The sequence below is a fragment of the Salinispora oceanensis genome, from assembly GCF_000383575.1.
Classification (GTDB): domain Bacteria; phylum Actinomycetota; class Actinomycetes; order Mycobacteriales; family Micromonosporaceae; genus Micromonospora; species Micromonospora oceanensis.
In genome coordinates, this window is record NZ_KB911579.1 from 1,760,220 (window position 1) to 1,817,073 (window position 56,854).

Sequence of the window (56,854 nt, forward strand, 5' to 3'; positions counted from 1 at the left end):
GAGCACCACCGCGGCCAGCACGGCCGGCAGTAACCAGCGCCGAGGCCGACCGGACGAGGCCGGCCCGGACGGTACGGGGACGCGGCTGCCGCGGTCGGCGGACGCCGCCGACGGCGGCTGCCCGGCCGGGCCAGGTCGATCCGGCGGCGTTCCCGGTTCCGGGCCGGCGGGGCGGTGGTCGGGGTGGGCCTCGGGCACCGGCACCCGCCCAACCGCGCTGTCGCCAGCAGATCTACCGGTCTCCCGTCCAGGTCCCCCCGCCGGACGGTAGTGTGAATCTTCCCTCCCCACGACCCCCTCCTCGTCCCACGGAACCTGCTTGGGTGACACTACTTCGGTCCGAAGACTATGCGGCTACCGGACCGGCGGGCGGGGATTCCACCCTGTCCGGCGACGAACGCCGCCGGTCAATGCCAGCGTGGGCAGACGAGGAGCGTGCAGATGGATTTCGACGTCACGGTTGAGATCCCGAAGGGTCACCGCAACAAGTACGAGGTTGACCACGTGACCGGTCGGATCCGGCTGGACCGCACCCTCTTCACCTCCACGCAGTACCCCGCCGACTACGGCTTCATCGAGGGCACCCTGGGCGAGGACGGCGACCCGCTGGACGCCTTGGTGCTGGTCCCGGAGCCGACCTTTCCGGGCTGCCTGATCCGGTGCCGCACCATCGGCATGTTCCGGATGACCGATGAGAAGGGTGGCGACGACAAGGTCCTCTGCGTCCCGTACGAGGACCCGCGTCAGGAGCACCTCCGCGACATCCACCACCTCGGCGAGTTCGACCGCCTGGAGATCCAGCACTTCTTCGAGGTGTACAAGGATCTCGAGCCCGGCAAGTCTGTCGAGGGCGCCACCTGGGTGGGCCGGCAGGAGGCGGAGGAGGAGATCGTCGCGTCCATCCGGCGCGGCCGGGAGGCCGAGGAGCACGGCGGCTCCGCGCACTGACCCTCAACCACCGGCGGGCCCGGGGGCGCTCAACCGAGCAGCCCCCGGGCCCGTTCGTATGGTCAGCCGACGACCGAGAGCACCCGCCGCCGACGTGGCCGATGTTGCCGGGATACACCTGCGGGGCCGCGGGAACCGGTAATCTCCGAATGTTATGGCTAGGTTGGTCGAATGCGAATGGTCAAGGACGTGACCGGGGTACGGCGTGGTAGCAGGTCCGCCACCCGCCGGGGCGCCGGGCGGACGTGGCTCTCGCTGACGTCGGTCGCCGTCGCCGTCGCCGTGCCGGTCGCCGTCGTCCCGCACACCGGGCAGGTCAGCACCGCCCTCCCCGACCACATTGGGCAAATCGCCGCCGGCGGCCCCGGCCACTCGGCTGGCCGGATCCTGGCGGAGCAGACCGAACACTCCGCCGACCAGGTTCGCGACGACCAGTGGCAGCTGGACATGTTGCGCGCCAGCACGGCGTGGCGCACCTCGACCGGGGCCGGGGTGGTGGTGGCGGTCATCGACTCCGGTGTGGATGCCAGCCATCCGGACCTGGCTGGGCGGGTGCTACCCGGTCTCGACCTGGTCGAGTCGGCGAGCACCGCCGACCCGGATCCGGTGGGGCACGGGACGGCCGTGGCCGGGTTGATCGCGGGCCGCCAGGACGACGACCGCGGGGTGGTGGGCCTCGCCCCCGATGCCCGAATCCTGCCGGTACGGGTCCTGGACGCGGAGAACCGCTACGACGACGCGTTGATCGTGGCGAACGGCGTACGGTGGGCCGTCGACAACGGCGCCCGGGTGATCAACCTGTCGCTCGGTGGCAGCAGCGCCAGCCCGGCCCTGGCCGCCGCGCTGGACTACGCGTTCGCCCGGGACGTGGTGGTCGTCGCCTGCACCGGCAACGAGACCGCATCGAACTCCAGCACGGTCTGGTACCCGGCCCGGGAGCCGGGGGTGGTCGCGGTCTCCGGGCTGGACCGGGAGAGTGAGCAGCTCTGGTCCGGCGCGATCACCGGCCGGGAGACGGTGCTCTCCGCGCCCGCGAGCGGTCTGGTGGGCGCGCGGCCACCGGACGGGTACTGGCGGGTTCAGGGCACCAGCTTCGGCACGCCACTGGTTTCGGCCACCGCCGCGCTGATCCGGGCCCGGTATCCAGAGATGCCCGCCGGCGATGTGATCAATCGAATGCTGCGTACCGCTCGGGACATCGGTCCCGCCGGGCGGGACGACAGCTTCGGGTACGGGCTGGTTGACCCGGTCGCGGCGCTGACCGACGAGGTGGAGCCGATCGGGCTCAACCCGCTGGATGACCAGTCCTCGCCGGGGGTGGTCGGCTTCGGTCCGGCACCGAGCGCGGCCAGCACGGATACCGGCCCGGCTGGGCTCGAGTTCATCCCGGCTGCCTCGTGGGAGCCGGGGCCGGCCCCACCGCACCAGAATGCCCGGTCGCGATCCGGGTAGACGGAGGTATGCGCGCGCCCGGCCACGGTACCGCCGCCCGGCCGTCGTGGCGCGACCGCCGCCTGCACCCCGACGACGGGTTGGGTTTGCGGCTGACCCTCGCCGTTGTCTCCGCGTTCCTGGTGCTGGTGCCGTTCCTACTCGCGCTGCTGGTGCTGGCGTCCTGGTCGCCGCTGCGGCGGCTGGACCGGGTGGTGACCGAGGCGCTCGTCGGCTACGGGCTGCGGCATCCGGGGTGGGCCGAGGCGCTGAACATGTGGACCGAGGTCTTCGCACCGATGCCGCTACGGTTGGGCGCGCTGGTGGTGGTTGGCTGGCTGGCCCGGCGTCAGGCTCGGCAGCTGGCGCTCTGGGTGACCGTCACCATGACGGTCGGCGGGCTGCTGAGCCCGCTGCTCAAGCTGCTCGTCGGGCGTCCCCGGCCGGAGTTCCCGAAGCCCCTGGCCCAGGCGGTCGGGCTCGCGTTTCCGTCCGGGCACGCGCTGAACGCGACGCTCGCCGCGGGCGTACTGCTGGTGGTCTTCCGCCCTGGGCCGGGCCGCTCCGTCAAGCGGTACGCGGTCTGGGCCGCCGCGCTCCTCCTCGCCCTGGTGACCGGATTCAGCCGGGTGGCGTTGGGCGTGCACTGGAGCAGCGACGTGGTTGCCGGATGGTTGCTGGGTACCGCCGTGGTGGCCGCGACCGCCGCGGTGTTCACGGTCTGGCGGGCCACCCCACCGCACCGTCGTTGAGGCGCTCAGGTGCACTCACCGGTGCTGACGCCGCGCACACTCTCGGCTCCGGCCAGGGCCACCGAACGGGCCTCGGCCGCGGTCACCGCGAAGCCGGTGTTCGGGTCGTCAGCCGCCGCCGCGAAGATCACCCCGAGCACCAGGCCGTTCGTGGAGACCAACGGGCCGCCGGAGTTCCCGCTCTGCACCAGGGCCCGGATCGTGTAGACCTCCCGGGTCACGTTCCCGCTGGAGTAGATGTCCGGGCCGGTGATCTCGTCAACCTCCCGGACCCGGGCCGACTGCGCGTTGTACGGGCCGTCGAGCGGGAAGCCGAGCACGATCGCGTCCGCGCCGCTGCCCTCGTTGCCGGCGGCGAACCGCATCGACGGGCCGGGCAGACCCGGGACGTGCAGGACTGCCAGGTCCCGGTCCGGGTCATACACCACCACCTGAGCGTCGTACCGTTCGCCGTTGAGCTCGACGACGGTGGAGCGGGTTCCGGCCACCACGTGCGCGTTGGTCATCACCCGGTCGTCGGCGTAGACGAAGCCGGAGCCCTCCAGGCGGCGGGAGCAGCTCGGGGCGGAGCCGAGCACCTTGACCACGGAGCTTTTGCTGTTGGCCACCACCTGCGATCCGATGAGTGCGGGGTCGGGCGGGGCGACCTGCCGGGCGCGGGTGGGCGCCAGCGCACCGAAGACATCCGGGAAGCCGTTGGTGTCGACGGTCTCCCGCAGCGCGGCGGAGAGCTCCTGGGCCTGGTCGGGCAGGACCCGGTCCACCACGGTGAGCAACGCGCTGTTGCGGACCGCGGAGGCCAGCCAGGGCAGCGATGACGAGCCCAGTGGGACCGCGACCAGCCAGGCGACCAGAAGCACGGCGAAGAGCGAGACGAAGGCGCCGCCGATATCGTCCGCCTGCCGCCCGACGTCACTGTTGATCGTGCGTCGCAGGCGCGTACCGAGCCAGCCGGCGAGGGCCTGCCCCACCACCGCCAGCCCGAAGATCGCCACCAGTGAGACCAACACCCGGGTGCCGCTGTCCAGGAACTGCTGGGCGAGCCGGGGGCCGAGTTGTAGGCCGGCCAGCGCTCCGAGAAAGAGCCCGGAGAGCGACAGCACGCCGGTGACGAAACCCTGGCGGTATCCGCTGATCGCGAACACGAGCATGAGCAGGAGCAGTACGAGATCCACGGCGGACACGGGTCAAGCCTACGGGGCCCGAACCCACGGGACGGCTGCTGCCGCTACGCAAAGTCACGGGAGTCAGCGCAAAGCGCCCTCGTCCGCCTCATCAGTCCCGGCGGAGGGCGCCGGATCGGCGCCCACCGGGGGAAGGTCCAGCACTGGCCCCGGGCGCCACGGGCGGGCCCAGCCCCCCATGTCGAGCAAGGCGGAGAGCACCCCCGCGGTGAACCCCCACACCAGCATGCCGCGGGCGGAGAAGGCTGGGCCGATCCAGCCACTCGGGTGGCGTACGCGCAGCCGGTTCTCCGGGTCAACCAGTTCGGTGATCGGCATCCGGGCCACCTGTGCCACCTCGGCTGGCTCCCGGGGGTGCACCGGGTGGGGGGCGTGCCACCAGCCGAGCACCGGGGTCACCACGAAGTCGCTGACCGGAATCCACAGCTTCGGCAGTTCGGCGAGGACGGTGACGGTTCCCGGGTCGAGGTCAACCTCCTCGTTCGCCTCGCGGAGCGCGGTCGAAGAGGCGTCCGTGTCCTCCGGGTCGGCGGCACCACCGGGAAAGGCCGGCTGCCCCGCGTGATTGCGTAGGGTAGCGGCTCGCTGCAGGATCAGCACGTCCGGGCCGGTGCCGGGTGCCTCGCCGAGCAGTACCAGCACGGCGCTTTCCCGCCCACCGCTTTCCGGGGTGGCCAGCCGGGTGAAGTCCTCCGTCCGAGCACTGCCCAGCCGGGTCAGCAGCGGATCGAGCCAGGACGGCGGCTGCCGGCTCATCCCGGCACCCCCGCACCCGGGTAGCGGGCGAGGTCCGGGCGGCTCATTCCGGCACCGCCACGCCCAGGTGCACCCGGACCAGCTCGGCGAGGCGGGCGTCGTCGAGCGCCCCGGAGACATCGACGTGCCGGATCCGGCTGTTCGCGTCAACGAGGACGGTCATCGGGATGGCCTTACGTCCCAACGCCCGTTGCAGCGCCTCGCCCTGGTCGATCAGGCTGGGGAAGCGGACTCCGAAGTCCTCACCGATCGACTGGGCGCCGCTGCGGGTATCCCGCATGTTCACCCCGACGACCGTCAGCTGCCCTTCGGCCTGCTCGCTGAGCCGCTGGAACGCGGGCAGCTCGGCCCGGCAGGGGGCACACCACGAGGCCCACAGGTTGATCACGGCTGGGCCCTGGATCTGGTGCAGATCGACCGGAGCACCACCGGTGAAGCAGGGCAGCGTCAGCTCCGGCAGGGGCGTGCCACCGGGGGCCGGAGTGGCGGGTGGGGCGCTGGGCTGGTCGGTAGTCAGGCCGGAGCAGTCCGCGAACGGGGAGGGCCGGTTCTGCGCCACCTCATCCCGGGTGCTGGCCTGCTCCGGCCCGGCGTCGGTGCAGCCGGCCACCGCCAGCAACGCCGGGACGAGCAGGGCTACCAGCCGCTTCCTCACGGCGCCTCCACCGCCTGGTCCGGGGCCGGCACCAGCTCCGGATCAACGCCGGCGGCCACTGCAAGCTCCCGGGCCCGGGGGCCCTTGAGCAGCCGCGCGGCCACCGCCGGATCGGTCGGCCCGGTCCCGTAGGACGGGCAGAGCTTGGTCAGGGTGCAGGCGCCGCACGCCGGCTTTCGGGCCGCGCAGACCCGGCGCCCGTGGAAGATGATCCGGTGCGACAGCATCGTCCAGTCGCGCTTCGGATAGAGCGCCCCGATCGCGTGCTCGATCTTGACCGGGTCGGTCTCGGTGGTCAGCCCCCACCGCCGTACGAGTCGGTTGAAGTGCGTGTCGACGGTGATTCCCGGCACGTCGAACGCGTTGCCGAGGATGACGTTCGCCGTCTTGCGGCCGATTCCGGGCAGGGACACCAGGTCGGTCAGCTTCCCGGGAACCTGGCCGTCGTGTCGTTCGACCAGCCCCTGGCCCAGCCGGATCAGGGAATCTGCCTTGTTGCGGTAGAAACCGGTGGAGCGGATCAGCTCCTCCAGCTCGGTCCGGTCGGCGCCGGCGTAGTCGGCCGCCTGCGGGTAGCGGGCGAACAACTTCGGGGTGACCTCGTTGACCCGCTTGTCCGTGCACTGGGCGGAGAGGATAGTCGCGACGGCCAGCTCCAACGGATTGGAGTGGTCGAGTTCGCAGTGCGCGTCCGGGTGGGTCTCGGCCAGCACCCGCCCGATCCGCCGGGCGCGGCGCGTCCGAGCGAGGTCGGTCTCCCTGAGACTGATGGTCACGCCGGCCAGCCTACGTCGCCGGCCACCGGTCACCGCTGCGTGCCCGTGTCGTGGGCTCGACCGTCACGGCAGGCTAATCTTCCCCTGGTCATCGAAGACCGCACCGGTATCCGGGAAGTCCGCGGCACTGAGCTCGCGCACCAGCCCCAGGCCCCGGCCGTCCGGGTCCACCGTCGGCAGCCCCGACTCGTCCATCCGCGTCGAGGCGAACGACCCACCGTCCCAGGTGCCGTCGGGCTGCAACGACACCTTGAGCACGCCGCCCCAGCCAAGCCGGCCGCTGCGGTTGAGCGTGTTCCCACCGCCGGCGAAGTTGCCCAGGCTGTACGCGATCAGCCGGCCCTGGTAGAACTCCATGCCGCGGAGGACGTGTGGGCCGTGCCCGACGATCAGATCCGCGCCAGCGTCGATCATGGCCTTGGCGAACCGGACCGGGTCGCCCCGGTTTTCTCCCAGGTACTGCTCGGTGCCCGGTTTGACCTGGGTCTTGTCGGCTCCCTCCGCACCCATGTGCACCTGCACCACCACCAGATCCGCCTGCTCAGCGGCCTTGGCGACGACCTGTTCCCCCGCCGGGATGTCGGTCAGCGGGTTCGACCACGCGTACGACGAGAAGCCAACCACCGCCACCTGGACGCCGCGCACGTCCACGACGGTGATCTGGTCCGGCGCGCCCGTGTGCGCCAGTTCGTACTGCTCAAGCGCCTGTCGGGTGTTCTCGAGGCCCTTCGAGCCGAAGTCGTTTCCGTGGTTGTTGGCCAGGTTGAGCAGGCCGAATCCGCCGTCGCGCAGGTGCGCCGCGTACTCCGGTGGGGCCCGGAACTGATAACAGTTGGTGGAGTCCGCGCCGCACTTGCCGGTCCCGGTGTCGACCGTGAGCGGCTCCTCCAGGTTGCCCATCACCAGGTCGGCGGCGAGTTCCGGGCGCACCTCGTCGAAGAAGCCCTCCCCGTCGTTGGGGGGCAGCCGGTCCGGGGCGTTGCCCAGAATGATGTCACCGGTGGCGGTGAGGGAGACTGTCGCCGCCACGGTGGGGGACGCGGAGGGGGCGGCAGTGCCGGGCTGCCACGCCCCGCCGGACCCGCCCGTATCGGGGCCGGCCGTACTGCAGCCGGCGACGACCAGCACGGCGAGCAGCGCGCCGGCCGACCGGAGTCGACGCAGACGGTCCGCGAACGTGAATTTCCTGAGGTGGGCGCGCATCGCCGCGACCTTACCGGGCCCTCGCCCGGCCGACGAGGCCTAATCTGGCGAGATCACTCAACCGGACGGCCGCTGCGACCAGGGCACCAACGGGCGGGTGCCCCCAGCCAGGACCGCCCGGTGCACCGCCCGGGCCAGCGGTGCGCCCCAGGTGGAGCGGGGACCACCGTACGGCGCCTCGGGCCCTTTAGTCGGGCAGCAGACAACGACCGCGTCCGTCGGGGTGCCGGTGCCGGGCACTCCCAGCTCGGCGATGGCCTGCGCCTTCGCCTCGGTGGCGGTCGCCACGGCGTTGATCAGCGCGGCGGGACCCAGCCGGGCCGGCACGTACACCACGGTGTTGACGGTGCCGACCGGATGACCACCTGCGCCGGGCCCGGCCACGGCCGGGACGCGCTCGGGCCCGGCCTCGGGTGGGACGCGCTCGGGCCCGGCCTCGGGTGGGGCGGCGGCCCAGATCGGCACGCCGAGCCCGACGGTCGCCCAGACCCGTACTCCGGTGTCGGTTCGGGTCACCACCTCCGCGACGTCCACCCCGGTCAGCAGCCCCACTCCAGGGCCGTCGAGGCCGAACCCCGCGGCCAGTTCGGCCAGGTGGGAGACGGGGTCGTCCCGGTCGTACGACATCGGGACGGTCGCGTTGAGCACCCAGCTCCGTACGCCCAGCCCGCCGCCGAGCGCCGCTGAACTCGCGCTGAGTAACGGCCGCTCGGCCCGCCAGACCAGCACCGGAAGGTCCCGCCCGTCCTCACGACGGGTGCACAGCGACGGTTCGTTCAGCACGGGGCGACCCTACGGCCCGTTCCTGCGCCCGGCACACCTCACCTGGTGCGGCGGGGTACCGTAACGTTGACGACGGCCGGCAGGTTACGCCCAACGATCACGTTTCCCGGGGTGCACCTCGGAATATCCGCGCACGTGCGCCTAGACTGACCGAGCGCGAGGGAGAAGCGGACGGCGGACCCGCCGACGGACGGCACGCGCAGGCGGAGGTGCGCGATGGACGAGGTACTGGCCCGGAGTGGGATCTTCCAGGGGGTCGACCCGGAGGCTGCCGAGGCGTTGGCCAAGGAGATGGAGACGATCGAGGTCCGCAAGGGCGATGTCGTCTTCAACGAGGGCGAGCCCGGTGACAGCCTGTACATCCTCCTCTCCGGCAAAATCAAGGTCGGACGTCGGGCGGCCGACGGGCGACAGAACCTGATCGCGGTCATGGGCCCGTCGGACATGGTCGGTGAGCTGTCGCTCTTTGACCCGGGGCCCCGGACGGCGACGGCGACGGCGGTAACCGACACCCGCCTGGTGCGGCTCCGTAAGCAGGCGCTGCGCCCCTGGCTGAACAACCGGCCCGAGATCGCCGAGCAGTTGCTGCGGGTGCTCGCCCGTCGGCTGCGCCGGACCAACGACTCACTGGCCGACCTGATCTTCACTGACGTGCCCGGTCGGGTCGCGAAGAACCTGCTCCAGCTGGCGGGGCGCTTCGGCACCCGGGACGGCGGCGTACTGCGGGTGACCCATGACCTGACCCAGGAGGAGATCGCCCAGCTCGTGGGCGCCTCCCGGGAGACGGTCAACAAGGCCCTTGCCGACTTCGCCTCGCGGGGCTGGCTGCGCCTGGACGGCAAGAGCATCATCATCCTGGACCCGGAGCGCCTGGCTCGCCGCGCCCGCGTCTGATCGCCCCGCCCACCCGCGGGTCTGGAATCCACGGGGGTGTTACCGCTGTAACGGCGGCCGGTTCGCCGGCCGCCGTTTTTGCTCGCCCAAAAAAATCAGGCTTGACTGTTTGTTTTGGGAACGGCACGCTGAGGCCGTGTCCGGAACATCGACCCGCGTCCCCCAACAGGAACGTAGCCGCGCCACCCAGGCCCGACTACTTGAGGCCACTGTGGCGTGCCTGGTCGAGCATGGCTGGTCCGGCACCACGACGACCGTGATAGCGACCCGGGCCGGAGTGTCCCGGGGCGCCCAACTGCACCACTACCCCACCAAGGCGGCCCTGGTCACCGCCGCGGTCGCGCATCTCGCCGAGCGGCGCGCGGAGGAGCTGCGCGTCGAGGCGAAGGCCCTGCCCGCCGGCCCACAGCGGTTGGACCGGGTGGTGGACCTGCTCGCCGCGGCCTTCACCGGACCGCTCTTCATCGCCGCCCTCGAGCTGTGGGTCGCCGCCCGCACCGACCGCGAACTACGGGCGGCGCTGGTGCCGCTGGAGGCCCGACTCGGCCGGGAGATGCACCGACTGACCGTCGCCCTGCTCGAGGTTGACGAGCGCCAACCCGGCGTACGGGAGGCGGTGCAGGCCACCCTCGACCTGCTCCGCGGCCTCGGCGTGGCGAACCTGCTCAACGACGACTCCGCCCGGCGCACCACACTGCTCACCGCCTGGAAACGCCAACTCACCGAGCTCCTCGCCCCCTGACCCGTCCCGCACCACCGCCGACTCCCCCGGAGGCACCATGGTCAACCTGACGGACCTGCTGACCGATCTGGCCGCCGAGTCAGCCGAACTGGACGCGCTCGTGGCGCCGCTGTCGACCGCCGAGTGGGCCCGCGCCACGCCCGCACCCGGTTGGACGATCGGCCACCAGATCGCGCACCTGGCCTGGACCGATCACGCCGCGCAGCTCGCCGCGACGGACGCCGACGCGTTCTACGCCTCCGTCGCCACCGCAGCCGACCCGACCCGGCTGGTGGACGCGGGCGCGGAAGAGTTCCTCGCCCCGGCGGCCGAGCTGCTGCCCCGCTGGCGCTCCGGCCGGGCGGCGCTGGCCAGCGCCCTCGCGGCCACCCCGACTGGCGAGAAGCTCCCCTGGTACGGCACCAGGATGTCCCCCGCGTCGATGGCCACCGCACGGATCATGGAGACCTGGGCACACGGCGCGGACGTGGCCGACGCGCTCGGGATCACCCGGCCGGCCACGGCACGGCTGCGGCACATCGCGCACCTCGGCTTCCGGACGCTGCCGCACTCCTTCGCCGCACACGGTCACCCGCTGCCGACCGCACCGGTCCGAATCGAACTGACCGCACCACCCACCAGCGCCGACACCGCCGGCGCGACCTGGGCCTACGGTCCCGCGGACGCCGCCAACCGGGTCACCGGACCGGCACTGGACTTCTGCCTGCTGGTGACCCAGCGCCGGCACCGCGCCGATCTCACCCTCACCGCGACCGGTCCGGTCGCCGAGGCCTGGCTGGACGTGGCCCAGGCCTTCGCCGGCCCACCCGGCGCAGGCCGGACGCCACAAGCGCAGGCCACGGCGTGAGCGCCGGCACCGCCGACAGCACGCATACCCCGCTGCGGGTCGGCAACGCCTCCGGCTTCTACGGCGACCGCTTCTCCGCCTGGCAGGAGATGCTCGCCGGGGGTGACCTGGACGTGCTCACCGGGGACTACCTCGCCGAGCTGACCATGCTCATTCTGGGTAGAGACCGGATGCGGGACCCCGACCTCGGCTATGCGCGGACCTTCCTGCGGCAACTCGAGGGGACCCTCGGCACCGCGCGGGAACGCGGCGTCCGGATCGTCACCAACGCCGGCGGGCTGAACCCCGCCGGGCTGGCCACCGCCGTCCGCTCCCTCGCCCAACGGCTCGGGCTCGACCTCAAGGTCGGATACGTCGAGGGCGACTCCCTCTCCCGGCCGAACGCGCTGACCGCGAACGCGTACCTCGGGGCGTTCGGGATCGCCGCCGCGCTCGACGCCGGCGCCGACGTGGTGATCACCGGGCGGGTCACCGACGCCTCCCTGGTGGTCGGGCCGGCGATCGCCCGGTTCGGCTGGGACCACGACGACCTGGACGCCCTCGCCGGCGCGACCGTCGCCGGGCATCTCCTCGAATGCGGCGCGCAGGTGACCGGCGGCAACTTCAGCTTCTTCACCGAGCTGCCAGACGGTGGGCACCGGCCCGGCTTCCCCCTCGCCGAATTACACGCCGACGGCTCGGCGGTGCTCACGAAGCACCCGGGCACCGGGGGCGCGGTCACCATCGAGACGGTCACCGCCCAGCTCCTGTACGAGGTGGGCGCGCCGGCCTACCTCGGGCCGGACGTCGTCACCCACCTGGACTCGGTGCGCCTCACCAAGGACGGGCCGGACCGGGTTCGGGTCTCCGGGGTTCGGGGGACGCCACCACCGGAGACGCTCAAGGTCGGCGTCAACAACCTCGGCGGCTTCCGTAACTCGATGACCTTCGTACTCTGCGGGCTGGACATCCCGGCCAAGGCGGCCCTGGTCCGCGGGCAACTCGAGGAGACGGTCGGCAAGGAGGGGCTGGAGTTCGTCCTCGCCCGCACCGATCACCCCGACACCGCGGACACCGAGGCGGCGAGCGCCCTGCTCCACGTCCACCTGCGGGACGGGGACAAGGCGCGGGCCGGGCGGGCCTTCTCGGCCGCGGCGGTGGAGCTGGCCCTGGCCTCGTACCCGGGTTGCACCCTGACCACGCTGCCCGGCGACGCGACACCGTACGGGGTCTTCACCGCCGACACGGTCGCGCAGGACGGCGTCGAGCACGTGGCGGTCCTGCCCGACGGCACCCGCGTACCGATTCCCCCGCCGCCGCGGACGCAGCCGGCCCCGCCCGCGCCGGGGACGCCGGTGCCGAGCGAGGGCCCCGCCGCGTACCCAACCCGACGCCGGCCCCTCGGAGAGCTGGTGGGGGCGCGGTCCGGGGACAAGGGGGGCGACGCCAACCTGGGGGTCTGGGCGCGAACCGACGCGAGCTGGGAGTGGCTGCGGGGGTGGCTGACCGTGGACCGCCTCGCCGAGTTGCTGCCGGAGACCGCCCCGCTGACCGTCGAGCGGTACGAGTTACCGAACCTGCGGGCGGTCAACTTCATGATCCGAGGACTGCTCGGGCCGGGGGTGGCGGCCACGACCCGCTTCGATCCGCAGGCGAAGGCGCTGGGGGAGCTACTCCGCTCCCGCATGGTTCAGGTTCCGGCCGAGTTGATCCCGGAGGGGGCATCATGACGATCCTCGACACCCCGGAACGTCGGCAGCTCCGTGAGCTGACCCGGGCGTTCATGGACAAAGAGGTGCTACCACACTTCGATGACTGGGAGCGGGCCGGCGAGGTCCCCCGAGAGCTACACGCCACGGCCGCCAAGATCGGTCTGCTCGGCATCGGCTTCCCCGAGGAGGTCGGTGGCAGCGGCGGCGACCTGCTCGACTCGGTCGTCGTCACCGAGGAGATCATCCGGTCCGGCGGCTCCTCCGGGCTGGTGGCGGCGCTCTTCACGCACGGCATCGCCCTGCCGCACCTGGTGGCCGCCAGCGACTACGCCGGGGCGGGAACCGCGTCGGACGACGGCACCGACCTGATCGCGCGCTTCGTTCGACCAACCCTCGCCGGGTCGATGATCGGGGCGCTGGCGGTCACCGAGCCGGGGGGCGGCTCGGACGTGGCCGGGCTGCGCACGACGGCCCGCCGGGACGGTGACCACTACCTGGTGAACGGGGCCAAGGCGTACATCACCAGCGGGCACCGGGCCGACTTCGTGACCACCGCGGTACGCACCGGCGGGCCGGGTGCGGAGGGCGTCTCCCTACTGGTGATCGAGAAGGGCACGCCGGGCTTCACCGTCGGCCGACGGATGGAGAAGCTCGGCTGGCACTGCTCGGACACCGCCGAGCTCTCCTTCGCCGATGTCCGGGTGCCGGTGACGAATCTGGTCGGCGCGGAGAACACCGGCTTCCTCGCCATCATGCAGAACTTCGCCGCCGAGCGGGTCTCCCTGGCCACTCAGGCGTACGCGACGGCGCAGCGCTGCGTGGAGCTGACCCTGGGCTGGTGCCGGGACCGGGAGACCTTCGGCCGCCCGCTGGCGAGCCGGCAGCTCGTCCGGCACCGGCTGGCCGAGATGCACACCCGCGCCGAGTCGGCCCGCGCCCACGTGCTCGACGTGGCGGCCCGGGTCGCCGCCGGGGAGATGGTGATGACCGAGGTGGCGATGGCCAAGAACACCGCCGTCGCCGCCTGCGCCGAGGTGGTCGACGCGGCGTTGCAGCTGCACGGCGGCTTCGGCTACCTGCGCGACTCCGAGGTGGAGCGGCACTACCGCGATCAGCGCATCCTCGGCATCGGCGGCGGTGCCACCGAGATCATGAACGAGATCATCGCGAAGGGCATGGGGCTGTGACCACACTCGACAGCGTGATCGATCCGGCTGCGGCGACCTTCCGGGAGAACCGGGAGGCCCTGCTGGCCCGGTTGACCGAACTGGACTCCGCGCTGGACCAGGCGCGCGACGGTGGCGGCGAGAAGTACCGCGCCCGGCAGCACAAGCGCGGCAAACTGCTGGCCCGGGAGCGCATCGAGCTGCTACTCGATCGGGACGCCCCGTTCCTGGAGCTGTCACCGGTCGCCGCGTACGGCACGGACTTCCCGGTCGGCGCCAGCGTGGTCACCGGCATCGGCCCGGTCGAGGGTGTCGAGTGCATGATCATTGCCAGTGATCCGACGGTACGCGGCGGCGCGGTCAACCCGTGGTCGCTGGCGAAGAGCCGGCGGGCCGGGGAGATCGCCCTGGCCAACCGGCTACCGATGATCAACCTGGTCGAGTCGGCCGGGGCGGACCTCCCCACCCAGGCGGAGATCTTCATCCCGGGTGGGCGGGTGTTCCGCGACCTGACCCGGCTCTCGGCGGAGCGGATCCCCACGGTCAGCGTGGTCTTCGGCAACGCCACGGCCGGCGGCGCGTACGTGCCGGGCATGTCCGATCACGTGATCATGATTCGGGACCGGTCGCAGGTCTACCTGGCCGGTCCGCCGCTGGTGAAGATGGCCACCGGCGAGGACGCCGACGACGAGTCGCTGGGCGGCGCGGCCATGCACGCCACCACCTCCGGGCTGGCCGACTACCTGGCCGAGGACGAACGGGACGGCATCCGGCTGGCCCGGCAGTGCGTACGGCGGCTCAACTGGCGCAAGACGGGACCCGCGCCCCGTACGGCCGACCCCCGGCCACCCCGGTACGACCCGGAGGAGCTGCTCGGCATCGCCAGCGCCGACCTGAAGGTGCCGTTCGACCCACGCGAGATCATCGCCCGGGTACTGGACGGCAGCGAGTTCGACGAGTTCAAGCCGACCTACGGCACCGCGCTGGTCACCGGCTGGGGCGAGCTGCACGGCTACCCGGTCGGGGTGCTCGCCAACGCCCGGGGGGTGCTGTTCAACGCGGAGGCGCAGAAGGCGGCTCAGTTCATCCAGCTCGCCAACGCCGCCGACACCCCGTTGATCTTCCTCCAGAACACCACCGGCTACATGGTCGGCACCGAGTACGAACAGCGCGGCATCATCAAACACGGCGCCCTAATGATCAATGCGGTGTCAAACTCGACGGTGCCGCACCTGACGGTGAACCTCGGTGCCTCCTACGGCGCCGGCAACTACGGCATGTGCGGCCGGGCGTACGAGCCGAGGTTCCTGTTCACCTGGCCAAACGCGAAGTCGGCGGTGATGGGCCCGGCCCAGCTCGCCGGGGTGCTCTCCATCGTCGCCCGGCAGGCCGCCGCCGCGAGGGGCCGGGAGTACGACGAGGAATCCGACGCCGCCATGCGGACGATGGTCGAGCAGCAGATCGAGTCCCAGTCCGGGGCGCTCTTCCTCTCCGGTCGGCTCTACGACGACGGCGTCATCGACCCGCGGGACACCCGTACCGTCCTCGGGCTCTGCCTGTCGGCGATCCACACCGCACCGGTGCGGGGCGCCGAAGGCTTCGGCGTCTTCCGAATGTGACAGCCACACAGCACAGTCAGGCCCGGTCCGTAGTCGCGAACGAAGGAGACGCAGCGCGGATGATCAGCAGACTTCTGGTCGCCAACCGGGGCGAGATCGCCCGCCGGATCTTCACCACCTGCCGGGCACTCGGGATCGAGACGGTCGCCGTGCACTCCGACGCGGACGCCGATGCGCCCTTCGTCGCCGAGGCCGACCACGCCGTCCGGCTGCCCGGGAACACGCCCGCCGAGACATACCTGCGGATCGACCTCGTCCTGGCCGCGGCCCGGCGGGCCGGCGCCGACGCCGTCCATCCGGGCTACGGCTTCCTGGCCGAGAACGCCGAGTTCGCCACGGCGGTCACCGACGCCGGGCTGGCCTGGGTCGGGCCACCGGCCAAGGCGATCGCCGCGATGGGGGACAAGCTGGCGGCGAAGACGCTGCTCGCCGAGGCCGGCGTCCCCATGCTGCCCAGCTGGACCGACGCCGACCAGGTCAACGGCTTCCCGGTGCTGGTGAAGGCCGCCGCCGGAGGTGGTGGGCGGGGCATGCGGGTGGTCCACGCCGCCGACGGTCTCGCCGACGCCATCGCCAGCGCCCGCCGCGAGGCGGCCTCCGCGTTCGGCGACGGCACCGTCTTCATCGAGCGGTACGTCGAACGTGGCCGGCACGTCGAGGTGCAGATCCTGGGCGACCAGTTCGGGACGGTGGTGGCCCTGGGGGCGCGGGACTGCTCGATCCAACGCCGACATCAGAAGATCGTCGAGGAGGCGCCGGGCGTACTCGCGCCCGAGGTGCGCCAGCGGCTCCACGCGGCGGCGGTGGCCGCCGGCCGGGCGGTCGACTACCTCGGTGCGGGCACCGTCGAGTTCCTGCTCGCCTCGGACGGGGAGATCTACTTCCTGGAGATGAACACCCGCCTGCAGGTGGAGCATCCGGTGACCGAGCTGACCACCGGCCTGGACCTGGTCCGCCTGCAGCTCCTCGTCGCCGAGGGCAACCCGCTGCCGATCGACACGACCCCACCGGCCACCGGGCACGCGATCGAGGTACGCCTCTGCGCTGAGGAGCCCGCCCACGGGTACCGGCCAGCGACGGGCACCCTGCACCGGTTCACGGTCCCCGGGGTGTCGGCCGAGTTCGGGCCGTTGACCGGGACCGGGCTGCGGCTGGACTCCGGCGTCACGGACGGCTCAGTGGTGGGCGTCCACTACGACTCGATGCTCGCGAAGGTGATGGCCTGGGCACCCACCCGGGGCGAGGCCGCCCGCGCGCTGGCCGGCGCGCTGGCCCGGGCCGAGCTGCACGGGGTCGCCACCAATCGGGATCAGCTGGTCCGCATCCTGCGCAGCCCGGAGTTCACCGCCGTCGACCTCGACACCGGCTTCCTGGACCGGCATCCCGAGGTGCTCGCGCCGCTGGTCTCCGCCGGGGAGCTGCCCGTGGTCGCGGTGGCGGCGGCGCTCGCCTCGGCCGCCGACCGGCGGGCCGCCGCCCCGGTGTTGGCCGGGTTCCCCTCCGGTTGGCGAAACGTGCCCGCCTTCGCGCAGGTCACCCGCTACGCCAGCGCCGACGGCGACGAGATCGAGGTGCGCTACCGCCTGGACCGCCGCGGCGCGCTCGTCGAGTGGACGGTGGAGGGCGGCGCCGCCGCGGACGCGGCGCCGGCCCTCACCCTGGTCGAGGCGCAGCCGGACCGGGTGGTGCTGGAGGTCGCCGGGGTACGCCGGACCTACCGCGTACACCGGGTGGGCGCGGAGGTCTTCGTGGACGGCCCGGACGGGGCGGTGCGCCTGGCCGAGCTGCCCCGCTTCCCGCTACCCGGCGCGGAGCTGGCGGCCGGGTCGCTGCTCGCGCCGCTGCCCGGCACGGTGACCCGGGTGCAGGTCGAGCTCGGCCAGCGGGTCGCCGCCGGTGACCTGCTGCTGACCCTGGAAGCGATGAAGCTGGAACACCCCGTGCTCGCCCCCACGGACGGCGTCGTCGCCGAGCTACCGGTGTCCACCGGCGGCCAGGTCGAGACCGGCGCCGTGCTGGCCGTGGTCAACCCCGACGAGGAGGCACAGTCATGAACTTCGACCCCACCCCCGAGCAGGAGCAGCTCCGCGACGCCGTACGGGCGCTGGGCAAGCAGTACGGCCACCGGTACTTCGTCGAGAAGGCCAAGGCCGGCGAGCGCACCACCGAACTGTGGAACGAGGCCGGCGGGTTGGGCTACCTCGGCGTGAACATCCCGACCGAGTACGGCGGCGGGGGCGGCGGCATCACCGAACTCGCCATCGTCTGCGAGGAGTTGGCCGCCTCCGGTTGCCCGCTGCTGCTGCTGGTGGTCTCTCCCGCCATCGTCGCGACGATCATCACCCGGCACGGCACCGAGGAGCAGCGCAAACGCCACCTTCCCGGCATCGCCGACGGCTCCCAGCGGATCGCCTTCGCGATCACCGAGCCGGAGGCCGGGTCGAACTTCCACCGGCTCGGCACGGTGGCCCGTCGGGACGGCGACGACTGGTTGATCTCCGGCCGCAAGTGCTACATCTCCGGCGTCGACCAGGCGGGGCACGTACTGGTGGTGGCGCGGTCCGAGGACGCCACGACCGGCAAACTGAAGCCGGCGCTGTTCCTCGTACCGACGGATGCGGCGGGGTTGACCTACTCCAAGCTGGACATGGAGATCCTCTCCCCGGAGGACCAGTTCCTGCTCTACCTCGACGACGTACGGGTGCCGGCGGAGGCGTTGGTCGGCGAGTCCCTGGACGCCGGCCTGCCGGCGCTCTTCGCCGGGCTGAACCCGGAGCGGATCACGATCGGCGCGATGAGTGTCGGCTCCGGCCGGTACGCGCTCGAACGCGCCTCGGAGTACACGGCGACCCGGAAGGTGTGGGGTGGCCGGTCGATCGGCTCCCACCAGGGGGTGTCGCATCCCCTGGCGCACGCGGCGGTGCAGGTGGAGTTGGCCCGGCTGATGGTCCAGAAGGCGGCGGTGCTCTACGACGCCGGGCGGGACCTGGAGGCGGGGGTCGCCGGCAACATGGCCAAGTACGCCTCCGGGGACGCGGCGGCGCTGGCCGTGGACACGGCGATCCAGGCCCACGGCGGGGCCGGCATGACCACCGAGTACGGGGTGGCGACGTTGCTCGGGGCTTCCCGGGCCGGGCGGATCGCCCCGGTCACCCGGGAGATGATCCTGAACTTCGTGGCCCAGCACGTCCTCGGCCAGGAGAAGTCGTACTGACCTCGGGCCCCGCTCTGCGGTGACCAGGTCGATCCCGCGAGGGGAGCGGGCCGCCAGGTGTTCTGGCGGCCCGCTCCCCGTTACGACGCTCAGTAGAACTCCACGCCGTACTCGTCGAGCACCTCTCCGATCGGCTGGTAGAAGGACCAACTGGTGGTCGGGAACAGGCACAGCGGGACGCCACCGGAGGTCATGCCGAGTGCGGTGTTGCCGGCGAAGAGCGGGCCACCGCTGTCGCCCTTCTGGCTGCAGATGTCCGTGCCGATCAGGCCTTCCACCACATCGTCCTCGCCGTCTTCGCCTCGGTAGACGGCGGTGGCGTTCACCTGGGTCACCTCGCCGCTGAGCAGCCCAGAGGTGCTGCCGTACTGCTCAACCGACTCGCCCACGTGGGCTTCTCTGTGGCCGTGGATGGGCCGAACAGCACCATCACCAAGGGTGACCATGCTCCAGTCCTGCGCCTCGCTCCCGGTCCAGATGAGGCCGTAGTCGTCTCCTGGGAAGCTACTGTCGAGGTCGAGACCCAGCAGATTCTTGTCGGGATCGGAGGGGTCCGGGAGGTCCGTGTACCACTTGGCCAAGCTTCCGTCGGTGCAGTGCCCGGCAGTGACGGAGAAGAAGGCGGACCGGTCCGAATTGGTGACGTTGAATCCTAGACTGCACCTGAAGTCGGAGCTGTAAATCGCCTCCCCGCCCAGCGCCAGGGCGCTCAGATCACCGTTCATGGCCTCCAGCCGGAGCGCGCCATCGGCATCGTCGACCACGTCCTGGAGCGTCTCGAGCTCTTCGTCGGTGACAGTCGTGTCGTAACCGAGCGCGACCTGGTTGGCGACGGGGTCCACCCACCAGGAGGTGCCCGGGATGCTCATCGCCTTCAGCGTGCCCCGGAGGTCGCGGAGCTGTTTCGCATCCCGGTTGACCCGCTTCGCTTTCAGACCCTGATCGCTGACCTGCTGGGCCGCCGCGTCGTCGGTGACCGTGACGACAAACGCGCCGTCATCGTCGAGGTACATCCCGGGGGCCTTGTCGCCGAGGAGGTCGACCAAATATTCAGCGACCGCCGGAGACGGGGCGGGTGCGGAGGCGTCGGGAGAGGGGGGCGCGGGGGCGGCCTGAGTGGGCGTGCCCAGCAGCACGCCGGCGGCCAGAGTTCCGGCCGCTGCAGCGGCGGCGACCCGCTTGCGCGAGGAGCTTGAGGGCTTCACGGAGTGAACCTCCCAAAAACGGCAGAGGGGGATGGGTGAGGAACTTCCTCCCTAGACGGTTCAACCACCTGAAACCATCTAGGTCGACTCATGCTTGCGCATAGATGAATATTCCTCAACCCCCATCTCATCTGATAGCGGTCGACCTGTCCAAATTCGCCCTACACCTGGGCGAACAGCTGGCAGTGGGGTCCGGCGTGGTGGCTGCTCGCCACCGAGGGGTGCGCTTCCGGACCGGGGTGCCGCCGCTCAGCTCCCGGACGCGGACGACAGCCGGGCCAACACACCGGCCGGATCGTGCACAACGCGGTGCCCGTCGCAGATGACCCGGCGGGTACCCGCGTCAACCGGGTCCGTGTCGGCCCAGCTCACCGGCGCGACGCCGAGCTCCACCACCAACCCCGACGGGCGTCGCAGGCGGACCTCCCGGAGCGGGCCCCACTCGGCCGATCGGAGCACCTCGCCGCCGAGCAGCCCCGTCCACACTCCCGCCACGGAGTAGCGGACCTGGTCCGTCAGGACCACAATGTCGACATCGGAGTCCATCCGCGCGGCCCCGCGCGCCCACGAGCCGACCACCACCACCCCGCGTACGTCCTCGCGCTCAGCCGCCCACCCGACGACCACGTCGAGGACCAAACGAACCTCCCGAAAGCGCGCCGGAGTCACCACGGGGATGGATTCTGACACGCCAACCACCTCAAACGACTCAACTTCTACGACAGCTGCGGCGTTATCAGGACATGGAGCCACCGCTGAGCGTTCCGGACTTCGAGGACTTCGTCCACGGCAGCGGCCAACGTCTCCTCAGGTTCGCCATCCTGATGTGTGGCGATCCATCCGACGCCGAAGACCTCCTGCAGACGGTCCTGGAGCAGACCTATCCGCGGTGGAGTCGGTTACGCGACGGCGACCCCGAGCGCTACGTGCGCCGCGCGATCGCCAACCGGGTCATCAGCCAGTGGCGGTCGCCCTGGATACGCCGGCGCGTTGCGGAGGTGCCGGAGACGGCCACGCTGGGGGACGAGATGGCCCGTGCGGACGACCGCGCTCTCCTACTGCGGGCGCTGCGTTCGCTGCCGCCCCGGATGCGTGCGGTCGTGGTTATGCGGTACTGGGCGGGCTGGTCCGAGAAGGAGACAGCAGCCGCACTCGGCTGCTCGGTCGGCGCGGTCAAGAGTCAGTCGTCGCGCGGCCTCGACCGGCTGCGGGACCTGTTGTCCGGAGCCGGGTCCGTGTCGGCCGGAACCAGTGGAGGGGGAACGCCATGAACCACGCCGACCTGCGGTCACTTATGGAGCGTGCGGTCGAGGCGTACGAGGTGCCCGGCGACTTCGCGGCCCGGGTTGTCCGGGGCACCCGGGCACGACGGCGGCGACGGCAAGGAGTGGTGGTGGGGCTGTCGCTCCTGGTGGTGGCCGTCGGCGGGCTAGGGGTGGCCAAAGCTGATCTCGGCCAGCGGGCGCCCATCGCGAATCAAGCCACCCCACCTGAACCGGACCTGGATGAAGCCGCCCGGCGACTCAGCCGGGACACCGGATCAGTGGTAACCGCGCAACAGGTACTGGCTGCCGGACGCGCGGGGGATGAAGACCTGGTGCTGGTGAAACGGTCCGCGCGACCGGAGGAGGCGGCGGCTGGCGGCAAGGCGGCCGAGCTCTGGGTCGCGACCGGGTCGGGGAAGTTCAGCCGTAGCTCGGACTACATCTCCTATGATCTCGCCTGCGTTGATGGGGACGCCGTCTGCCCGGTCGAGCGACCAACGGGCTTGGGGGTGTTGGTGGTGCGACACCTTCCGGGCCGTGGAAGCTACGTCTTCGTGGCCGTTGCAGCGGGCCGCCAGGTCGAGGTGACCACGGTGGAAGGCCAAACGTCGGCCGCGCCCGGCAACCCCTACGGCACCGTGGTCAAGGTCGAAACGGCGGAGCCTTGGCGCATCCGGGTTCGGGTAGAGCTACCGGACACGAAGGCCTACGAGTTGCCGCTGCCACCTGGCGGCGTCATCACCGACTAACGGAGGATTCCCGCCGCACTGCTGCCCTTCGCGCGACGGCTAATGAGGTATTTCTCCTGCGGCAGGCGGTACGAGATCGGGTGCGCCCCAGCCGTCGGGAACCGACAGCCCGGCCTTCCGCCGCGCCAGGATGGCGGCACCGACCTGTGCTGCCTGGGTGCCGAAGGCGGAGCGCAGCACCGGGGGCGGGGGGCGCCAGGCGAGGGCGTCGCGCATCGCCTCGCGTACCGGGTCGAGGAAGAACGCGCCCGCCTCGGCCAGCCCACCTCCCAATACGACCCGGGCCGGGTCGAGGGCCAGGGTGAGGGTGGCCAGGGCGGTACCCAACGCCCGGGTCGCGTCGTCCCAGACGGCGCGGGCATCCGGATCGGTGGCCACCGCGTCGGCGATAGCTTGGCTGTCCGCCCCCGACCCGCCGACGCGCCGGGCATAGCGACGGGCCATCCCACCGGCCGAGGCGTACACCTCCAGGCATCCCCGCTGCCCGCAACTGCACGGCTCCCCGCCCGGGTAGACCGGCATGTGGCCGACTTCTCCGGACGCACGGGTCGCGCCGGCCAGCGGGACGCCGTCCACCACCACCGCCGCGGCGATGCCGGTACCCAGGGGCAGCAGCAGGAAGTTGTCCAACCCGACGGCCACGCCCGCCGTGGCCTCCGCGACGCCGGCCGCCCGGGCGTCGTGTCCGATCGCCACGGGCAGTCCGAGGTCGCCGCTGATGAGGTCGCGCAGTGGCACGTCACGGAGGCGGAGGTTGGCCGCGTACCGCACCACTCCGTCCCGCTCGTCCACGAGGCCGGGCGTCACCACGCCGATCGCGGCGGGCTCACCGCCGAGGGAGAGGGCGTGCTCGCGCAGTTGGTGGCACAGGGACCGAATCGCCCGGACGGGATCGTCGTCCGCCTGCGACGGCGCGGTCAGTGCGCTCAGGAAGCGGCCGTCCTCGCCGACCACGGCCGCCTTGATGGTCGTCCCGCCGACATCAACGGCGAGGACGCAGCGGCCCTCGGGCTGGGTCACGCCGCTCACCCGAGCACCACGGCGAGGTCCGGGTCGAAGTCACGGTCCAGGGGGAACATGGGCCGCTCCACATTCTGGTACGGCAGCCGCGCGAGATCCTGGTCGACACCGCCCGGGGTCAGGGCGAGCAGCCAGTCACCGGCCGCCGCGAAGAGTTCCGGCTCCAGGTAACCGATCTTCACCACGACCACGTCCACCTCGTCGACCCGGACCCCCAGCCGGGCGTACGACGCCAACAGCCGGTACTGCATCCGGCGGGAGGTGACGAAGACGCTGAGCCCGCCGACCCGTACGCTGACGCAGCGCCCGCCGTCGGGGTCGTCGGCGACCGCCTCCAGGATCCCGTCGAGCTCCAGCGGGCCCGGCGGCCGGGAGTCGATCAGTCCGCCGACTGTCACCCGGACCGGAGAGCCGACCGGTTGGTCGGCGACCAGCGCCACCGCCTGCGGGTCGACCAGCGAGGCGAAGACGGCCCGCCGGGAGCCGTCGCGCAACTCGGGGCGGGCCAGCATCCGGTCGAGAGCGAAGGTGACATCATCGGCGCCGCCGGCGCCCGGGTTGTCCCCGGAGTCGCTGATGAAAAACGGCCGCTTCGCCCGATCGGCGACGGCGGCCAGGGCGGTGTCGAGGCACTCGTCCATCGAGCCGGTGGGGGCGACGAAGGTGAACTCGTCGCGGTCCGCCCAGAAGTGCCCGCCCAACTCGCGGGCGGCCGCGGCGGCGACGGTGGCGTCGGTGCCGGTGACGACGACCGCGCCCTGGCAGCGTGGCTGGTCGGCCCAGGCGAACCCGACCCAGATCGCCGCGTCGATCACGCCTTCTCGGGCCTCGATCTCGGGGATCCGCGCGTAGAGTCCCCGGGCGGGTTCCTCCCGGGTGCTGGTCATCTCGCCAGGTAGCAGGATCGGCACGTGGACCAGTGCCTTGTGCGGACGCTGCTGGCGGCGCAGCGCCGCGACGAGGTTGCGCGCGGCCCGCTCCCGGGTCTCCCACACGTCGACGTGCGGGGCGGTGCGGTAGCAGGTGAGCAGGTCACAGGCGTCGAAGAGCACCGAGGAGACGTTGCCGTGCAGGTCCATCGCCGCCGACAGGTACGGCTCGGGCCCGATCACCGACCGGATGGCGGTGACCAGGTCGCCCTCCGCATCGGAGCGGCCAACCACGCTCATCGCACCGTGGATGTCCAGCAGCATGCCGTCCACCGGCCCGGCCGCGGCGAGCTTCTCCATGATCTCCGCTGCCCATTCCTCGTACGCTGCGGCGTCGACCACGCCGCCGGGCAGGGCCCGGGCATGCACGAGTGGGACCCACTCGACGTCGGCGGCCCACGGCTGCGGGGGCGAGAGCCAGCCGTACCGCGACAGCAGCGCCGCCTCCCGGGTCACCTCGAAGTCGTCGGCGGTGCTCAGGTGCGGGGAGAAGGTACTGGACTCGATGTGGATGCCGCCGATGGCGACACGAAGGGGACGAGGCACGGGGGTCGGCTCCTCAGCTGGGTCGTACGTCGGCGGTCGTGCGCAGCAGGTGCCCGAGGCCGATGAGGGCCGCGTCCGAACCGGCGACGCTGGCCTCGATGGTCAAGGACTGGGTCATGGACGGTAGGCAACGTTCGTAGAGCATTCCGCGGGTCGCCGCCACGTAGACGTCGAGGCTGGACAACACGCCGCCGATGACAATGGCGTCGGGGTTGAGGAAGTTGACCAGACCGGAGAGCGCCACGCCCAACAGTCCACCGGCGTGGCGCACCATGGTCACGACGGTCGGGTCGGCGTCGCCGACCGCCGTGATGATCTCGGGGACGGTGGTAGCCGGGGAGCCCTGCTCGGCCAACTGGCGGGCCAGAGCGGCACCGCTGGCGACGGTCTCCAGGCAGCCCTGGCTGCCGCAGGAGCAGTGCCGCTCGCCGCTGTCGGCTACCCGTACGTGGGTGACGTCGCCGCTGAGTCCGCGCCCGCCACGGTGGATCTGCCCGCCGCTGACCAGGCAGGCACCAATGCCGGTGCCGGCCTTGACGTAGATCATGTCGCCGATTTCCCGCCGCCGGGTGACGTACTCACCCATCGCCGCCGCCTTGGCGTCGTTCTCGACAATCACCGGCACCTGGAAGCGGTCGGTGAGGTGGGCGCCGGCGTCCACGCCGCTCCAGCCGGGCATCCGGGCCGGGCCCACCAACCGCCCTCCCGGGAACCCCACCGGGCCTGGGAGGGCGACGCCGACCCCGAGCAACGCCTGACCCGGAGCGGTCGCCGCCAGGAGCCGGGTGAAGGTGGCTTCGACGACGGCGAAGACCTCCTCGGGCCCGACGGCGATGTCGATCGCCACCTCCTCGGTGGTGCGCAGCTCGCCGCCGGGCGCGCACAAGCCCACCCTGGCGTGCCTGCCGCCGAGTTCCGCGACGGCCAGGACTCCCTTGCTCTCTCGCAGGCGCAGGATCCGGGGGGGTCGACCACCGGTGGAGCGGCCCATGCCCTCCTCGGCGACGATGCCCTCCTCCAACAGCCGGCGCACCACGGCGGTGACGGTTGACGGAGCGACCTGCAGGGCCTCGACGAGGTCGGCGCGGGACGTGGCCGCACCTCTGGAGAGCAGGTCGAGGGTCTGGTCGCGCAGCGTGGCGGAGATCGGGGACTCCAAAGTTGCCTCTCCCTTGGTCGGGTGGTTCTCGAGTGCCCGCCCCAGTCGTGTGCAGCTCAAAGTCGGGGGGTGGACTCCGGCCGCCCAGGCGAGGAGTAACCGTCAATGTTTCGGGCGACTTTGATCGTACACCGGCCAAACTCCGTGAATGAAGTGGGTAATTTTCGTTGACGTACCACTTACACCTGGATAGATTCTTCGCGTTGATCGCCGAGGCAGCGCCCGGCGGGGGTACCCGGCAAGGCGCCGACACCCGGTGACGTAGGGGCACGTGCACATCACACGAGGAGACTCATGACGAGCAGATTTCCCGGCCGCGCCCTGCGTGGCGCGGTGGCGGCAGCCGCCACGATCGCCCTCGGGGCAGGTCTGGTCGGCTGCGGTGACAACAGTGGATCGTCCAAGGACGGCGGCAGTCAGGGCAAGGACACCGTGACAGTCGCCTTCCGTACCCCCAACTGGATTCTGCCGATCTCAGCGCCCGGCTTCACCCAGGGGGAGAACGCCATCTTCGGCCAGGCGCTCTACCGCCCCCTCTACCAGTACCGGCTGGACGGCACCGCGCAGTACAACATCGACCCACAACGCTCGATGGCCGAGCCACCACAGGTGAGCGACGACGGCCGGACGCTGACGATCACGTTGAAGGACAACTCCTGGTCCGATGGCACACCCATCACCACCGGGGACATCCAGTTCTGGTACAACCTGGTCACGGCGAACAAGGACAAGTGGGCGTCCTACCGGGCCGGCGGCTTCCCCGACAACGTCGAGGAGTGGTCGATCAAGGACGAGAAGACCTTCTCGATCACCACCACGGAGGTCTACAACACCGCGTGGTTCGTCGACAACCAGCTCAACCGCATCACACCCCTACCCCGGCACGCCTGGAACAAGGACTCCGCGACCGCCGACGTGGGCGACCTCGCCAGCAGCCCGGAGGGGGCCCAGAAGGTCTTCGACTTCCTCACCGCCGCCGCGAAGGACCCCAAGACGTACGACTCCAACGAGCTGTGGCAGGTCACCAGCGGCGCGTGGAAGCTGGAGAAGTACGTGCCCAACGGTGAGGTCACCCTCGCCGCCCAACCGAACTACTCCGGTACGGACAAGCCGAAGCTGTCCAAGGTCGTGTTGCGGCCTTTCACCAGCGATGACGCCGAATTCAACGTGCTCCGCGCCGGCGACATCGACTACGGGTACGTGCCGGCGGCCAACATGTCCCAGACGAGCTACCTCGAGTCCAGGGGATACACGGTCTCACCGTGGTACGGCTGGTCGATCACCTACCTCCAGCTCAACTACAACAACCCGAAGTCCGGCGTGCTGTTCAAGCAGCCCTACCTTCGGCAGTCGTTGCAGATGCTCATCGACCAGCCGACGATCAGCAAGGTCATCTGGTCGGACACCGCCGCGCCGACCTGCGGCCCGGTACCGGCCAAGCCCGGCACCAACACCGACACCGCCGGGTGCGTGTACTCCTTCGATCCGGCGAAGGCCAAGGAACTGCTGGAGAGCCACGGCTGGAAGGTAACCCCGGACGGGCAGACCACCTGCCAGTCGCCGGGCACCGGCCCGAACCAGTGCGGTGCGGGAATCGCCGCCGGCACACCGCTCGAGTTCACGGTGACCAGCCAGACCGGGTTCGCCGCCACGACCAAGATGTTCGCCGAGATCAAGTCGCAGATGGCCAAGCTTGGTATCCAGCTGACGATCAAGGAGGTGCCCGACTCGGTCGCGGTAACGCCAACCTGCGCGCCGACCGAGGCGAGCTGCTCCTGGGACATGTCCTTCTTCGGCTCGCAGGGCAGCTGGTACTACCCGGCCTTCGCCAGCGGCGAGCGGCTCTTCGCCACCGACGCCCCGGTCAACCTGGGCAGCTACAGCAATCCTGAGGCGGACAGGCTCATCGAGGCCACCCAGTTCGCCGGCGACGAGAGCGCACTCACGGCGTACAACGACTTCCTGGCCAAGGACCTGCCCGTGCTGTGGATGCCGAACCCGGTGTACCAGGTCTCGGCGTACCGCTCCGGCCTGCAGGGGGTCGAGCCGCAGGACCCGATGAACCTCATGTACTTCCAGGACTGGTCCTGGAAATAGCCCGCTGATCGTCCCGGCCCCGGCGACGCACCCTGCGTCGTCGGGGCCCTGACCAGGGAGAGGAAGCCGCACAGTGGCCCGGTACCTCATCGCACGTCTGGGACAGGCGCTCATCGTCATCGTGCTCGTCACGGTGATCGCGTTCCTCATCTTGCACCTGCTGCCCGGAGGCGCCGCACGAGCCACCCTCGGCAAGGAGGCGACGCTGGCGCAGTTGGCGGCGTTCAACCACGAGATGGGCTACGACCGGCCGTTGATCCAGCAGTACGGCATGTACGTGCAACGCCTGCTGCAGGGCGATCTTGGCTACTCCTACCAGCTCAACCAGTCTGTCCTCGAGGCGATCGAACAGCGGCTACCCAAGACGATGGTGCTGTCGCTGCTGTCGACCCTGCTCGCCGTCGTGTTGGCGATCCCGCTCGGCGTGCTCCAGGCGATCCGCCGCAACCGCTGGCCCGACTACGCCATCACCGCACTGTCGCTGCTGGCGTACGCCACGCCCATCTTCTTTCTGGGCCTCATGATGATCATCGTCTTCTCGCAGGTCTGGCCGATCCTGCCCCCGGAGGCGCCGCAGGGGTTCACGGTGGCCGAGTTGCTCGCCGATCCGGCCGGGCTGGTCCTGCCCACGGCCACCCTCGCCATCGTCACCATCGCGGTCTACGCACGGTACGTACGGTCATCGATGATCGACAACCTGAACGAGAACTACGTGCGCACCGCCCGCAGCAAAGGGCTCTCCGAGCGACGGGTCGTGCTACGCCACACCCTGCGCAACGGGCTGTTCCCGGTTATCACGCTGCTCGGGATGTACCTACCCGCGCTGTTCAGCGGGGCGCTGGTCGTCGAGTCGCTGTTCAACTTCCCCGGAATGGGCCAGTTGTTCTGGCAGGCGGCGCTGAAACGTGACTTCCCGATCCTGCTCGGGGTCACCGTCATCATCTCGATCGCCACCGTCGTCGGCGCGCTGGTCGCCGACCTGCTCTACGCCGCCGTTGACCCCCGAGTCCGACTCCGTGGGAGCGCCACATGAGCACGCTATCCGAAGCGGTCGGCCCGGCCGAGCCAAACGACACGCCACCGCGTGGCCTCTGGCGGCAGGGGCTGACCGTCTTCTGCGAGAACCGGCTTGCCCTGGTGGGACTGGGCCTGTTCGTCCTGCTGGCCGGGGTTTGCTTCCTCGGACCGCTGGTCTACCAGACCGACCAGGTGCACACCGACCTCACCGCCGTATACCGGGCCCCGGGAGAGCAGGGACATCTGCTCGGTACCGACGGGGTCGGCTACGACCAGCTGGGACGGCTGATGCTCGGCGGCCAGACCTCCATCATCGTCGGACTGGCCGCCGGGGTCCTCGCCACCATCGTCGGCACGCTCCTGGGCGCCATCGCCGGCTTCTTCGGCGGTTGGGTGGACGCCGCGGTGATGCGCGTGGTCGACGCGATGATGTCGATCCCCTCGTTGTTCCTGTTCATGCTGCTCGCCGCCATCGTCACGCCGAGCGCGCCGATGCTCATCCTCATCATCGGCGCCTTCGCCTGGCTGGGCCCGGCCCGGCTCGTGCGGGGTGAGGCACTGACACTGCGCTCCCGTGAGTACGTCCAGGCGATGCGCGGGATGGGCGGCACGGGCGGCCGGGCGGTCCGCCGACACATCATCCCCAACGCCATCGGCACGGTTATCGTCAACGCCACCTTCCAGGTCGCCGACGCCATCCTCTACGTCGCCTACCTGTCCTTCCTCGGCCTCGGCATCCCCCCACCGGCAGCGAACTGGGGCGGCATGCTCTCCGATGGCCTCGCGGACACCTACAGCGGCCACTGGTGGCTGTTGTACCCGCCCGGAATCGCCATCATCCTCATCGTCCTCGCCTTCAACTTCATCGGTGACGGACTCAGGGACGCCTTCGAGGTTCGCCTCCGGCGACGCTAGCAAGGGGCAGAAAATGAGCGAATCGATCGGTCTAACCGCCCGGCACTCCGCGCCGGCTGTGCACGCGGCAGCCGGCCGGCCCCTGCTGGAACTACGGGACCTCGACACCGACATCGCGCTGCGCCGGGGCACGGTACACGCCCTCGACGGCATCAGTCTCGACGTCGCGCCCGGGCAGACCCTCGGCGTCGTGGGCGAGTCCGGCAGCGGCAAGACGATGACCGCACTGTCGATCATGGGGCTGCTTCCGTCCGGCGGTCGCGTCACCGGTGGCCAGATTCTGTTCGAGGGACGGGATCTGCGATCGTTGCCAGCCGATGAGGTGCGCCGGATCCGAGGTGTCCGGATGGGCATGGTCTTCCAGGACCCGCTCACCTCGCTCAACCCCACCATTCGCATCGGCGCCCAGGTGGCCGAGCCGCTGCGCGTACACAAGCGGGTCGGCCGGGCGGAGGCCAGGGACCGGGCCATCCAGATCCTGCGCCGGGTCGGGATGCCGCGGCCGGAACGGATCGTCGACAACTATCCGCACGAGCTGTCCGGCGGAATGCGGCAACGGGTCGCCATCGCCATGGCCCTGGTCTGCTCGCCAAGCCTGCTGATCGCCGACGAACCGACCACCGCACTCGACGTCACCACCCAGCGGCAGATCCTCGAACTCATCGACGACCTCCGGGAAGAGTTCGGGATGGCCGTCATCCTGGTCACCCACGACCTCGGGGTGATCGCCGGTCGGGCGGACCGGGTAGCCGTCATGTACGCCGGACGGGTTGTGGAGACCGCGGCTACTGAGCAGCTGTTCCACGCACCCCGACACCGCTACACCGAGGCCCTGATGCGGGCGCTACCCGAGTCGGCCATCCGGGACAGCGGCGGACACGACCGACTGATCAGCATCCCGGGGCTGCCACCGGACCTGTCCGGTCCCCTGACCGGATGCCGGTTCGCGGCGCGGTGCTCGTATGTCAGCGACGAATGCCGGACCACCGACCCGTCCCTGATCCCGGGCACGCATCAACACGCGTGTCTGCACCCGGTACCCACGCCCGCCGGGGCCGTCACCGGGCCGGCCGGGGCCGTCACCGGGCCGGCCCGGGCGCGGGTCGAGCCGGCGGCGGAGCCGACACGGGTCGAACCGGCGGCGAAGCCGGTCACCGCGGCGCCGGCCGAAGTCACGGAGTTGCCTGTCCTGTCGGTGCGGAACCTGGTCAAGGACTACCCGGTGCACGGCCGTGGGCTGCTGCGCCGGGCCGCCGGGCAGGTAAGCGCGGTGGCCGACGTCTCCTTCGAGGTCAGGGCCGGCGAGACCTTCGGGCTCGTCGGTGAGTCCGGCTGCGGCAAGTCCACCGTGGGACGGCTCTCCGTCGGCCTGGAACGGCCCTCCGCCGGGCAGATCGTGTTGGACGGTACGGATCTCACCGACCTCACCGGTCGGGAACGACGCCGGATGCACCGACAGGTCCAACTCATGTTCCAGGACAGCTACGCCGCGATGAACCCCCGGATGCGGGTTGACGCCATCCTCGCCGAACCGCTCGAGATCCAGAAGGTGGGTGACAGTTCGGCCCGGCAGGCACGGATCGCCACTCTCCTCGACCAGGTGGGGTTGTCCCGGCGCGCGCTGGAACGCTACCCCCACGAGTTCTCCGGCGGTCAGCTGCAGCGGATCGGGCTGGCCCGGTCGCTGGCGTTGCACCCCCGGCTGATCGTCGGCGACGAGCCGGTGAGCGCGCTGGACGTGTCGATCCAGGCGCAGGTGCTCAACCTGATGCGGGACCTGCAGCGCGAACTCGGTCTGGCGTACATCTTCATCAGCCATGATCTGTCCGTGGTCGACTACATGGCTGACCGGATCGGTGTGATGTACCTCGGCAAGCTCGTCGAGATCGGGCCGGCCCGGGAAGTGGTGCGGGCTGCCCGGCACCCCTACACGCAGGCACTTGTCGACGCGGTCCCGTCCATCACGCCGGATCGGGTAGCCACTCGCGACGGCACGACCATCCGGGGCGAGCTTCCCAGCGCCCTCGACCCACCCAGCGGGTGCCGGTTCCGTACGCGCTGCCCGCGCGCGGCGGACATCTGCACGACCGAGCCCCCGCTGGTCGGCGGCCTACACCAGGTGGCCTGCCACCTGCCGCTACGCCCGGAGCCGACCGGCACGCCCACCCAGGACCAGGCCGTCGGATGACAACAGTGGAAATCTGCGTCAGTGACGTGCCGTCCGCACTGGTGGCCGAGGCGGCCGGGGCCGACCGGCTGGAGCTCTGCGCCGACCTCGGCCAGGGCGGCACCACGCCGAGCCTGGGGACGGTTGAGGTCGCCCTGCGTACGCTGCGTACGGCCGATTTACGCGTGATGGTCAGGCCCCGGGGCGGTGACTTCCGGGTGAGCGAGATCGAGCAGCAGGTCATGCGCGCCGACATCGCGGCCCTCCGCGCCCTGCCCAACCCACACGGGATCACGGTCGGCGTGGTGGTCGGCGCGCTCACCCCCGACAACAAACTCGACCTGGCCGTGCTACGGGACTTGATCGAGGCAGCGGGGCCGTTGCCGGTAACCGTCCACAAGGCCTTTGACGAGGTTGACGACCAGCTCGCGGCGATCGACGAGATCATCGACCTCGGGGCGGACGCCGTGCTCACCTCGGGGGCGGCGGCCACCGCGCTGACCGGCGCCGCCCGCATCGCCGCCCTGCGGCAGCGGGCCGGCGATCGGCTTCGGATGATCGCCGCCGGCGGTATCCGCTCGCACAACGTCCGGCAGGTGCTCGCCGAAACCGGCGTACGGGAGGTCCACCTGCGTGCGCCCGTCCGGCGCGATGGACGCGAGGCGACCGACGGCGATGAGGTGAGCCGCCTCCTCACCGCGGCGCGGGATGAATGGATGCGCTGACCCGTTCCAGCTCATAGCCGTCGCTGACTGGAACGCAGTTCGGGTGCCCGCCGACGTTACGGATTCACGAAGGGGCCCGTTCCCACCGGGTCACGGCAGGAACGGGCCCCCGAGCCAACGCGAGCAGGCCGCTATCCGGCGCAGCCGGGCACGTTGACGCAGTTGTTTGGCCGATTCTTGATGACGACGGTACCGGTCGCCGAGTTCAGGTTCACCGTACCCGCCACGTTGAGAATACCTCCACCGTTACCGGTGGCGATATTCTTGACAATCTTCGTGTTGAACAAGTTGACGGTGGCCACCCCACCTACTGCGATGTTGAATATCCCACCCCCCGATACGCTCTGGTTGGCCGTGATCAGGGTGTTTCGGACAACTACTGTGGAGTCGAAGGAAAGGGCCGAGTTCACGATCCCGCCACCGTTCGCGCCCGGCGCGACGTTACCCGCGATCTTGCTGTCTTCGACGGTGACCGCAGCCGCCTCGGTGAGCGCCTGGATACTGAGTCCGCCGCCCTGAAGGGCGGCGGTGTTGTCTGCGGCGGTGACCCGCCGCACGGTCAGCATTCCCCCTTCGGCGAAGACCCCACCACCGTTACTGCCGGTGTTGTTCGTGATGGTGGAGTCGGTGAGGGTGACGTTCGCGTTGAAGCTACCGACTCCTCCGCCGGCGTCACCGGTGCGGTTGCCGCTGATGGTGCTGCCGGTCACGAGGGTCGTGCTACCCGGTGAACCACCGATACCTCCGCCGGAGCCGAGGGCGTTATTGACCGTGTTCGCGGTGACGGACGACTTTTCGACGGTGAGCAGACCATCATTGTCGATTCCGCCACCCACGCTTTCTGCGATGTTATGACCGATCGTGGAGTGCTTGGTGGTGGTGATGCCGTCGTTGGCGATGCCACCGCCCCTGCTGCTGGCGATATTGCGGGTGACGGCGCTGTTCTTGACGGTCAACGCTCCGCCGGTGTTGACGAGCACTCCCCCACCGTCACCGTCGGCCTGCCCGCCGGTGATCTTCAGGTGGTTGAGGGTGAGGTCACCACCGACATCGACGGTGATGATACGAAACTCCTCCACTGCGGCGGCACGGGTGATGGTGGTGTGTTTGCCACCGTTGAGGGTGATGGGGGTGATGATCGCGGGCAGGCCGGCACCGTCGATGTTGGCGGTGAGGGTGTAGGTGCACTTCTCGGCGAGGTCGAGCACGGCACCGCCGCGGGCGTTGGCGAGGGTGATCGCGGCGATCAGCTTGTCCGCGTCGCAGGGTACGGGGATGCCCTTGGGCTTCTCCCCCTTCCGCCCCTTGTCGGACTTGCCCTTGTCGGACTTGCCCTTGTCGGGCTCACCCCCACCGCGGTGGTCATCGGCGGAGGGTTGCTCGTTGACGGAGGCGAGGGGACGTCCGGCCGCGTCGGCGGCCGGGGCGGCGACACCGACCGTGGTGAGAGCCAGTCCGGTCGCCCCGGCCAGCCCCACAGTCCATCGCCACCGCGTTCTCGCCGGCACCCGGTCGGTGCGGACCGGTCCGGGTCCGGATGTGTGGTCCTGATGGTTCATCGCAATCCTGGTGTCCTTCCCCCGTGAACGGCGAGGAGCTCCGGCGCCCGGGGCAGACCGGGGTGGCGCTCCTCGGCTACCAGAAGGCGGTAGCAACCACCACGAGTGAAACGGACTTAAGCCCCAAACGGGACATAATGCGAGTAATGCCCACTAAAGGGATGGGAGCCGTCGGGGAAGCGGGCATGGCAGCCGGGGCAGAGGGGCATGGCAGCCGCACACCGTCATGCTCATCAACGCCACCCGGGGCCAGGGTCAGGGCGAGCGCCGGCCACCGCCAGCTCGAAGAGTTCCGACTCACCCCGGGTCGCCCGAGATCCGCGCCCATCCACCTGGCGGTAAGGATCGACCCCCTTCACGCCCGACGCGGTCACCCCTAGCCGGCACAGCCTGGCACGTTGAAGCAGTTGTTTGGTCGATTCTTGATCACAATGGTGCCGGTGGCCGGGTTCAAATTCACCACACCGACCGGTAGGTTGAAGATGCCCCCGCCATTTTGAACGGCGATATTCTTGGTGATCTTCGTGTTCACCAGGGTGACCACACCATCGATACCCTGGCTCGCGAGGTTGAATATTCCGCCACCAAATTCCGCCTGATTATCCGTGATGTGGGTGTCCCGGACGTAAACCGTGGAGGGTTGGTTGAGGGCGGCGTTGACGATACCTCCACCGTTCTGGATGTTGGCAACGTTATGCGCGATCTTACTGTCCGCAATGGTGCCCACGGTTGCCGCGTTGAGGCCTTGGAAAACCAGGCCGCCGCCCTGATTGACGGATGTGTTGTGGGTGACCGCAACGTGGCGGAGGGTCAGGCTGCCCCCCTGAGCGAAGGCCGCACCGCCATTGCTGGCACCGTTGCCGGTGATGGCGGAGTCGGTCACGGTGACCTTCGCACTCAAGCCGCCGGTTCCGCCGCCGGCGCCAATGGTGCTGTTACCGCTGATGGTGCTACGGGTCACGGATGTGGTACTGCCGGGGAAGCTGCCGACACCTCCGCCGATTCCGTTTACAGCGTTTGCCGCGTTCGCGGTGACGTTGGATTTCTCGATAGTGAGTAGACCCACGTTGCCGACGCCTCCGGCGGAGGTCGCCGCGGTGTTGCGACTGACTGTGGAGTGGTTGATGGCGGTGGTGCCGTTGTTGGCGATGCCACCGCTGCTGCCAGTGCCGTCGCTGCCAGCGATGTTTCGGGTGACGGTGCTGTGGTTGGCGGTCAACGCTGCGCCAGTGTTGACGAAGATGCCGCCGCCGTCGCCGATGGTTTGTCCGCCGGTGATTGTGAGGTGGTTGAGGGTGAGATCGCCGCCGACGTTGACGGTGAGGATCCTGAACTGCGCAACGGCGGCGGCACGGGTGATGGTGGTGTGTTTGCCGCCGTTCAGGGTGATGGGGGCGGTGATCGCGGGCAGGCCGGCACCGTCGATGTTGGCGGTGAGGGTGTAGGTGCACTTCTCGGCGAGGTCGAGCACGGCACCGCCACGGGCGTTGGCGAGGGTGATCGCGGCGATCAGCTTGTCCGCGTCGCACGGGACCCGTTCGGGCTTCGGCTTCATCTCATTCTTACCCCTACCCGGGTCGGACCCTCCCCCGCTGCGACGGTCCTCGGTGGAGGAGGAGGGCCCGCCGGCGGAGGTGAGCGAAGGTCCGGCAGTGCCGACGACCGAAGCGGCGACACTTGTGGCGATGAGCGCCAGTCCGGTCAGGCCGGCTAGCCCGGCAGCCCACCACCGCCGCCGTGACCTCGGTCGGAGTTCGGCGAGGTGGCCCGGTTCGCGCCGGCGGGAGTGGTCGTGGTCTTGATGGTTCATCCTGCTCTCGGCGTCCTTCCCCGTGCACGGTGAGGAACCGCAGCCCACATGGGTAGACGGATGGGATTCCCCGACTTCCGGGCAGCGGTGGCAACCAACCGAGCTAAGCCGATCCCGGGGGGCGAATCAGGACATAAGGCTACTCACGCCCCATAAGGTACCTTTAGCACCTGCGGGGCGGCTGTTGGCCTACTCACCCGAGCAGCACGGCCAGCTCCGGAGCGAAGGCTGGGTCCAGCGGAAACACCGGCCGCACCACATTCCGGCGCCCGGCCGGCGCAACGGGGGCGAGGCGACCGACGGCGATGAGGTGAGCCGCCTCCCTCACCGCCGCACGCGGTGAACGAATGCGCTGATCGCCCAGCCCAACTCTCGAAGATCGTCAATAACGATATCGGCGTGGGTCAACTCCGCCGGGGCGTGGGTGGTGGCCAGCGCCACCACCGCGGCCCCGGCCGCTTTTCCGGCGGCGACGCCGGCGGGGGAATCCTCGACCACCACACAGGACGAGGCGGCGACGCCGAGTCGCCGGGCGGCCAGCAGATACCCCTCGGGATCGGGCTTGCCGTGGCGGACATCCTCCGCCGTCACAAAGATCGATGGAATTCGCAGGCCGGCACCGCGCATCCGGGCGGTCATGAGGGGACGGGACCCGGACGTCACGACGGCCCACCGGTCGTCGGTGATCGTGGTCAGCGCGGCGGCGGCCCCGGGGATCGGGCGCGCCAGCTCGGCGTACGAGAGCTCAAGGTCGGCCAGCTCCCGCAGGACCGACGCGACCGCCCCGGCCGGAAAGAACTCCGGCACCACATCCTCGTCGCGCCGGCCGTGGCAGACCCGCAGGACGGCGTCCACCTCGACGCCGTAGCGAGCGGCGACCGTACGCCAACTGGTGGTGACCGCCTCGGTGGAGTCCACGAGGGTGCCGTCGATATCGAAGAGGACCGGCCGCTCCATGTTCATCTGACCTCCACGTTCGTCACCGGTGATCTCAGGGCCAAGGTCACCACGCGGCGCTCAGCGCACGAGCGTCGGGGCGGCCAGCGCGTCCAGCCCGCGCCCGGCCACACAGCGGTACGTCCGCTCCGCTTCCCCGGGGGGCAGCACCTCCAGTCTCCACCCCTCGGTGTGGGTGAGGCCGGCGGCGAGCTTGAAGGTGGTCTCGTTGCACACCCGGCGAACCTTCGGGTCAACGCTGATGTCGGCGTAGCCGGCCCCGGACGCCGCCGCGGACAGCTCACCCTCGGCGTAGCTCTCCCAGGTGTGCTCCCCCGAGCAGGGCACCTGCTCCGCGGGGGCCCGTGACCCGCTGCCCCAGATCGGACCGAAACACTCCAGTTCGTCTCCACACCGGGCCTCGGACGGTAGCTCCGCGGCCTGGGCGCAGGCGGGCCGGAGGGCAGGATCGGCGGTCCGGCCCGCGCTCGAGGTCGGTTGCGACACGCCCAGGCCACCCTCCAACCCGACGTCGACCAGCCCGACGCCGGCCGCGAGGAGGGCGGCCGCGCCCGCGCCGCCGAGGAACCAGCGCCGCCGACGCCGGGCCGCGTCGGGGAGGGGCGGGTGCGCGTCCTCAACCGGCGCTCGGGGCGCGGGGTGAGTCGGCCGGCCGCCCGAGGCCACTCCGGAGTGCCCGCTCGGGGCCGTCCCGGGGTGCCCGTCGGCGGCCGGCTCGGCAGGGGCGCTGGCAGCGGTTCCCCCAATGGGCAGCGCGGCCAGCAGGTCCCGCAGCTCGGCGGCGGAGGGTCGGGCCGTCGGGTCGTTCGACATGCCGACCCGAAGGAGGTCGACCAGCTCCTCCGGCACCCCGGGTAGGCCGGGCACTGGCTGGTGGAACATCTCCAGCACCGTCACCAGGCTGGGGTTGCGCTCGGACCGCCAACGCGGCGGCCGACCGTGCATCACCGCGTAGAGGGTGGCGCAGAGGGCGTAGACATCCACTGCCGGTGATGGCGGGCTGTGGTTGAACATCTCCGGCGGCGCGTACGCCGGGGTGAGCACCTCAAGGGCGACTGTTGCGTCCCGCAGCTCGGCGACGACGGCCAGCCCGAAGTCGGCCAGCACCGCCGGGTTGAAGTGGGAGTGGAGGAGGTTGGCCGGCTTGATGTCCCGGTGCAGCACCCCGGCCGCGTGGGAGTGGGCGATCGCGTCGGCGATCTTGACTCCGAGGTCGCGGGCCTCCACCGGGCCGAGCGGCGAGTTACGCATCCGTTCGGCGAACGACCCGTCGCAGAGCTCCATGATCAGGTATGGGTGCTGGTCCACGGTGACCCCGACATCGAAGAGGTCAACCACATGCGGGTGCGATGACATCCGGCCGGCCGCCCGCGCCTCCCGGAGGAACCGGGCCTGATCCCGTTCGCTGTCCAGAGTGCGGTTCTCTACCTTGAGCGCCACCTCGCGCCCCACCGAGATCTGGGTGGCTTTGTAGATCGTCGCGTAACCACCCCGGGCAAAAACCCGCAGATCGGTCAGCCCGGGCACGATGGGCTTTGGTAGCGCGCCAGGCGAGGTCTCCTCGGTCACAGCTTGAAAATACCGAATCAGGCGGGCTGTTCAGCGAACCGCGTCAGCGGTGGAGGCCGGACCAACCGGGTCGGCCGAAGACGAGACGGCACCGCCCGGCGCCGCGGCACCCGAGCCGCGGCGATCCCACCAGAGCCCCACAGCGGTCGCCAACGCGCCCAGCGCCTCCCAGGCGGCCACCCCGAAGAACCGGTCCGGAGCGACGTCCGCCAGCACCAGGACGCTGAACACGGTGAACGTGAGGAGGCGGAACCCGACCGTGAACCGGTAGAAAGCCCGCCACTCGGTCGCCGAGGCGAGCAGGTAGTAGACCCCCATGTTGAACGAGGCCATTGAGGACGCCGTCAGGAAGGTGATGGTGTAGTCACCGGACGTGCGGGACTCCAGCACCTCGAAGCCGAGCAGCCGCAGCAGCACCTCCGGCCAGATCAGCCCAACCGCGCCCAGAAGCAACGCGAGCAGGCCAAAGACCGTGACTGTCCAGCCGGCGGCGGAACGCGGCAGCTTCATCAGACCCCTTCCCGTCCGGCGCGCCCACACACCAGGAGCGCGCTCGGCCCCCACGCTATCGACCACCGCCCCCGCACCGCATCACCGGAAGTACCGAAATCTGCCACCGACGACGCCACCGACGACGGCCGGACCCAACCGGCCGCTGACGGCGGCACCGACCGCCAGCTCAGTCGGCCGCGGGGAACCGAGCCAGAAGGACGGTCGCAGCCCGACGCTCGCTCCGCTGCTCGGTGGCGTACGCCAGGCGTACCGCCTCCTGAGCGCTGTCCCGCGCCGCCACCGACTCGCCGGTGGCGGCGAGCGCCTTCGCCAGGACCGCGGCGGCGACCACCTGGCTGCGCACATCCTCCGCCGGGACGGAATGGGCCCGCCGCGCCCAGTCCAACGCCTGCTCGGCCTGCCCGTGGGCGAGCAGGGCGGAGGCGTACTGGGCCAGCGTCAGGCGACGGGAGAACAGCAACGCCGGGGTGGTCTGCGCGGCGGTCGCCACCGGGGCGAGCAGGCCGACCGCGGCGGCGGGATCACCGGCCGCCAGCCGGGCGGTGGCCAGCAGTACCCGCGGCGCCACCTGCGCCGGCGCCCATGGGTTGTACGGTTCGACGGCGGCCAGCACCGCCTGCGCCTCCCGCTCGGCCCGGTCGTGGTCGCCCGAGTCCAACGCCACGAACCCCCGCAGCGTGCCCGCCATGCCGGTCAACAGCGGATGCGAGGTACGGCGGGCGTACCCCATCGCGTCGGTGAGCAGATCCGCGGCGTGCTCCGGCTCGCCCAGGCCACGCGCGATGACGCCGCGCACCACCAACGCGAAGCCCCGCCCCCACTCGTCGGAGGCGGCGTCGAAGTCCCGGTACGCCCGGCGGGCCGCCCGGTCGGCCTCAGCCAGATCACCCAGCTCGGCGGTGGCGAACGCCTCCACCGCCCGCAGGGTGCCGACCGCCCACTGCTCGCCGACCCGCTCGCCGAACGGCAGGAACGCCCGGGCGAGCCGGCCGGCCTCGTGCAGCCGGCCGGCGAGTAGCCGGGCGAAGGCCGTGGTGCCCCGCAGCCAGGCCCGCCCGTACGGATCCTTCAGCTCGGCGAACAACCGCGCGGCTCGGCCGAGCACCGCGTCGGTGCCGGCGAAGTCGCCTCGGGTGGTGGTGACCCAGGCCAGGTTCTGCAACGACCACGCCTGCCCGCGGCGATCCTGCACCGCGAGACTGGTCTGGTACGACGCGGCGAGCCGGCTGCTCGCCTGCCCCAGCCGGCCGGCGACGAAGTCGGCCATCCCGAGCCGCCGCATCGCCGCCGCACGCAGCGTCGGCAGCTCGTGGGCCGAGGCGACCTGCAACGCCTCCTCCCAGGAGCTCATTGCCCGGTCCGGGTCGCCCATCGTCTGCTGCGCCTGCCCGGCCAGGAGCAGCGCACTGACCCGGGTGGCCGCCTCATCCCCGGCGTTGGCGGCGATCTTCTCCGCGTTCGCGAGAGCTTCGGCCGCCTTGCCGATCTGGAGTAGCGCCCGCGCGTGCACCACCCGGTCAGCCGCCGGGATCCCGTCGGAAGCCAGCTCGCTGGCGCGTTCGGCGTACTCCACCGCCAGCAGCGGCTCCCCGGCGTGCATCGATCGGCGGGCGGCGTGGCCCAACGCGGCGACCCCGACCGGGACCACGGCCCGCGCCGGTGCGTCCGGACGCAGACCCACCGCGTCGGCGAGCGCGGTCGCCCGCTCCACGTGCCCGGCCACGAAGTCGTCCCGGGCGGCCTCGGTGAACCCACCGGAGGCAGGGGTACCGGTCGGCGGATCGACCGCCGCCCAGCGGGCGAGCGCCGCATGCCGTTCGGCCAGTTCGGCCTTGCTGACCCCGGCGTAGGCCGCCTCCCGCATCAGCGGGGTGGCGAACGTGTGGCCGGACCACGCGCGGTGCAGCATCCGGCGTTGTAACAACTCCTCGACCGCACGTTCCAGCTCCACGGCGGCCACCGCGGCCGGTCGGCCGTCCCAACCGCTCCGCTGCTCTCGCAGCGCCTCCAGCGCCCCCGCCGGTACGGTGTCGCCGATCACCGCCGCGTCCCGCAGCACCGAACGGGCGTCCGGCGGCAGCGCGTCGATTCGCGCGGCGAGCACGGCCGCGAGGTCACGGGAGAGGAGCTGGCTGCCGAGTGAACCCGGCGCGAGCTGCCAGTCCTCGGCGGCGCCGGCGGTCAGCGCGCCCCGCTCCATCAGCAGGGTGACCAGCTCGGCCAGGTAGAACGGGTTACCCTGCGCGGTGGCGAGCAGGCGATCGGCGTCAACCTGTGGTAGCCGACCCCCGCTGAGGTAGCTGGTGAGCAGCCGCGCGGCATCCGCACCGCGCAGCGGCGGCAGCGCATGAACCTCGGCGTCGGCCACCCGGGTCAGCGCACCGGCCGTGCGGACCAGCTCCGGCCGGCCCAGCAGCAGCACCAGCACCGGGCCGACGAGCCGGGACAGGGTCTCACCGAGCGCATGAGTGCTCTCGGTGGTCGCGTCGTGCAGATCGTCGACCACCACCACCAGCGGCGCCTCCGCGGCGAGAGCGCTGAGCAGGTCGGCGACGGCGTTCGGCACCGCGTCGCCGTCGGCGGACTGACTCGCCGAACGCCACTCGCCCTGGTCGGTGGGGCCGCTGGGCAGCTCCGCGTAGCCGAGCAGGGCCAGCAGCTGCTCGGTGGCGACCGGGGCGAGGTCGCCACCGGCACGGCCGAGGCGCTGGCCGAGTCGACGCAGTCGTTCCTCAACCGCCGGTCGGGTGAGCGCGGTCGCCGAGTCGGTGGGCAGGCCGACCGCGGCACGGACCAGGTCCGCCAGGGGAGCGAGGCGGCGCCGTTCACCGAACGCGACGCAGCGCACGGAGAGCACCCGCGCACCGGTGTATGCCGCGAACCGGCCGGCGCCCACGTCGTAGCCGGCGGCGAGACGCTCCACCTCGGCGGCGAAGCGGGACTTGCCGATGCCGGCCTCGGCGGTCATCAGCAGCACCCGGGGCTCCCCGCGGTCAACCACCTCGGCGAGCCGGCCCGCCACCCGCCCGATCTCGGTCTCCCGGCCAACGAAGGGCGCCTCGTCCCCCAACCCGGACCGGGTGCCCGTGGCGTCCAACAGGCCAAGCAGCTCGTACGCCGCGACCGGCTCGCGCTTGCCCTTCAGCCGAAGCGGGCGCAGCGCCCGCCAGGAGGCGATGTGCCGGGTGGCGGCGGCGGTCCGGTCCCCGGCGTAGACCGCGCCGACCGCCGCCGCGTCGGCGAGCCGGGCGGCGGTGTTGACCGTGTCTCCGATGACCGTGTACTCGAGGGCCGCCTGGATCCCGGCGATCACGTCCCCCGTGTTGAGGCCGACCCGCAGGCCCAGTGGCCCGCCGCCACCGCGTTCGTCGTCGAGGACCCGGCGCACCGCCCGCTGCATGGACAGCGCCGCCCGAACGGCCCGCTCGGCGTCGTCCTCGTGCGCCACCGGCGCACCGAAGACCGCCATGATGCCGTCCCCGGTCAGCTTGTCGACGTGCCCGCCGAAGGTCTTGACCGCGCCGGCCAGCGCCGCGAGCACCCGGTCGGTGACGGCGCCGACCCGCTCCGGGTCGAGATCCTCCGACCAAGAGGTGAAGTCGGACAGGTCACCGAAGAGCACGGTGACGACGCGGCGTTCGGTGGCGGGGAGCGTCGCCGCAGCCGGCAGCGCGGCACCGCAGTTGTGGCAGAACCGGGCACCGGGTACCGCGACGGTTCCGCACACCGGGCAGGTCACTTCTGCTCCAACTCCGCATCGGTGGCGCCGGATTCCCGGCCCAGGTACGCCAACTGCGCCCGGACCGACCATTGGGCGGCCCACCAGAGCGACCGGTCGACATCGGCGTAGACGACCGCCACCACCTCGGCGGCGGTGCGGGCACCGGCGTCGAGCGCGGCCCGGACCTGGTCGAGTCGGGCCCGCCGGTGGGCCAGGTAGAACTCCGCCGCAGCGCCGCAGTCCGCCAGCGCCGGGCCGTGACCGGGCAGGGCCGGGATTCCGGCGTACGTCGAGAGCAGCTCCAGACTGTCCAGGTAGTCCCCGAGGTGCCCGTCCGGGTGGGCGACCACGGCGGTGCCCCGGCCGAGAATGGTGTCACCGGTGAGGACCACCCGCTCGTCGCCGTGCGTCGCGAGGAAGCAGACCGAGTCGGCGGTGTGGCCGGGGGTGTTCAGCAGGCGGATCTCCAGTGGGTCGCCGCCGAGGTCGCCGACCTCCCCGGTCAGCGGCGTACCGCCGATGGTGTGTGCCGGATCCGCGGCGCGTACGGGTGCCCCGCCGAGCAGATCGTGCAGGCGCGCCGAACCTTCGGTGTGGTCGGGGTGCCCGTGGGTGATCAGCACCTGCCCGATCGGCCCCTGGGCGGCGATCGCGGCCAGGTGTGCCTCGTCGGCCGGCCCGGGATCGATCACCACCGCGGGTTCACCGGGGGCGGCGCGTAGCACCCAGGTATTGGTCCCAGTCAACGTCATCGGCCCGGGGTTCGGAGCCCGCAGCAGCGTGACCCACCCCGGCAGCGCGCCCGCGAGAGCTGTCGCCGGCGCCGTGAAGTGCCCGCTCATGGCTGAGATCGTACGACCACCGGCAGCGGCCTCCGCGATCTTGCACCGCCAACCTCCGCTTCGTACCCGTTCAGGGGTTTTGACCGGCAGGAGGTGCAAGATCGCGGCAGGGACTAGGCCGCGACTTCGACGATGACCTCAACCTCGACGGGCGCGTCCAGGGGGAGCTCCGCCACCCCGACCGCGCTCCTCGCGTGCCGACCGGCCTCGCCGAAGACTGTGCCGAAGAAGTCGGAGGCGCCGTTGATGACGCCGGGCTGGCCGGTGAAGCCCGGGGCGCTCGCCACGAAGCCGGTCACCTTGACGATCCTGACGACCTGCTCCAGCCCGACCAACGAGTTGATCGCCGCGAGCGCGTTCAGCGCGCACCGCTGGGCCAGCTCCTTGGCCTGGTCGGCGGAGACGTCAGCGCCGACCTTGCCGGTGGCGAGCAGCTTGCCCTCGGCCATCGGTAGCTGGCCGGAGACGTAGACGTGCTGCCCAGACCGCACCGCCGGCAGGTAGCTGGCGACCGGGGGCACCACCTCGGGCAACTCGTGCCCCAACTCGACGAGTTTCGCGCGCGGCCCGGTCATGCCTTGGCCCGCTTCAGGTAGGCGACGAGCTGCTCCGGGTTTGGCCCGGGAACCACGGACACCAGTTCCCAGCCGTCCTCGCCCCAGTTGTCGAGGATCTGCTTGGTCGCATGGACCAGCAGCGGGACCGTGGCGTACTCCCACTTCTGCATCGCTGGAAGGCTCTCTTTCCCTGGAGTGCGGTTCTTTCCAGGGCACAGCCTACGGTCCGGCGGCGGGCTGGGGCGCGGGACGCTGCTCGGCCACCACCTCGCCGCACTGGCCAGCGTGGTCATAGGGCCGTGGACAGCGGGACCGGTCCAGCAGGGGCAGGTCGCAGAAGACCCGGTGCCGGTTGTTCTGGTCGTCCGCCGTGGAGACGGTGGTCTCGCCGGCGTCCACCGCACCGAGGAAGCTCAACGAGGTGGCGATCGTGCCCGCCAGCGCGACGGCGGCGGCGTGGTCCGCGACCCGGACCGGAAGGTGCACCACGTAGCCCGGCTCCTCCTCGTCCCGGGGGGGCAGAGCAGGCTGGTCCGGAACACCGCCGGGGGCGGGCAGCCGGATCACGGCCGGGAGTTGGGTCCGGGGGGTGTTCTCCACGTCGTGCATGCCCTGCCTCCGGCGGTTGGTACCTGATCGTGCCCACGCCGCTCGGCCCGGCCCACGGCCCGATCCCGGCATCATCGGAAAGTAGGCTGCCGGTCGATGGCCGCCAACAGGGCGCGCGGCATTCCGGCTGTCAAGTCACATATGCGACACCTGAGCCGACGGGTTACAGACAACGTCCGGGGGTTGACGGGCTCCGGACAGAACCGGCGTCATGTCAATGGCCGGGCCAACCGCTACCCTTCCGGTCGTAGCCGGCGGTCTACCGCCACCCGTCGCCTCGCCGAGCCGACGCAGTCCCATCCCCGGGGGAGCGATGTCACAGCCAGCCAGCGGTGATCCCACCAGTCAGCCCGACGGCCCGACCGCGGCCGGCACCCCCTCCACACCCCCACCGCACCCCACGACGGCGTTCCCCACCCCGGGCACCCCCTCCACGCCCCCACCGCACCCCACGACGGCGTTCCCCACCCCGGGCACCCCCTCCACACCCCCACCACACCCCACGACGGCATTCCCCACCCCGGGCGCTGCCCAGCCCCCGAACCAGCAGCCGCCGGCGCCCCGCCGCCGAGGCGGAGTGCTGATCGCGTCGATCGCCCTTGCGGTGACGCTGCTGCTCTGCCTCGGCGGTGGGATCGCCGCCTTTTTGGCGGTGGGCAGCGTGGAGGACGGCGTGGGCAACGAGGGGCCCCAGGCCGCCGTGGAGGAGTTCCTCACCGCCGTCTACCAGGACCGGGACGCGGCCCAGGCGTCGAGCCTGGTCTGCTCGGCCGCCCAGGACCAGGACAAGATCTCCGCGAAGGTCGCCGAGGTGGAGAAGTACGCGGCCGACTACAAGAGGCCGCACTTCCGGTGGAGCCCGCTGAAGGTTGACGACGAGACCGAGGACCGGGCCATCATCACCACCACCGTCACCATGACCACCGCCGACGAGAAGGTCGCCGACCTTCCCCTGCGCCTCACCGTGGTCAAGACGACGGGTTGGCGGGTCTGCGAGGTGGCTGGGGGGTGACCCCTGGTTAGGCTCGACGGGTGGGAGCAGCACAGCGACCGGCAGAGCCGGCCGGCATCGAGTGGCCGGCCCGCCTCCACGTGGTGACCGGCAAGGGCGGCACCGGCAAGACCAGCGTTGCCGCCGCCCTCGCCCTCGCCCTCGCCACCGGGGGCCGGCGCACCCTGCTGGTTGAGGTCGAGGGACGGCAGGGCATCGCCCAGCTCTTCGGCACCGACCCGTTCCCCTACGCCGAACGGCATCTGACCGACGCCGCGGACGGCGGCGAGGTGCGGGCCCTCGCCGTGGACGCGGAGGAGGCCCTGCTCGAGTACCTGGACATGTTCTACAAGCTCGGCGGAGCCGGGCGGGCTTTGCGCAAGCTGGGCGCCATCGACTTCGCCACCACCATCGCGCCGGGGCTACGCGACGTGCTGCTGACCGGCAAGGTGAAGGAGGCCACCACCCGTACGCGGGGCCAGCGGCGGGTGTACGACGCGGTGGTGTTGGACGCGCCACCGACCGGACGGATCGCGCGGTTCCTCAACGTCACCGCCGAGACCGCACGGTTGGCCCGGATGGGGCCGATCAAAACCCAGAGCGAGGGGGTCGCCGCACTGCTGCGCTCCCCGATGACCGCCGTGCACGTGGTGACGCTGCTCGAGGAGATGCCGGTCCAGGAGACCGCGGACGCCATCGCCGACTTCGCCGCGCTGGGTTTCCCGGTCGGACGGATCATCGTCAACGCCACCCGACGGCCGGCACCGGTCGGGCCCGCGGTCACCGCGGCGGAGCTCACCGCCGGGCTGCTCACCGCCGGGCTGCCCGCCGACGCGGCGACCGTCTCCGGCTTGGCGACCGAGGCGCGCGACCAGTCGGTCCGCCGCGACCTGGAGGATTCGCTCCGGACCGACCTGGCCGAGTTGGGCCTGCCGCTGGTCGAGCTGCCGCTGCTGCCCGACGGGGTGGACCGGGCGGGTCTGGATCTGCTGGCCGCGGCGCTCGTCCGAGCGGCTTGACGCACTCCTCCCGTCGGCTCGGGAGCGTTGGTGAACCCGGCCCGATACGCTCGATTGGTGCCTTCCGACGACGCGGCTCCGCCGCTGGACGTTGACCGGATCCTCGCCGACCCCGGCGTACGGATCGTGGTCTGCTGCGGGGCGGGTGGGGTGGGCAAGACGACCACCGCCGCCGCGCTCGCGCTGCGGGCCGCGGAGGAGCACGGCCGCCGTACGGTCGTACTCACCATCGACCCGGCGCACCGGCTGGCCCAGTCGCTGGGACTGACCGAGCTGAACAACACTCCGCGCCAGGTCAAGGGGATCGACGTCGAGGCCAGCGGCGGTGAGCTGCACGCCATGATGCTCGACATGAAGCGCACCTTCGACGATGTGGTGCTCCAGCACACCGACCCGGCGAGGGCCGCGGAGATCTTCGCGAACCCGTTCTATGCGGCCATGAGCTCCACCTTCGCCGGCACTCAGGAGTACATGGCGATGGAGAAGCTCGGGCAGCTGCACGCCCGGGGCGAGTGGGACCTGATCGTGGTGGACACCCCGCCCTCCCGCTCGGCGCTGGACTTTCTCGACGCGCCGGCTCGCCTCGCCCGTTTCCTAGACGGCCGGATGTTGCGGCTGCTGCTTGCCCCGGCCCGGACGGGCGGACGGAGCATGTTCAGCTTCGTCACCGCGGGGTTCGGCATGTTCTCGAAGGTTGTCCAGAAGGTACTGGGCGCCCAGTTGTTGAGTGATCTTTCCGGCTTCGTCGCAGCCCTCGACTCGATGTTCGGCGGTTTCCGCCAACGAGCGGAGCAGACCTACCGCATCCTGCAAGCCCAGGAGACGGCGTTCCTCCTGGTCGCCGCGCCGGAGCCGGACGCGATCCGGGAGGCCGCGTACTTCGCGAGCCGGCTGCGGGCCGACCGGATGCCGCTCGCCGGGCTGGTGCTCAACCGGGTGCACCGCCCGGCGGCGTCGGAACTCGGCCCCGACGAGAGCCTGGCCGCCGCTGATCGGCTGGCCGGGCTGGGCGGCCACGACGGCACTGTGGACGTGCTCCGGGCCCACGCCGCGCTGGCCCACCAGGCGGTGCGCGAACAGCGTGTGGCGGCCCGGTTCACCGCGACGTTCCCGACCGTGCCGGTGGCGTCGATAACCGCGCAGCCCGCCGATGTCCACGACATCGACGGGCTGCGGACGATCGGTTCGCTGGCCAGCCCAGAATGATCCCGTGGTCGACCGCGGCGGGCCCGGAGTGTCCCGTAGCCGACCCGCGGCCGCCCGGAGGGACTTGGTCAGCCAGCCGCGGCGGCCAGGACCTTGTCCCGGTCGGCCTTCTCCTTGGCGTTCTTCTTCATCGCCGCCTCGAACATCTTGCGCCAGCTGGCGACCTGCGGGTGGCGACGCAGCAGCGCCCGTCGCTCACGTTCGGTCATGCCGCCCCACACACCGAACTCGATCCGGTTGTCCAGCGCGTCGGCCAGGCACTCGTACCGGACTGGGCAGCTTCGGCAGATCCGCTTCGCCACGTTCTGTTCGGCGCCCTGTACGAACAACGCGTCCGGGTCCCCGTTCTGACATGCCGCCAGCGACGGCCAGTCAGTGATCATGCCCATCTGTACACGTCCCCCCTTGCAGTACTACCGACCCCATCGCGGACCAGCCGGCTGTTTCCCCCGATCGCCCCACCGACCTCCCCCAAGGCGGCACGGACGACCTGTGGCGCTGTCGCCGCTCCCATCATGCTCTGTAGTTGCACGATTACGCAACGTTGTCGGCAAAATCGATTATTCCGGACACTCCCGGCTTACCGGGCCTGCTGCCGCCCGCATACCCCACCGAGGTCCATGAAAACGCTGGACGCCCATCCCGCGCCAAGAGGAGACTCGACGACGCCGGGTCCGCAACCACCTACCGGGGGTCGTGCGTTTAGCACAACGAGGACGGCGTGCGCAGGAAATGGGGAAAAGCCGCCCCGCGCCGCTCGTCGCCGGTTCGCTACCCTGTCGAGGTGACCTGGATGCGGAAACGTGATCATAATGTGCTGACCAATGCCGCATCGTTACTCGTCTGTGGCTTACTCGCCGGAGTGGTGGTCGCCGCGGCGGCCTTCCCCGCGGTGGCGCTGTCCGGGTTGGCCGCGAAGGCCGGCGCCGAGACCTTCGATGCCCTCCCCGAGCTCTTCGTGGACGCGGCCGGCCCCCAAATGAGCCGCCTACTCGCCGCTGACAGCAAGACACCGTTGGCCACGATGTACGACGAGAACCGACGCGACATCACCAAGATTGACGACATCGCGCCAGCCATGCAGAAGGCGATCCTCGCCGCCGAGGACCACGACTTCTACGAGCACAACGGCGTTGACCTCAACGGCGTCGTCCGAGCCTTCGTGAACAACAGTCAGGAGGGCGCCGACCAGCAGGGCGCCTCCACGCTGACCATGCAGTACGTCCGACTCGCCATCGCGTACTCGGCGACGCACCCGGCCGACGTCGTCGCGGCCACCGAGGACACCACCGCTCGCAAGGTCCGCGAGATGAACCTCGCCCTGCAGGTGGAGAAGCAGTTCTCCAAGGACGAGATCATGCTGCGCTACCTCAACATCGCCGCCTTCGGCAACGGCGCGTACGGCATCTACGCCGCCAGTCAGGTCTACTTCGCCAAGCCCCCGAGCGAGCTCACCATCGCCGAGGCGGCACTCCTCGCCGGCCTCGTCAAGGCTCCCAGCTCGTTGGACCCGACCACCACCAGCGGCTACCCGAGCGCGGTGGCCCGGCGCGACTACATCCTCGACCACATGGTGAAGATCAAAGCCATCACCGAGGAGGAAGCCGAGAAGGCCAAGGCCAGCAAGCCGAAGATCGTCGGCAAGCGGGCGCCGAACGGCTGTGTCGACACCAACACGCAGGAGTGGGGATTCTTCTGCGACTACTTCTACCGCTGGTGGATGGACCAGGAGGCGTTCGGCTCCACCACGTACGACCGGGAACGGCGACTCAAGAGCGGCGGCTTCACCGTCATCACCACGATGGAGCCCCAGGTCCAGCAGGCCGCCGACGAAGCGGTCCGGAAGAGCCTCCCCGCCACCAGTAAGGCCGCGCGGATGCTCGCCGTGGTCGAGCCCGGCACCGGCCGGGTCCGCGCCCTCTCCACCAACCGCAACTACCAGCTCGACGACCCGGACAACCCGGAGAACAAGCTCCACAGCAACCCGGAGAAGCGCGAAACCGGGGCGCTCGGCAACTATCCGAACACCGTCAACCCGCTCCTCACCGGCGGTGACGGCATCACCGGCTACCAGGCCGGCTCGACCTTCAAGATCTTCACGGTGGTGGCCGCACTGGAGAAGGGCATCCCGCTCAGCCACACCATCAACGCCGAGAAGCAGTTCCGGTCCGAATACATCATCAAGAAGAACGCCCCCGCCGCCTGCGACGGCACCCACTTCTACTGCCCGGAGAACGCAACCCCCAGCATGGCCGGCGTGCACAACATGTGGAGCGCGTTCGGAAGGTCGGTGAACACCTACTTCGTCCCCCTCCAGCAGCAGGTGGGAGCGGAGAAAGTGGTCGAGGCCGCCAAGAAGCTCGGCATCACCTTCCGCACCCAGGAGGACCTCGATCGGGAGAAGGGCGCCCACCAGTGGGGCGCCTTCACCCTCGGCGTCTCCCAGACCACGCCGCTGGAGCTGGCCAACGCGTACGCCACCCTCGGCGCCGAAGGGCTCTACTGCGAACCGACCCCAGTGCAGGAGATCCGCGACGCGGCAGGGAACAAGCTCGACATCGCCAACCCCCGCTGCGAACAGCGGATCAGCACCGAGGTGGCCCGCGCCGCCGTGGACGCCGCCCGCTGCCCCGTCGGCGACAAGTCATCCACGACGAAGTGCGCCGGCGCGACCGCCAGCAAGGTGCGGAGCACCGTTGACGCCCCGGTCGCCGGCAAGTCCGGCACCACCGACGAGGACAAGACCGCCTCCCTGGTCGCGATGACCAAGCAGTACGCGGTCGCCGGGATCATGGCCGACCCGGACTGGCCGCAGACCAACCAGGAGATGGGCCACGAAGGGGCCACCGGCATCAACCCGGCGGTGTACGAGACGCTGCGCGACGCGATGAAGGGTAAGCCCAGGATCGACTTCACCCCGCCGGAGAAGAAACTCCAATTGGGGGACCAGCGGACGATCCCGAACGTCAAGTGCGTCAGCGTGGAGAAGGCGAAGTCCCGCATCACCGACGCCGGATTCTCGGTGGTCGTCTCGACGAACCAGGTCGAGTCGAACTGCCCGGCCGGCACCGCCGCCGGGACCAGCCCAACCGGCCGTACCGCCAAGGGCAGCGTCGTCTCCATCAAGGTCAGCTCCGGCCCGGCCCCGGCCCCGGAGCCGACCAAGCCAACCGAGCCGGCCGAGCCGACCGGGCAGCCCGACGGCAGACCGACGGAACGCCCCGCCGACTAGCGGCTCACTGAGACGTCGAAGGGGCGGCCGCCCTGATCGGGTGGCCGCCCCTTCGCGTACCCGGCGCCAGGTCAGCTGGCGAGCTGCCGGCGTACCTCGGCGGCGACCCGCCCCCCGGCGGCCTGGCCGGACACCGCGGCCTGGGCGGCCTTCATCGCCGGGCCCATCTGCCCCATGCCGGTGAAGCCACCCATGGTCAGTGCGGTCCTGACCACCTCCGCCAGTTCGTCGTCGGAGAGCTGACTCGGCAGGTAGCGCTCCAGCACCACGCCCTCAGCGGTCTCCTTCGCGGCCTGCTCGTCGCGGCCGGCCTCGGCGAAGGCGGCAGCCGCCTCCCGGCGCTTCTTCGCCTCCTTGGCCAGGAGGGCGAGCACCTCGTCGTCACCGAGTTCCCGCTTGGCCTGACCGGCTACCTCGGCCGCGCCGACGGCCGCCAGCGCCATCCGAAGCGTGGAGGTGGTCATTTCGTCACGCGCCTTCAGCGCGGCCCGCATGTCCGTGGTCAGGCGGTCCTTCAAGGTACCCATGGACGGTCAAACTACTCTGTCAGCCATGGGAAAGCGCACACTATTCCGCTTCGCCGCCGGCACCGCCGTCGTGGGTGCGGCCACCCTGGCGTACGCATCGCTGATCGAGCGCAACATGTTCACCCTGCGGCGGTACGAGGTGCCGGTGTTGCCGGCCGACGCGGAGCCGCTGCGCATCCTGCACCTGTCCGACCTGCACATGATGCCCAACCAGCGACGCAAGCAGGAATGGGTGGCCTCGCTGGCCGGGCTGGACCCGGACCTGGTCCTGGTGACCGGCGACAACATGGCCAACCCCGACGCGGTCCCCGGGGTCCTGTGCGCGCTACAGCCGCTCCTCGACCGCCCGGGCGCCTTCGTCTTCGGCTCCAACGACTACACCGGCCCGGTCTGGAAGAACCCGTTCACCTACTTCCTTCCCGACCGCGAATACACCGAGGGCGTGGCCCTGCCCTACGACGAACTGCGGGACATCTTCACCGGTGCCGGCTGGGCCGACCTGAGCAACGCCCGCACCACGCTCAAGGCCGGCGGGCGGCTGGTGGAGCTGGTCGGGGTGGACGACCCACACATCGAGCGGGACGACTACCCGTCCGTTGCCGGCCCGGTCTCGCCCTCAGCCGGCCTCTCGATCGCCCTCAGCCACTCCCCGGAGCCGGCCGTACTGGACCAGATGGCCGCCGACGGGTTCAGCCTGCTACTCGCCGGCCACACCCATGGCGGTCAGGTCTGCGTACCGGGAGTCGGAGCCCTGGTGACGAACTGCGGGCTGCACCGCTCGATGGCCAAGGGTCTGCACCGCTGGCCCGGCTCGGACGCCTGGCTGCACGTCTCGGCTGGCCTCGGCACCCATCCGACCGCGCCGGTCCGCTTCGCCTGCCCGCCCGAGGCGAGCATCCTGACCCTGATCCCCCGCTGAGCCGGCGGCGGCACGGGGATACCGAATTTGACCGGCGGATCGGGTGGGCTACTATTTGTCGGCACGCCTCGGGGTGTGGCGCAGCTTGGTAGCGCGCTTCGTTCGGGACGAAGAGGTCGTCGGTTCGAATCCGGCCACCCCGACCAGGTAAGAGGGCACATCCAATCGATGGATGTGCCCTCTTAGTGCATTCTGGCGCTGGTCCGGCCGATCCGGGGGTTCCTTCGAGACGAAGCAGTCCCGCACTCCCGCCTGCTGGCGATCTTCAGCCGGCATCGACCTTCGTGGCGGTCCCTCTCGACCACCTCAGGGTGGCTGGCACGATCGGTGTCATGCCAAACGGGAAGCCGGGCGATCGCAGATTCAGAGCACCAATCCACCATCGATCCGCATGACCTGACCCGTGATGTAGGACGCCTGGTCCGCGGCGAGGAAGCGGATCAGCTCGGCCACCGCCTCGGCGGTGCCGAAGCGGCCGAGGGGAATCTTCGACAGGGTGGCCCGCCGCGCCGCTTCGGTCATGGTCGCGGTCATGTCAGTATCGATGAATCCGGGTGCCACCACGTTCACGCGGATACCGTAGGAGGCGACCTCCTTGGCGAGCGCCCTGCTGAACCCGATGAGGCCGGCTTTGCTGGCCGAGTAGTTGGTCTGTCCGATGTTGCCGGTGACCCCCGCCACCGACGAGACGTTGACGATCGCACCGCCCCGGCGGATGATCATTCCTCGAACAACCGCCCGGCAGACGTTGAACACTCCGTTCAGGTTGGTGTCAACGACCGTGGCCCAGTCATCCGGAGACATCAACGCCAGCGGCTTGTCCCGCAGGATTCCCGCTGAGTTGACCAGCACCTGGGCCTGGCCCAGTTGCCGCTCCGCCTCGGCAAGGAACTGCTTGACGCTGGCTGGGTCGGTCACGTCACAAGGAAGGTGGAAAGCCCGGCCACCCGCCTTTTCGACCAGTCGGAGTGTTTCCTCCGCCGCGTCGTCTCGGGACCGCGAACAGAACGCCACGTCGAGTTGGTCCGCAGCGAGGCGGAGCGCGACGGCACGACCGATTCCCCGAGACCCCCCGGTCACCACGGCACAGCCCTGACCCATTGTCTGCTCCTCTCAGCGGTGACCGGGACAGTCTCGGCCGCGCTCCTGGAGATTCACTAGACCCTGCCTGGGGCAATGACATGATGGCAGCAGATGGTTGATATCAGCAGCTAAATCGCCGAATCTAGACAGGTGAATGACCAGCCTGTGATCGAAGGACTCCTCGAACTCAACATCGGAGCGGCGCTACTATCGCTGCTGCTCTGGACCTTCGCTGCGGTGGGCGCCGGCCGGCTGGCGCTGCGTCGTACACCACTGGCGATGCGTTGGCGGGCACGGCTCGGGCTGGCGCTGATCACGGCCGGCCTACTCGCCATTGCCCTGCGAGTCTACGCCGCGGTCGCGCTGACAACCGCCGGCTGGGCACTGGCGGCTGATTTCATCCTGGTGGCCGTGCCACCGCTGGTACTGCCGGCGCTGGCGGTACTACTTCTATCGGTGCCGCGTTACTGGCGCCTGGCGGGCATGCCGCTGCCTGCAATGACCAGGGCACCCGTGACTGCGCGCGCACCGACCACGACGCCTGCACCGACCACGACGCCGGCTCCGACCACGACGTTCGCCCCCGTCGCGCCACCCACCCCGGGCGCGCCTGACCCAACAATGCGTGCCGCCGCCGCGGCCCCCACCCTGGTGGTGCCAGTGCAGCTCACCGCCGTCGGCGCGTTCATCTGCGCTGTGCTGTCGCTACATCCGACGAAGGAGCCTTACCTGCCGGACCTCGGACTCGTCCTACTCGCCGTTGCTCTGGTGGCCGTGGCGCAGCGAGGCTGGCACCAGATGCGGGCCGCCCGGATCGCACACCCGGGCTTCGTCCGACCGCCCTGGTGGGCGCGATGGTTGGGCAGCGCAGCGCGGGTCATCGCCGTCACGTTAGTGTTCGGACTCGGACTCGGGCTCGCCGCCTGGACCAGCAAGCTCCCCGACGAGATCAGCATGAACGACCACGAGCAGCACGACGCGTACGCGCTCAGCTCGGACGGCATCGAAGGGCGTTCGGTGGACGAGCTCACCGGCCCCTCCGACCCGCCCGACCGGAGCTTCACCCTCGTGGCCCGCGATGGCCCCCTGCGGCTGGCCTCTGGGGAAACCGTCGCGGCGTACTCCTTCGAGGGGCAAATCCCCGGCCCCACCCTCCGAGTTCGGGCGGGTGAGGTGGTCGAGGTGAACCTGGTCAACGACAACGTCGCCGAGGGAGTCACCATTCACTGGCACGGGCTGGCCGTGCCAAACGCGGTTGACGGTGTAGCTGGCATAACCCAAGACTCGGTCCTACCCGGTGGTAGACACCGGTACGTCTTCCGCGCGGAGCAGATCGGCACCTTCTGGTATCACTCCCATCAGCAGTCGGCGTCCCAGGTGTTCCGCGGGCTGTTCGGGGCGTTGGTGATCTATCCACCTGACGGCCCGCCGGCCAATGTCGTTGATCTCCCCGTTGTGGCTCACGCCTGGGATGTCGGCGGAATGGCCCGCACCGCCTTCGGCGACAACACCGGCGTACAGCGGCACAGGGTGCCGCCGGGACACCGTGTGCGGCTGCGCCTGATCAACGCCGACAACTGCCCCCGTACCTGGGCGTTGTCGGGCACGGCCTACCGGGTGGTGGCGATCGACGGGGTCGACCTCTCCGGGCCTACCGAACTCTCCGACGTCCAAGTGCGGGTCGCCGGAGGCGGCCGCTACGACCTGGAGTACGTCCAGCCGACCAACACGGTGCAGCTGTCGCTCACAAGGGACGCCAACTCCCTGCCCAATCCTTTCGGTCTTGGTGAGGGCTGCGGCGGGGACAACCAGAACGGCGGTCCCCAGGCGGGCCGCCTCACCGATCGGAGACACCTGGCGATGTTGCTCGGTCCAAGTCCGAGTGGCGCGCCCGTGCCGCTCGGACTTGGACCGGTACTCGACCCGCTCGACTACGGCTCGCCCGCCACCGTCCCCTTCGACGCGAGTAGCCGCTTCGACCGGGAGTACGACCTCCGTCTAGGGCTCAGCTTCGGCTTCTACGACGGCAGGTTCACCGGCAAGTGGACCATCAACAACGCCAGCTTCCCCGATATCCCGTCACAGGTCGTTCGGGAAGGTGAGTTGGTCAAGCTACGATTCACCAACCGTAGCTTGGACGATCATCCAATGCATATGCACGGACACCACATGCTGGTACTGAGCCGAAACGGCCGGCCGTCGTCCGGAAGCCCCTGGTGGACCGACACCCTCAACGTCTCTCCCGGCGAGCAGTACGAGGTGGGCCTGCGGGCCGATAACCCAGGGATTTGGATGGATCACTGCCACAACCTGGAGCACGCGCAGGTCGGCATGGTGATGCACCTGGTGTATGCGGGGATCACCACTCCGTACCTGACCGGGCGGGCGACGGTGAACCAGCCGGAGTAGTCGCCCCGATCAGTCGGCGGTGAATCTCGGCGACCACCCGGAGGTCGTCACCCTCAGCCGGCCGCCGGTACGGTAGCAGTGCGAGTCCAGTGCTACCGCCGGCATACAAGGACGGATGGCGTCGGGCGACGGTGATCAGGCCGTCGCCCGGCCCGCACTCGACTAGCAGATAGTCCCTGTCGGACAACAACTCGACCAGGGCCGGCCAGAACAGCACCGGGGCCGCCGGCTGTGCTACCCAGAACTGACGGTTCGTGGCGTCTGCGGCGGTCATCCGACGTCCCAAGTACGCGGAGTGCACCGGCACCCGCGGCGAACGCATTCGGATCGATTCGAACAGCGGCTTCCCTCGTTCCGCAACCTGAGCCATCGCCGGGCTGTGAAAGGGGCTGAGTGCGGGAACCCGTCGGCAACTGAACCCGTCGCGGCGCAACGCTCGTCCGGTAGCGCCCATCGACACTGTCGGACCAGCTAGGACCACCTGTCGGGGGGCGTTAACCGCGCCGACCGCGACACCCTCGCCGAGATAGGGAGCCACCTCGACGGGCCCGGCGGCAACGGCGAGCATGGCACCCGCGGGCCCCGCCGCGAGATGCTCGACGCGGACAGCCAGCACCCGGGCGATCTCGGCCAGTTCGAAAACCCCAGACAGGGTAGCCGCCACAATCTCTCCGATGCTGTGTCCAAGCATCGCCGCTGGGCGGACACCCCAGCTGAGCACAAGCCTGCCGAGTGCGTAGTCAACAGCGAAGAGCAGCGGAGTCGAGCGTCGCACGTCGTCGAGGCCGATCGAGGGACGGTCGCTGAACCAGTCCACACGAATCGCATCGCCGGCATCGCCCATCGCCGCTAGGACCTCGTCCACTGCGGCGGCAA

The 56,854-nt window shown here is 70.6% G+C and carries 51 protein-coding genes and 1 tRNA gene (2 of these 52 only partly in view); 25 read left to right on the forward strand and 27 right to left on the reverse strand.

The genetic code is table 11. The features are described from left to right. Positions 1-21 carry the start of a D-alanyl-D-alanine carboxypeptidase/D-alanyl-D-alanine endopeptidase gene (dacB, locus tag SALPAC4_RS0108160; RefSeq protein ID WP_019869899.1) on the reverse strand. 1,380 nt of this gene lie to the left of the window's left edge, so only the first 21 of its 1,401 coding nucleotides appear in the window; it begins with the start codon at positions 19-21; its stop codon lies off the left edge, out of view. A gap of 420 nt (positions 22-441) precedes the next feature. Here dacB and SALPAC4_RS0108165 point away from each other — a divergent pair, with 420 nt between their 5' ends. From SALPAC4_RS0108165 to SALPAC4_RS0108175, 3 genes are all read left to right on the forward strand, one after another. After that, positions 442-948 (forward strand): inorganic diphosphatase, encoded by a 507-nt coding sequence (locus SALPAC4_RS0108165; protein ID WP_018731386.1) that lies wholly within the window; start codon positions 442-444, stop codon positions 946-948. Positions 949-1,125: 177 nt separating this feature from the next. Next, a complete protein-coding gene (mycP, locus tag SALPAC4_RS0108170; RefSeq protein WP_027644299.1) occupies positions 1,126-2,400 on the forward strand; it encodes a type VII secretion-associated serine protease mycosin in 1,275 nt (424 codons plus the stop codon). Positions 2,401-2,408: 8 nt separating this feature from the next. Next, entirely contained in the window at positions 2,409-3,131 is a 723-nt protein-coding gene (locus SALPAC4_RS0108175) for a phosphatase PAP2 family protein (RefSeq protein WP_020113471.1), read from the forward strand. 5 nt (positions 3,132-3,136) lie between these two features. Here SALPAC4_RS0108175 and SALPAC4_RS0108180 read toward each other — a convergent pair whose 3' ends face one another. The 6 genes from SALPAC4_RS0108180 to SALPAC4_RS0108205 all read right to left on the reverse strand — a co-directional run bounded on the left by SALPAC4_RS0108180 (position 3,137) and on the right by SALPAC4_RS0108205 (position 8,488). After that, a complete protein-coding gene (locus SALPAC4_RS0108180) occupies positions 3,137-4,315 on the reverse strand; it encodes a MarP family serine protease (protein WP_019869902.1) in 1,179 nt (392 codons plus the stop codon). A gap of 63 nt (positions 4,316-4,378) precedes the next feature. Next, the gene (locus tag SALPAC4_RS0108185; protein ID WP_019869903.1) at positions 4,379-5,071 is read right to left on the reverse strand and encodes an NUDIX hydrolase; all 693 of its coding nucleotides are present in this window, start codon (positions 5,069-5,071) and stop codon (positions 4,379-4,381) included. A gap of 43 nt (positions 5,072-5,114) precedes the next feature. Further along, a complete protein-coding gene (locus tag SALPAC4_RS0108190) occupies positions 5,115-5,726 on the reverse strand; it encodes a TlpA family protein disulfide reductase (RefSeq protein ID WP_019869904.1) in 612 nt (203 codons plus the stop codon). Next, a complete protein-coding gene (gene nth, locus SALPAC4_RS0108195; RefSeq protein ID WP_027644300.1) occupies positions 5,723-6,535 on the reverse strand; it encodes an endonuclease III in 813 nt (270 codons plus the stop codon). The genes SALPAC4_RS0108190 and nth overlap by 4 nt, the downstream gene beginning before the upstream one ends. A 30-nt stretch (positions 6,536-6,565) precedes the next feature. Further along, positions 6,566-7,705, reverse strand: coding sequence for a CapA family protein (locus SALPAC4_RS0108200; RefSeq protein WP_019869906.1), 1,140 nt, complete (start codon positions 7,703-7,705; stop codon positions 6,566-6,568). Between the two features lie 57 nt (positions 7,706-7,762). Then, positions 7,763-8,488 (reverse strand): adenosylcobinamide amidohydrolase, encoded by a 726-nt coding sequence (locus SALPAC4_RS0108205; protein WP_019869907.1) that lies wholly within the window; start codon positions 8,486-8,488, stop codon positions 7,763-7,765. A gap of 216 nt (positions 8,489-8,704) precedes the next feature. Between SALPAC4_RS0108205 and SALPAC4_RS0108210 the strand changes: the two genes are divergently transcribed. From SALPAC4_RS0108210 to SALPAC4_RS0108245, 8 genes are all read left to right on the forward strand, one after another. Then, positions 8,705-9,382 carry a Crp/Fnr family transcriptional regulator gene (locus SALPAC4_RS0108210; RefSeq protein ID WP_018222205.1) on the forward strand — a complete coding sequence of 226 codons (678 nt, stop codon included), beginning with the start codon at positions 8,705-8,707 and terminating at the stop codon, positions 9,380-9,382. Positions 9,383-9,518: 136 nt separating this feature from the next. Then, on the forward strand, positions 9,519-10,124 hold the full coding sequence (locus SALPAC4_RS0108215) for a TetR/AcrR family transcriptional regulator (protein WP_018745178.1): 606 nt from the start codon (positions 9,519-9,521) through the stop codon (positions 10,122-10,124). Between the two features lie 37 nt (positions 10,125-10,161). Beyond that, entirely contained in the window at positions 10,162-10,971 is an 810-nt protein-coding gene (locus SALPAC4_RS0108220) for a TIGR03084 family metal-binding protein (protein ID WP_019869908.1), read from the forward strand. Beyond that, on the forward strand, positions 10,968-12,680 hold the full coding sequence (locus SALPAC4_RS0108225; RefSeq protein ID WP_019869909.1) for an acyclic terpene utilization AtuA family protein: 1,713 nt from the start codon (positions 10,968-10,970) through the stop codon (positions 12,678-12,680). The genes SALPAC4_RS0108220 and SALPAC4_RS0108225 overlap by 4 nt, the downstream gene beginning before the upstream one ends. Beyond that, positions 12,677-13,849 (forward strand): acyl-CoA dehydrogenase family protein, encoded by a 1,173-nt coding sequence (locus SALPAC4_RS0108230; RefSeq protein ID WP_019869910.1) that lies wholly within the window; start codon positions 12,677-12,679, stop codon positions 13,847-13,849. Before SALPAC4_RS0108225 ends, SALPAC4_RS0108230 begins: the two co-directional genes overlap by 4 nt. Then, a complete protein-coding gene (locus tag SALPAC4_RS0108235) occupies positions 13,846-15,447 on the forward strand; it encodes an acyl-CoA carboxylase subunit beta (RefSeq protein ID WP_019869911.1) in 1,602 nt (533 codons plus the stop codon). The genes SALPAC4_RS0108230 and SALPAC4_RS0108235 overlap by 4 nt, the downstream gene beginning before the upstream one ends. A 59-nt stretch (positions 15,448-15,506) precedes the next feature. After that, positions 15,507-17,501: an acetyl/propionyl/methylcrotonyl-CoA carboxylase subunit alpha gene (locus SALPAC4_RS0108240; protein ID WP_019869912.1), complete on the forward strand. Its 1,995-nt coding sequence runs from the start codon at positions 15,507-15,509 to the stop codon at positions 17,499-17,501. After that, entirely contained in the window at positions 17,498-18,661 is a 1,164-nt protein-coding gene (locus tag SALPAC4_RS0108245; protein WP_018731370.1) for an acyl-CoA dehydrogenase family protein, read from the forward strand. The genes SALPAC4_RS0108240 and SALPAC4_RS0108245 overlap by 4 nt, the downstream gene beginning before the upstream one ends. An 89-nt stretch (positions 18,662-18,750) precedes the next feature. On the opposite strand, the gene SALPAC4_RS0108250 is transcribed toward SALPAC4_RS0108245, so the two are convergent. Together SALPAC4_RS0108250 and SALPAC4_RS0108255 are read right to left on the reverse strand one after the other, a co-directional pair. Beyond that, positions 18,751-19,866: a S1 family peptidase gene (locus SALPAC4_RS0108250; RefSeq protein WP_027644302.1), complete on the reverse strand. Its 1,116-nt coding sequence runs from the start codon at positions 19,864-19,866 to the stop codon at positions 18,751-18,753. Between the two features lie 249 nt (positions 19,867-20,115). After that, on the reverse strand, positions 20,116-20,538 hold the full coding sequence (locus SALPAC4_RS0108255) for a nucleotidyltransferase domain-containing protein (RefSeq protein ID WP_019869914.1): 423 nt from the start codon (positions 20,536-20,538) through the stop codon (positions 20,116-20,118). Positions 20,539-20,609: 71 nt separating this feature from the next. On the opposite strand from SALPAC4_RS0108255, the gene SALPAC4_RS0108260 reads away from it, so the two are divergent. Further along, a complete protein-coding gene (locus SALPAC4_RS0108260) occupies positions 20,610-21,137 on the forward strand; it encodes a SigE family RNA polymerase sigma factor (protein WP_019869915.1) in 528 nt (175 codons plus the stop codon). After that, positions 21,134-21,880, forward strand: coding sequence for a hypothetical protein (locus tag SALPAC4_RS0108265; RefSeq protein WP_019869916.1), 747 nt, complete (start codon positions 21,134-21,136; stop codon positions 21,878-21,880). The genes SALPAC4_RS0108260 and SALPAC4_RS0108265 overlap by 4 nt, the downstream gene beginning before the upstream one ends. Positions 21,881-21,919: 39 nt before the next feature. Here the strand turns inward: SALPAC4_RS0108265 and SALPAC4_RS0108270 are convergent, their stop codons facing one another. From SALPAC4_RS0108270 to SALPAC4_RS0108280, 3 genes are read right to left on the reverse strand one after another with little or no spacing between them, the layout of a single operon-like run. Then, a complete protein-coding gene (locus SALPAC4_RS0108270) occupies positions 21,920-22,909 on the reverse strand; it encodes an ROK family protein (RefSeq protein ID WP_019869917.1) in 990 nt (329 codons plus the stop codon). Then, positions 22,906-24,375, reverse strand: coding sequence for a M81 family metallopeptidase (locus tag SALPAC4_RS0108275; RefSeq protein ID WP_019869918.1), 1,470 nt, complete (start codon positions 24,373-24,375; stop codon positions 22,906-22,908). Before SALPAC4_RS0108275 ends, SALPAC4_RS0108270 begins: the two co-directional genes overlap by 4 nt. Before the next feature lie 13 nt (positions 24,376-24,388). Continuing rightward, positions 24,389-25,534 (reverse strand): ROK family transcriptional regulator, encoded by a 1,146-nt coding sequence (locus tag SALPAC4_RS0108280; protein WP_019869919.1) that lies wholly within the window; start codon positions 25,532-25,534, stop codon positions 24,389-24,391. Positions 25,535-25,828: 294 nt separating this feature from the next. Here SALPAC4_RS0108280 and SALPAC4_RS0108285 point away from each other — a divergent pair, with 294 nt between their 5' ends. The 5 genes from SALPAC4_RS0108285 (at position 25,829) to SALPAC4_RS0108305 (ending at position 32,455) form a co-directional block, all read left to right on the forward strand. After that, positions 25,829-27,631: a peptide ABC transporter substrate-binding protein gene (locus SALPAC4_RS0108285; protein ID WP_027644303.1), complete on the forward strand. Its 1,803-nt coding sequence runs from the start codon at positions 25,829-25,831 to the stop codon at positions 27,629-27,631. A gap of 73 nt (positions 27,632-27,704) precedes the next feature. Next, on the forward strand, positions 27,705-28,664 hold the full coding sequence (locus SALPAC4_RS0108290; RefSeq protein ID WP_019869921.1) for an ABC transporter permease: 960 nt from the start codon (positions 27,705-27,707) through the stop codon (positions 28,662-28,664). Continuing rightward, positions 28,661-29,563, forward strand: coding sequence for an ABC transporter permease (locus tag SALPAC4_RS0108295; RefSeq protein WP_018731362.1), 903 nt, complete (start codon positions 28,661-28,663; stop codon positions 29,561-29,563). The genes SALPAC4_RS0108290 and SALPAC4_RS0108295 overlap by 4 nt, the downstream gene beginning before the upstream one ends. Before the next feature lie 13 nt (positions 29,564-29,576). After that, positions 29,577-31,751, forward strand: coding sequence for an ABC transporter ATP-binding protein (locus SALPAC4_RS0108300; RefSeq protein WP_027644304.1), 2,175 nt, complete (start codon positions 29,577-29,579; stop codon positions 31,749-31,751). After that, the gene (locus SALPAC4_RS0108305) at positions 31,748-32,455 is read left to right on the forward strand and encodes a copper homeostasis protein CutC (protein WP_019869923.1); all 708 of its coding nucleotides are present in this window, start codon (positions 31,748-31,750) and stop codon (positions 32,453-32,455) included. The genes SALPAC4_RS0108300 and SALPAC4_RS0108305 overlap by 4 nt, the downstream gene beginning before the upstream one ends. 131 nt (positions 32,456-32,586) lie before the next feature. On the opposite strand, the gene SALPAC4_RS0108310 is transcribed toward SALPAC4_RS0108305, so the two are convergent. The 11 genes from SALPAC4_RS0108310 to SALPAC4_RS0108360 all read right to left on the reverse strand — a co-directional run bounded on the left by SALPAC4_RS0108310 (position 32,587) and on the right by SALPAC4_RS0108360 (position 44,592). Then, a complete protein-coding gene (locus SALPAC4_RS0108310) occupies positions 32,587-34,014 on the reverse strand; it encodes a hypothetical protein (protein ID WP_027644305.1) in 1,428 nt (475 codons plus the stop codon). Between the two features lie 376 nt (positions 34,015-34,390). Beyond that, positions 34,391-35,824 carry a hypothetical protein gene (locus tag SALPAC4_RS0108315; RefSeq protein ID WP_027644306.1) on the reverse strand — a complete coding sequence of 478 codons (1,434 nt, stop codon included), beginning with the start codon at positions 35,822-35,824 and terminating at the stop codon, positions 34,391-34,393. A gap of 193 nt (positions 35,825-36,017) precedes the next feature. After that, positions 36,018-36,152 carry a hypothetical protein gene (locus SALPAC4_RS28810; protein WP_019869926.1) on the reverse strand — a complete coding sequence of 45 codons (135 nt, stop codon included), beginning with the start codon at positions 36,150-36,152 and terminating at the stop codon, positions 36,018-36,020. Then, positions 36,149-36,787, reverse strand: a complete 639-nt coding sequence (locus tag SALPAC4_RS0108325; protein WP_019869927.1) for an HAD-IA family hydrolase — start codon at positions 36,785-36,787, stop codon at positions 36,149-36,151. The genes SALPAC4_RS28810 and SALPAC4_RS0108325 overlap by 4 nt, the downstream gene beginning before the upstream one ends. A gap of 54 nt (positions 36,788-36,841) precedes the next feature. Next, the gene (locus SALPAC4_RS0108330) at positions 36,842-38,308 is read right to left on the reverse strand and encodes a serine/threonine-protein kinase (RefSeq protein WP_027644308.1); all 1,467 of its coding nucleotides are present in this window, start codon (positions 38,306-38,308) and stop codon (positions 36,842-36,844) included. 72 nt (positions 38,309-38,380) lie between these two features. Further along, entirely contained in the window at positions 38,381-38,860 is a 480-nt protein-coding gene (locus SALPAC4_RS0108335; protein ID WP_018740618.1) for a hypothetical protein, read from the reverse strand. Positions 38,861-39,029: 169 nt separating this feature from the next. Continuing rightward, a complete protein-coding gene (locus tag SALPAC4_RS0108340; RefSeq protein WP_019869929.1) occupies positions 39,030-42,602 on the reverse strand; it encodes an adenylate/guanylate cyclase domain-containing protein in 3,573 nt (1,190 codons plus the stop codon). Continuing rightward, positions 42,599-43,426, reverse strand: a complete 828-nt coding sequence (locus tag SALPAC4_RS0108345) for an MBL fold metallo-hydrolase (protein ID WP_019869930.1) — start codon at positions 43,424-43,426, stop codon at positions 42,599-42,601. Before SALPAC4_RS0108345 ends, SALPAC4_RS0108340 begins: the two co-directional genes overlap by 4 nt. Before the next feature lie 113 nt (positions 43,427-43,539). Further along, entirely contained in the window at positions 43,540-44,001 is a 462-nt protein-coding gene (locus tag SALPAC4_RS0108350) for a RidA family protein (protein ID WP_018731353.1), read from the reverse strand. Continuing rightward, complete coding sequence (locus tag SALPAC4_RS27355; RefSeq protein WP_012184767.1) at positions 43,998-44,153, reverse strand: DUF4177 domain-containing protein; 156 nt, start codon at positions 44,151-44,153, stop codon at positions 43,998-44,000. Before SALPAC4_RS27355 ends, SALPAC4_RS0108350 begins: the two co-directional genes overlap by 4 nt. A 49-nt stretch (positions 44,154-44,202) precedes the next feature. Beyond that, positions 44,203-44,592, reverse strand: coding sequence for a hypothetical protein (locus SALPAC4_RS0108360; protein ID WP_018737210.1), 390 nt, complete (start codon positions 44,590-44,592; stop codon positions 44,203-44,205). A 313-nt stretch (positions 44,593-44,905) separates the two neighbouring features. On the opposite strand from SALPAC4_RS0108360, the gene SALPAC4_RS28360 reads away from it, so the two are divergent. Genes SALPAC4_RS28360 through SALPAC4_RS0108375 form a run of 3 tightly spaced genes read left to right on the forward strand, consistent with a single transcriptional unit; the run spans position 44,906 to position 47,808 of the window. Beyond that, on the forward strand, positions 44,906-45,604 hold the full coding sequence (locus SALPAC4_RS28360) for an Rv0361 family membrane protein (RefSeq protein ID WP_033664134.1): 699 nt from the start codon (positions 44,906-44,908) through the stop codon (positions 45,602-45,604). A 20-nt stretch (positions 45,605-45,624) separates the two neighbouring features. Then, positions 45,625-46,602: an ArsA-related P-loop ATPase gene (locus SALPAC4_RS0108370; RefSeq protein WP_019869932.1), complete on the forward strand. Its 978-nt coding sequence runs from the start codon at positions 45,625-45,627 to the stop codon at positions 46,600-46,602. 54 nt (positions 46,603-46,656) lie between these two features. Beyond that, positions 46,657-47,808: an ArsA family ATPase gene (locus SALPAC4_RS0108375; RefSeq protein WP_027644309.1), complete on the forward strand. Its 1,152-nt coding sequence runs from the start codon at positions 46,657-46,659 to the stop codon at positions 47,806-47,808. A 68-nt stretch (positions 47,809-47,876) separates the two neighbouring features. On the opposite strand, the gene SALPAC4_RS0108380 is transcribed toward SALPAC4_RS0108375, so the two are convergent. After that, positions 47,877-48,197: a WhiB family transcriptional regulator gene (locus tag SALPAC4_RS0108380; RefSeq protein ID WP_018745148.1), complete on the reverse strand. Its 321-nt coding sequence runs from the start codon at positions 48,195-48,197 to the stop codon at positions 47,877-47,879. Positions 48,198-48,601: 404 nt separating this feature from the next. Between SALPAC4_RS0108380 and SALPAC4_RS0108385 the strand changes: the two genes are divergently transcribed. Next, the gene (locus SALPAC4_RS0108385) at positions 48,602-51,040 is read left to right on the forward strand and encodes a transglycosylase domain-containing protein (protein ID WP_027644310.1); all 2,439 of its coding nucleotides are present in this window, start codon (positions 48,602-48,604) and stop codon (positions 51,038-51,040) included. Between the two features lie 71 nt (positions 51,041-51,111). Here the strand turns inward: SALPAC4_RS0108385 and SALPAC4_RS0108390 are convergent, their stop codons facing one another. Next, on the reverse strand, positions 51,112-51,567 hold the full coding sequence (locus tag SALPAC4_RS0108390; protein WP_019869935.1) for a GatB/YqeY domain-containing protein: 456 nt from the start codon (positions 51,565-51,567) through the stop codon (positions 51,112-51,114). Between the two features lie 25 nt (positions 51,568-51,592). Between SALPAC4_RS0108390 and SALPAC4_RS0108395 the strand changes: the two genes are divergently transcribed. Further along, positions 51,593-52,486 (forward strand): metallophosphoesterase, encoded by an 894-nt coding sequence (locus tag SALPAC4_RS0108395; protein WP_019869936.1) that lies wholly within the window; start codon positions 51,593-51,595, stop codon positions 52,484-52,486. 69 nt (positions 52,487-52,555) lie between these two features. Then, positions 52,556-52,632: transfer RNA gene (locus SALPAC4_RS0108400), tRNA-Pro, on the forward strand. A gap of 217 nt (positions 52,633-52,849) precedes the next feature. Here the strand turns inward: SALPAC4_RS0108400 and fabG are convergent. Continuing rightward, positions 52,850-53,587: a 3-oxoacyl-[acyl-carrier-protein] reductase gene (gene fabG, locus SALPAC4_RS0108405; protein WP_019869937.1), complete on the reverse strand. Its 738-nt coding sequence runs from the start codon at positions 53,585-53,587 to the stop codon at positions 52,850-52,852. A 132-nt stretch (positions 53,588-53,719) separates the two neighbouring features. Between fabG and SALPAC4_RS0108410 the strand changes: the two genes are divergently transcribed. Next, entirely contained in the window at positions 53,720-55,978 is a 2,259-nt protein-coding gene (locus tag SALPAC4_RS0108410) for a multicopper oxidase family protein (protein ID WP_019869938.1), read from the forward strand. On the opposite strand, the gene SALPAC4_RS0108415 is transcribed toward SALPAC4_RS0108410, so the two are convergent. Beyond that, positions 55,929-56,854, reverse strand: the 3' portion of a protein-coding gene (locus SALPAC4_RS0108415) for an acyltransferase domain-containing protein (protein ID WP_019869939.1). Its footprint extends 106 nt past the window's final position; only the last 926 of its 1,032 coding nucleotides appear in the window; its start codon lies beyond the right edge, outside the window; its stop codon occupies positions 55,929-55,931. The two genes, SALPAC4_RS0108410 and SALPAC4_RS0108415, sit on opposite strands and share 50 nt — an antisense overlap.

What these genes read in the sequence shown, in the direction of transcription:
- SALPAC4_RS0108165 (WP_018731386.1), top strand. Translation starts at nt 442, where the DNA reads ATGGATTTCGACGTCACGGTTGAGATCCCGAAGGGTCACCGCAACAAG.
- mycP (WP_027644299.1), top strand. Translation starts at nt 1,126, where the DNA reads ATGGTCAAGGACGTGACCGGGGTACGGCGTGGTAGCAGGTCCGCCACC.
- SALPAC4_RS0108175 (WP_020113471.1), top strand. Translation starts at nt 2,409, where the DNA reads ATGCGCGCGCCCGGCCACGGTACCGCCGCCCGGCCGTCGTGGCGCGAC.
- SALPAC4_RS0108185 (WP_019869903.1), bottom strand. Translation starts at nt 5,071, where the DNA reads ATGAGCCGGCAGCCGCCGTCCTGGCTCGATCCGCTGCTGACCCGGCTG.
- SALPAC4_RS0108200 (WP_019869906.1), bottom strand. Translation starts at nt 7,705, where the DNA reads ATGCGCGCCCACCTCAGGAAATTCACGTTCGCGGACCGTCTGCGTCGA.
- SALPAC4_RS0108210 (WP_018222205.1), top strand. Translation starts at nt 8,705, where the DNA reads ATGGACGAGGTACTGGCCCGGAGTGGGATCTTCCAGGGGGTCGACCCG.
- SALPAC4_RS0108220 (WP_019869908.1), top strand. Translation starts at nt 10,162, where the DNA reads ATGGTCAACCTGACGGACCTGCTGACCGATCTGGCCGCCGAGTCAGCC.
- SALPAC4_RS0108230 (WP_019869910.1), top strand. Translation starts at nt 12,677, where the DNA reads ATGACGATCCTCGACACCCCGGAACGTCGGCAGCTCCGTGAGCTGACC.
- SALPAC4_RS0108240 (WP_019869912.1), top strand. Translation starts at nt 15,507, where the DNA reads ATGATCAGCAGACTTCTGGTCGCCAACCGGGGCGAGATCGCCCGCCGG.
- SALPAC4_RS0108245 (WP_018731370.1), top strand. Translation starts at nt 17,498, where the DNA reads ATGAACTTCGACCCCACCCCCGAGCAGGAGCAGCTCCGCGACGCCGTA.
- SALPAC4_RS0108260 (WP_019869915.1), top strand. Translation starts at nt 20,610, where the DNA reads ATGGAGCCACCGCTGAGCGTTCCGGACTTCGAGGACTTCGTCCACGGC.
- SALPAC4_RS0108265 (WP_019869916.1), top strand. Translation starts at nt 21,134, where the DNA reads ATGAACCACGCCGACCTGCGGTCACTTATGGAGCGTGCGGTCGAGGCG.
- SALPAC4_RS0108285 (WP_027644303.1), top strand. Translation starts at nt 25,829, where the DNA reads ATGACGAGCAGATTTCCCGGCCGCGCCCTGCGTGGCGCGGTGGCGGCA.
- SALPAC4_RS0108295 (WP_018731362.1), top strand. Translation starts at nt 28,661, where the DNA reads ATGAGCACGCTATCCGAAGCGGTCGGCCCGGCCGAGCCAAACGACACG.
- SALPAC4_RS0108300 (WP_027644304.1), top strand. Translation starts at nt 29,577, where the DNA reads ATGAGCGAATCGATCGGTCTAACCGCCCGGCACTCCGCGCCGGCTGTG.
- SALPAC4_RS0108305 (WP_019869923.1), top strand. Translation starts at nt 31,748, where the DNA reads ATGACAACAGTGGAAATCTGCGTCAGTGACGTGCCGTCCGCACTGGTG.
- SALPAC4_RS0108310 (WP_027644305.1), bottom strand. Translation starts at nt 34,014, where the DNA reads ATGAACCATCAGGACCACACATCCGGACCCGGACCGGTCCGCACCGAC.
- SALPAC4_RS0108315 (WP_027644306.1), bottom strand. Translation starts at nt 35,824, where the DNA reads ATGAACCATCAAGACCACGACCACTCCCGCCGGCGCGAACCGGGCCAC.
- SALPAC4_RS0108325 (WP_019869927.1), bottom strand. Translation starts at nt 36,787, where the DNA reads ATGAACATGGAGCGGCCGGTCCTCTTCGATATCGACGGCACCCTCGTG.
- SALPAC4_RS0108335 (WP_018740618.1), bottom strand. Translation starts at nt 38,860, where the DNA reads ATGAAGCTGCCGCGTTCCGCCGCCGGCTGGACAGTCACGGTCTTTGGC.
- SALPAC4_RS0108345 (WP_019869930.1), bottom strand. Translation starts at nt 43,426, where the DNA reads ATGAGCGGGCACTTCACGGCGCCGGCGACAGCTCTCGCGGGCGCGCTG.
- SALPAC4_RS0108350 (WP_018731353.1), bottom strand. Translation starts at nt 44,001, where the DNA reads ATGACCGGGCCGCGCGCGAAACTCGTCGAGTTGGGGCACGAGTTGCCC.
- SALPAC4_RS27355 (WP_012184767.1), bottom strand. Translation starts at nt 44,153, where the DNA reads ATGCAGAAGTGGGAGTACGCCACGGTCCCGCTGCTGGTCCATGCGACC.
- SALPAC4_RS0108360 (WP_018737210.1), bottom strand. Translation starts at nt 44,592, where the DNA reads ATGCACGACGTGGAGAACACCCCCCGGACCCAACTCCCGGCCGTGATC.
- SALPAC4_RS28360 (WP_033664134.1), top strand. Translation starts at nt 44,906, where the DNA reads ATGTCACAGCCAGCCAGCGGTGATCCCACCAGTCAGCCCGACGGCCCG.
- SALPAC4_RS0108380 (WP_018745148.1), bottom strand. Translation starts at nt 48,197, where the DNA reads ATGGGCATGATCACTGACTGGCCGTCGCTGGCGGCATGTCAGAACGGG.
- SALPAC4_RS0108385 (WP_027644310.1), top strand. Translation starts at nt 48,602, where the DNA reads ATGCGGAAACGTGATCATAATGTGCTGACCAATGCCGCATCGTTACTC.
- SALPAC4_RS0108390 (WP_019869935.1), bottom strand. Translation starts at nt 51,567, where the DNA reads ATGGGTACCTTGAAGGACCGCCTGACCACGGACATGCGGGCCGCGCTG.
- SALPAC4_RS0108395 (WP_019869936.1), top strand. Translation starts at nt 51,593, where the DNA reads ATGGGAAAGCGCACACTATTCCGCTTCGCCGCCGGCACCGCCGTCGTG.
- fabG (WP_019869937.1), bottom strand. Translation starts at nt 53,587, where the DNA reads ATGGGTCAGGGCTGTGCCGTGGTGACCGGGGGGTCTCGGGGAATCGGT.